45 protein-coding genes, 2 tRNA genes, 1 pseudogene and 1 riboswitch (1 of these 49 running past the window's edge) are annotated in these 57,671 nt (G+C 33.6%); of the genes and pseudogenes, 25 read left to right on the top strand and 23 right to left on the bottom strand.

The genetic code is table 11. The annotated features are described in order from the left end of the window. From IUY40_RS15480 to IUY40_RS15445, 8 genes are all read right to left on the bottom strand, one after another. Positions 1-225 carry the start of a hydroxymethylpyrimidine/phosphomethylpyrimidine kinase gene (locus tag IUY40_RS15480; RefSeq protein WP_195737764.1) on the bottom strand. It extends 528 nt beyond the left edge of the window, so only the first 225 of its 753 coding nucleotides appear in the window; it begins with the start codon at positions 223-225; the stop codon falls past the left edge of the window. Next, positions 192-806: a thiamine phosphate synthase gene (locus IUY40_RS15475; RefSeq protein WP_195737763.1), complete on the bottom strand. Its 615-nt coding sequence runs from the start codon at positions 804-806 to the stop codon at positions 192-194. The genes IUY40_RS15480 and IUY40_RS15475 overlap by 34 nt, the downstream gene beginning before the upstream one ends. Positions 807-856: 50 nt before the next feature. Beyond that, positions 857-2,680, bottom strand: a complete 1,824-nt coding sequence (thiC, locus tag IUY40_RS15470) for a phosphomethylpyrimidine synthase ThiC (RefSeq protein ID WP_195737762.1) — start codon at positions 2,678-2,680, stop codon at positions 857-859. A 116-nt stretch (positions 2,681-2,796) separates the two neighbouring features. Continuing rightward, entirely contained in the window at positions 2,797-3,003 is a 207-nt protein-coding gene (gene thiS / locus IUY40_RS15465) for a sulfur carrier protein ThiS (RefSeq protein ID WP_195737761.1), read from the bottom strand. Positions 3,004-3,068: 65 nt separating this feature from the next. After that, a riboswitch (TPP riboswitch) is annotated at positions 3,069-3,166 on the bottom strand. A gap of 43 nt (positions 3,167-3,209) precedes the next feature. Continuing rightward, entirely contained in the window at positions 3,210-3,803 is a 594-nt protein-coding gene (locus IUY40_RS15460) for a DNA-3-methyladenine glycosylase I (RefSeq protein WP_195737760.1), read from the bottom strand. 73 nt (positions 3,804-3,876) lie between these two features. Next, complete coding sequence (locus IUY40_RS15455) at positions 3,877-4,314, bottom strand: lipocalin family protein (RefSeq protein ID WP_195737759.1); 438 nt, start codon at positions 4,312-4,314, stop codon at positions 3,877-3,879. A gap of 131 nt (positions 4,315-4,445) precedes the next feature. After that, positions 4,446-5,090 carry a hypothetical protein gene (locus IUY40_RS15450; protein ID WP_195737758.1) on the bottom strand — a complete coding sequence of 215 codons (645 nt, stop codon included), beginning with the start codon at positions 5,088-5,090 and terminating at the stop codon, positions 4,446-4,448. A gap of 5 nt (positions 5,091-5,095) precedes the next feature. Then, positions 5,096-5,767 (bottom strand): queuosine precursor transporter, encoded by a 672-nt coding sequence (locus tag IUY40_RS15445; protein WP_195737757.1) that lies wholly within the window; start codon positions 5,765-5,767, stop codon positions 5,096-5,098. A gap of 164 nt (positions 5,768-5,931) precedes the next feature. Here IUY40_RS15445 and IUY40_RS15440 point away from each other — a divergent pair, with 164 nt between their 5' ends. After that, positions 5,932-8,052, top strand: coding sequence for a M3 family metallopeptidase (locus IUY40_RS15440; protein WP_195737756.1), 2,121 nt, complete (start codon positions 5,932-5,934; stop codon positions 8,050-8,052). 163 nt (positions 8,053-8,215) lie between these two features. Here the strand turns inward: IUY40_RS15440 and IUY40_RS15435 are convergent, their stop codons facing one another. The 6 genes from IUY40_RS15435 to IUY40_RS15410 form a co-directional block, all read right to left on the bottom strand. After that, positions 8,216-8,779, bottom strand: coding sequence for a hypothetical protein (locus IUY40_RS15435; RefSeq protein ID WP_229335581.1), 564 nt, complete (start codon positions 8,777-8,779; stop codon positions 8,216-8,218). A gap of 216 nt (positions 8,780-8,995) precedes the next feature. Beyond that, positions 8,996-9,820, bottom strand: a complete 825-nt coding sequence (gene tsf, locus IUY40_RS15430; protein ID WP_195737755.1) for a translation elongation factor Ts — start codon at positions 9,818-9,820, stop codon at positions 8,996-8,998. A gap of 138 nt (positions 9,821-9,958) precedes the next feature. Further along, complete coding sequence (gene rpsB, locus IUY40_RS15425) at positions 9,959-10,756, bottom strand: 30S ribosomal protein S2 (protein ID WP_195737754.1); 798 nt, start codon at positions 10,754-10,756, stop codon at positions 9,959-9,961. Positions 10,757-10,930: 174 nt separating this feature from the next. After that, positions 10,931-11,317 (bottom strand): 30S ribosomal protein S9, encoded by a 387-nt coding sequence (rpsI, locus tag IUY40_RS15420; RefSeq protein ID WP_007808909.1) that lies wholly within the window; start codon positions 11,315-11,317, stop codon positions 10,931-10,933. Further along, the gene (gene rplM, locus IUY40_RS15415) at positions 11,317-11,772 is read right to left on the bottom strand and encodes a 50S ribosomal protein L13 (RefSeq protein ID WP_195737753.1); all 456 of its coding nucleotides are present in this window, start codon (positions 11,770-11,772) and stop codon (positions 11,317-11,319) included. Before rplM ends, rpsI begins: the two co-directional genes overlap by 1 nt. Positions 11,773-12,061: 289 nt before the next feature. Further along, the gene (locus IUY40_RS15410) at positions 12,062-13,195 is read right to left on the bottom strand and encodes a hypothetical protein (protein ID WP_195737752.1); all 1,134 of its coding nucleotides are present in this window, start codon (positions 13,193-13,195) and stop codon (positions 12,062-12,064) included. Between the two features lie 397 nt (positions 13,196-13,592). Here IUY40_RS15410 and IUY40_RS15405 point away from each other — a divergent pair, with 397 nt between their 5' ends. Continuing rightward, positions 13,593-14,375, top strand: coding sequence for an IS30 family transposase (locus IUY40_RS15405; protein WP_195737751.1), 783 nt, complete (start codon positions 13,593-13,595; stop codon positions 14,373-14,375). Between the two features lie 710 nt (positions 14,376-15,085). Here IUY40_RS15405 and IUY40_RS15400 read toward each other — a convergent pair. Beyond that, positions 15,086-15,898 (bottom strand): ferritin-like domain-containing protein, encoded by an 813-nt coding sequence (locus IUY40_RS15400; RefSeq protein WP_195737750.1) that lies wholly within the window; start codon positions 15,896-15,898, stop codon positions 15,086-15,088. Positions 15,899-15,925: 27 nt separating this feature from the next. Beyond that, positions 15,926-16,675: a ferritin-like domain-containing protein gene (locus IUY40_RS15395; protein WP_195737749.1), complete on the bottom strand. Its 750-nt coding sequence runs from the start codon at positions 16,673-16,675 to the stop codon at positions 15,926-15,928. A gap of 231 nt (positions 16,676-16,906) precedes the next feature. Here IUY40_RS15395 and IUY40_RS15390 point away from each other — a divergent pair, with 231 nt between their 5' ends. Then, positions 16,907-17,935, top strand: coding sequence for a LacI family DNA-binding transcriptional regulator (locus IUY40_RS15390; protein ID WP_195737748.1), 1,029 nt, complete (start codon positions 16,907-16,909; stop codon positions 17,933-17,935). A gap of 103 nt (positions 17,936-18,038) precedes the next feature. Here the strand turns inward: IUY40_RS15390 and polA are convergent, their stop codons facing one another. Continuing rightward, on the bottom strand, positions 18,039-20,882 hold the full coding sequence (gene polA, locus IUY40_RS15385; RefSeq protein ID WP_195737747.1) for a DNA polymerase I: 2,844 nt from the start codon (positions 20,880-20,882) through the stop codon (positions 18,039-18,041). Positions 20,883-21,198: 316 nt separating this feature from the next. Here polA and IUY40_RS15380 point away from each other — a divergent pair, with 316 nt between their 5' ends. The 6 genes from IUY40_RS15380 (at position 21,199) to IUY40_RS15355 (ending at position 25,704) form a co-directional block, all read left to right on the top strand. Next, a complete protein-coding gene (locus tag IUY40_RS15380; RefSeq protein ID WP_195737746.1) occupies positions 21,199-21,393 on the top strand; it encodes a hypothetical protein in 195 nt (64 codons plus the stop codon). A 184-nt stretch (positions 21,394-21,577) separates the two neighbouring features. Next, a complete protein-coding gene (locus IUY40_RS15375) occupies positions 21,578-22,252 on the top strand; it encodes a response regulator transcription factor (RefSeq protein WP_195737745.1) in 675 nt (224 codons plus the stop codon). 10 nt (positions 22,253-22,262) lie between these two features. Further along, the gene (locus tag IUY40_RS15370; RefSeq protein ID WP_317190933.1) at positions 22,263-23,597 is read left to right on the top strand and encodes a HAMP domain-containing sensor histidine kinase; all 1,335 of its coding nucleotides are present in this window, start codon (positions 22,263-22,265) and stop codon (positions 23,595-23,597) included. A 106-nt stretch (positions 23,598-23,703) separates the two neighbouring features. Then, positions 23,704-23,898, top strand: a complete 195-nt coding sequence (locus IUY40_RS15365; protein ID WP_195737744.1) for a hypothetical protein — start codon at positions 23,704-23,706, stop codon at positions 23,896-23,898. 194 nt (positions 23,899-24,092) lie between these two features. After that, entirely contained in the window at positions 24,093-25,334 is a 1,242-nt protein-coding gene (locus tag IUY40_RS15360; RefSeq protein ID WP_195737743.1) for a metallophosphoesterase, read from the top strand. Positions 25,335-25,407: 73 nt separating this feature from the next. After that, positions 25,408-25,704, top strand: a complete 297-nt coding sequence (locus IUY40_RS15355; RefSeq protein ID WP_035623602.1) for a thioredoxin family protein — start codon at positions 25,408-25,410, stop codon at positions 25,702-25,704. Positions 25,705-25,760: 56 nt separating this feature from the next. On the opposite strand, the gene IUY40_RS15350 is transcribed toward IUY40_RS15355, so the two are convergent. Together IUY40_RS15350 and IUY40_RS15345 are read right to left on the bottom strand one after the other, a co-directional pair. Then, complete coding sequence (locus tag IUY40_RS15350; RefSeq protein WP_195737742.1) at positions 25,761-26,408, bottom strand: polysaccharide deacetylase family protein; 648 nt, start codon at positions 26,406-26,408, stop codon at positions 25,761-25,763. Between the two features lie 91 nt (positions 26,409-26,499). Then, on the bottom strand, positions 26,500-29,775 hold the full coding sequence (locus IUY40_RS15345) for a DUF2723 domain-containing protein (protein ID WP_195737741.1): 3,276 nt from the start codon (positions 29,773-29,775) through the stop codon (positions 26,500-26,502). Positions 29,776-30,020: 245 nt separating this feature from the next. On the opposite strand from IUY40_RS15345, the gene IUY40_RS15340 reads away from it, so the two are divergent. Beyond that, positions 30,021-30,091: transfer RNA gene (locus IUY40_RS15340), tRNA-Gln, on the top strand. Positions 30,092-30,200: 109 nt separating this feature from the next. After that, positions 30,201-30,271, top strand: a tRNA-Gln gene (locus IUY40_RS15335). A 105-nt stretch (positions 30,272-30,376) separates the two neighbouring features. Here the strand turns inward: IUY40_RS15335 and IUY40_RS15330 are convergent. Further along, positions 30,377-31,201: a universal stress protein gene (locus IUY40_RS15330; protein WP_195737740.1), complete on the bottom strand. Its 825-nt coding sequence runs from the start codon at positions 31,199-31,201 to the stop codon at positions 30,377-30,379. Between the two features lie 176 nt (positions 31,202-31,377). On the opposite strand from IUY40_RS15330, the gene rimP reads away from it, so the two are divergent. The 3 genes from rimP to infB are packed head-to-tail and all read left to right on the top strand — an operon-like array spanning position 31,378 to position 36,027. After that, positions 31,378-31,842, top strand: coding sequence for a ribosome assembly cofactor RimP (rimP, locus tag IUY40_RS15325; protein WP_195737739.1), 465 nt, complete (start codon positions 31,378-31,380; stop codon positions 31,840-31,842). 13 nt (positions 31,843-31,855) lie between these two features. After that, positions 31,856-33,103: a transcription termination factor NusA gene (gene nusA / locus IUY40_RS15320; RefSeq protein WP_129540812.1), complete on the top strand. Its 1,248-nt coding sequence runs from the start codon at positions 31,856-31,858 to the stop codon at positions 33,101-33,103. 47 nt (positions 33,104-33,150) lie between these two features. Then, complete coding sequence (gene infB, locus IUY40_RS15315) at positions 33,151-36,027, top strand: translation initiation factor IF-2 (protein WP_195737738.1); 2,877 nt, start codon at positions 33,151-33,153, stop codon at positions 36,025-36,027. Positions 36,028-37,844: 1,817 nt separating this feature from the next. Here infB and IUY40_RS15310 read toward each other — a convergent pair. Beyond that, complete coding sequence (locus tag IUY40_RS15310) at positions 37,845-38,234, bottom strand: SPOR domain-containing protein (RefSeq protein ID WP_195737737.1); 390 nt, start codon at positions 38,232-38,234, stop codon at positions 37,845-37,847. Between the two features lie 220 nt (positions 38,235-38,454). Here IUY40_RS15310 and IUY40_RS15305 point away from each other — a divergent pair, with 220 nt between their 5' ends. From IUY40_RS15305 to queG, 10 genes are all read left to right on the top strand, one after another. Further along, positions 38,455-39,780 carry a c-type cytochrome gene (locus tag IUY40_RS15305; protein WP_195737736.1) on the top strand — a complete coding sequence of 442 codons (1,326 nt, stop codon included), beginning with the start codon at positions 38,455-38,457 and terminating at the stop codon, positions 39,778-39,780. A gap of 32 nt (positions 39,781-39,812) precedes the next feature. Then, a complete protein-coding gene (locus IUY40_RS15300; RefSeq protein WP_195737735.1) occupies positions 39,813-42,869 on the top strand; it encodes a TAT-variant-translocated molybdopterin oxidoreductase in 3,057 nt (1,018 codons plus the stop codon). A gap of 38 nt (positions 42,870-42,907) precedes the next feature. Then, positions 42,908-44,308: an NrfD/PsrC family molybdoenzyme membrane anchor subunit gene (nrfD, locus tag IUY40_RS15295; RefSeq protein WP_195737734.1), complete on the top strand. Its 1,401-nt coding sequence runs from the start codon at positions 42,908-42,910 to the stop codon at positions 44,306-44,308. Further along, a complete protein-coding gene (locus tag IUY40_RS15290; protein ID WP_195737733.1) occupies positions 44,301-44,825 on the top strand; it encodes a DUF3341 domain-containing protein in 525 nt (174 codons plus the stop codon). Before nrfD ends, IUY40_RS15290 begins: the two co-directional genes overlap by 8 nt. 8 nt (positions 44,826-44,833) lie before the next feature. Then, positions 44,834-45,379 (top strand): cytochrome c, encoded by a 546-nt coding sequence (locus tag IUY40_RS15285; protein WP_195737732.1) that lies wholly within the window; start codon positions 44,834-44,836, stop codon positions 45,377-45,379. A 30-nt stretch (positions 45,380-45,409) separates the two neighbouring features. Then, the gene (locus IUY40_RS15280; RefSeq protein ID WP_195737731.1) at positions 45,410-46,804 is read left to right on the top strand and encodes a quinol:cytochrome C oxidoreductase; all 1,395 of its coding nucleotides are present in this window, start codon (positions 45,410-45,412) and stop codon (positions 46,802-46,804) included. 19 nt (positions 46,805-46,823) lie between these two features. After that, positions 46,824-47,987, top strand: a complete 1,164-nt coding sequence (locus IUY40_RS15275; RefSeq protein ID WP_195737730.1) for a cytochrome c oxidase subunit II — start codon at positions 46,824-46,826, stop codon at positions 47,985-47,987. Positions 47,988-48,017: 30 nt separating this feature from the next. Then, a complete protein-coding gene (locus IUY40_RS15270; RefSeq protein WP_195737729.1) occupies positions 48,018-49,814 on the top strand; it encodes a cbb3-type cytochrome c oxidase subunit I in 1,797 nt (598 codons plus the stop codon). Positions 49,815-49,886: 72 nt separating this feature from the next. Continuing rightward, positions 49,887-50,909, top strand: a complete 1,023-nt coding sequence (gene ruvB / locus IUY40_RS15265; RefSeq protein WP_195737728.1) for a Holliday junction branch migration DNA helicase RuvB — start codon at positions 49,887-49,889, stop codon at positions 50,907-50,909. A 140-nt stretch (positions 50,910-51,049) separates the two neighbouring features. Then, positions 51,050-51,973, top strand: coding sequence for a tRNA epoxyqueuosine(34) reductase QueG (gene queG, locus IUY40_RS15260; RefSeq protein ID WP_195737727.1), 924 nt, complete (start codon positions 51,050-51,052; stop codon positions 51,971-51,973). A 139-nt stretch (positions 51,974-52,112) separates the two neighbouring features. On the opposite strand, the gene IUY40_RS19525 is transcribed toward queG, so the two are convergent. Both IUY40_RS19525 and IUY40_RS19520 read right to left on the bottom strand, forming a co-directional pair. Next, positions 52,113-52,481 (bottom strand): integrase core domain-containing protein, encoded by a 369-nt coding sequence (locus IUY40_RS19525; protein ID WP_229335579.1) that lies wholly within the window; start codon positions 52,479-52,481, stop codon positions 52,113-52,115. Between the two features lies 1 nt (position 52,482). Beyond that, positions 52,483-52,863 (bottom strand): hypothetical protein, encoded by a 381-nt coding sequence (locus IUY40_RS19520; protein WP_229335577.1) that lies wholly within the window; start codon positions 52,861-52,863, stop codon positions 52,483-52,485. Between the two features lie 1,121 nt (positions 52,864-53,984). Here IUY40_RS19520 and IUY40_RS19670 point away from each other — a divergent pair. Next, positions 53,985-57,671, top strand: a pseudogene (locus IUY40_RS19670) (hypothetical protein); the annotation flags it as partial.

Here is a 57,671-nt window from a genome sequence, read left to right as displayed (position 1 = left end):
TATATCATAATTTTCAAATAGTGTTTTTATAGATCGTAATACAAAATCGAGTGCTGTCCATTCTATTTCAGAGAATTCTTTTTCTGTCTGAATGGTATTTCCTGTATTGATGGCAAGTCCATATACTTTGTGCTGTTCAAATGTTTTGCAATCTGCTAGAACTCCAGCACCACCAGATGGGTCAAAACCAGCTATTGTAAGTACGAAAGGGCGATTTTCTGACATGATTTAAAATTTTTAATTGGGTTTTTGGTATTCCAAATTGTTCCTAACAAAGCAATATTATCAAAACCATTTGCCAATGTATCTTCTATGTTTTTAGCATTAATTCCACCCAAAGCAATTAGTTTGGTAGCTGTATTAGTTCTGTTTTTTATGGCTTCTAATAAATCATTTTCAGGAAAATAGTTCCCTTTAGAAATACTTGGATAAACTGGACTTAAAAAAGCATATTCAAATTCGGGAGCTATTGCATTAAAATCAGCAATAGAATGTGTTGATGTCGATAAAACTAAATTTTTAGACCTACAAAGTTTTGTAAACCTTGCAGGAATATTAAGATTGTTTTTTCTTTTTTCTTCAGTAAAATGAATTCGGTTGATTTTGAAATTTTCTATCAATTCATGGTGACTGTGTAATACCAATTGTTGTCGGAATTCAGGATTTATCTGTGCTATAAACGAAATCATTTCATTTAGAGAATAATTGGGTTTTCGCACATGAAACAATTGTAATCCTTCCTCAAAAAGAGAATGGATTACATTGATTTCATTTGCTATTCCAGTTGGATTTGACAGCACTATCATAATCTTTTTTCTTTGCTCTATTTCTTGTCTCTAGCTTCTTTATTCTGAAATTAAATGTAAATCTCTTTCCCTTGCTCAATAAACTCTTCCGATTTCTCTTGCATTCCTTTTTCGGCTGCAGCAACATCACGTATTTCCTGTGATATTTTCATAGAGCAGAATTTTGGTCCACACATCGAACAGAAATGAGCAATTTTGGCACCTTCAGCAGGAAGTGTTTCATCATGGAATTCTCTTGCTGTATCTGGATCTAATGATAAATTAAATTGATCTTCCCATCGGAATTCAAAACGGGCTTTGCTCAATGCGTTGTCGCGATATTGTGCTCCCGGATGTCCTTTGGCTAAATCGGCAGCATGGGCTGAGATTTTATAAGTGATAACACCATCTTTTACATCTTTTTTATTTGGTAAGCCAAGATGTTCTTTTGGCGTAACATAACATAACATTGCGCAACCGTACCAACCAATCATTGCAGCTCCAATGGCCGAAGTGATGTGGTCATAACCTGGTGCAATATCTGTAGTTAATGGTCCAAGAGTATAAAAAGGAGCTTCGTTGCAATGTTCCAATTGTTTGTCCATGTTTTCTTTAATCATATGCATTGGCACGTGACCTGGACCTTCTATAAATACCTGAACATCGTGTTTCCAAGCAATTTTGGCTAATTCGCCAAGGGTTTCTAATTCTGCAAATTGTGCAGCATCATTGGCATCGGCAATAGAACCAGGACGTAAACCATCTCCTAGAGAAAATGCTACATCATACTGTTTCATGATTTCGCAAATTTCTTCGAAATGGGTATATAAGAAGTTTTCTTTATGATGAAACAAACACCATTTTGCCATTATAGATCCGCCTCGAGATACAATTCCTGTTACACGTTCGGCAGTAAGATGAATGTAGCGTAATAAAACACCTGCGTGAATAGTGAAGTAAGAAACTCCTTGTTCTGCTTGCTCGATAAGAGTATCACGGAAAACTTCCCAGGTTAAATCTTCGGCGATTCCTTTTACTTTTTCTAATGCCTGATAAATGGGAACTGTCCCGATTGGTACTGGCGAATTACGAATAATCCATTCTCTGGTTTCGTGAATATTTTTCCCCGTAGATAAATCCATTATGGTATCGGCTCCCCAGCGACAAGCCCAAACTGCTTTTTCAACTTCTTCTTCGATGGTCGATGTTACAACGCTATTACCAATATTAGCATTTATTTTTACCAAGAAATTACGCCCTACAATCATAGGTTCGCTTTCGGGATGGTTTATATTGTTTGGGATAATAGCACGACCAATTGCTACTTCGTTTCGTACAAACTCAGGAGTTATTTTGCTTTTTGGAGTATTGGCACCAAAACTATGTCCAGTGTGTTGGCATTGCATGGCTTTAGTTTGCTCATTTAATAATTCTATACGTTGGTTTTCGCGAATGGCAATATATTCCATTTCGGGAGTGATAATTCCTTGTTTAGCGTAATAAAGTTGCGTTACGTTTGCACCTTTTTTGGCACGTTTTGGTTGATGTAAATATTCGAAACGTAAGTGATTTAGATTTTCATCGTTTAATCGCATTCGTCCGTAATCAGAACTAATTTTGTCTAGGATTTCTACATCATTTCGACCTAAAATCCATTCTTCTCTTAGGCGAGGCAATCCTTTTCGGATGTCGATTTCGATATTTGGATCGGTGTAAGGACCCGATGTGTCATAAATTGTTAGAGAAGGATTTTTTTCGATTCGACCATTAGAAAGTTTTGTGTCGCTAAGTGTTACCTCGCGCATAGCAACTTTTATGGGATGTATTTCTCCGTTAACATATACTTTATTGGAGTTAGGAAAAGGAGTTCTGGATATTTTTTCTTCGTTAGTCATATTTTTTTATTGAAAGATTGAAATATTGAAGGATTTAAAAATTGAAAGCAAAACTTTGAAAAGAAGTTTGTAGCTACAATTTTTAAATCTTTAATTTTTTGAATAATTAAATTAATTTATCCTCCCTGCGTAGCAGAAATAATTAAGATTTCGTCGGTTTCGTTTAGGATATGAGTATTCCAGATGGGTTTTGGAATAACGGTATTGTTTATGGCAACGGCAATGCCATTTTGTTTGTTGGGAATTTCGAGGTCGAGCAATGCTTGAATGCTAAGAGATTCAGCATTGAATTGTTTAGTTTGTTGATTGATTTTTAGTTCCATTCCTTCAGAATTTAGTATATAGTTATACTTTAGGAATGGCTACTATTACGCATAAAAATGCGCGCAGAAGTCATCTTACTTTTCCCTACGCTAGTATGAACTAGATCAGGTTCAGAGGGTAAAATCTCAGCCTACTTTATTGTAGACACCCCTAAAGTGTGAAGCAAATGTAATAATTTTTTGTTTAAACGTTTAGAGTTTAACGTTTAAAGTTTTTGTATGTCCAACTTCCCCTTTGGGGATTGAGGGGATTTCCAGCAATCTTCGATATGATCATTGACCATTCCGGTGGCTTGCATTTGAGCGTAAATAACGGTTGAACCTACAAATTTAAATCCTCTTTTCTTTAAATCTTTACTAATCGCATCCGAAAGTGGAGTAGTGGCAGGAATGTCTTTCAGTGTTTTTGGATTATTATTAATAGGTTTTCCATCGGTGAATTTCCAAATATAATCGGAAAAACTTCCAAACTCTTCTTGTATTTTTATAAATGCCTGTGCGTTACTTACCGCTGAACGTATTTTTAGTTTGTTGCGAATTATTCCTGCGTCTTGTAGCAGTGATTCAATTTTATCTTCGGGATAATTGGCTATTTTTTTATAATCGAAATTGTCAAAAGCGGCTCTAAAATTCTCTCTTTTGTTTAATATCGTTATCCAGCTTAATCCAGCCTGAAAGGTTTCGAGAATTAAAAATTCAAATAATGACGCATCGTCGTAAACAGGAATGCCCCATTCTTCGTCATGGTATTTTTTATATAAATCACTTGCTGAGCACCAGCCACATCGTATAGGTTCCATTTTTTTTATTTCAAATGTATAAAAAAACCTCAAATCCATAAGATTTGAGGTTTTGTAAAATTCGGAAAACTAGTTATTTTCTTTTATATACTACAACATATATTTCAACAACTTTATCTTCATTAGTTTCAGTGTATTTAAGTTTAAGGGTGGAATCACTTAGTTCTAAAATCTCTCCAGAATCCCCTTCAGTTTCTCCTTCATATTTTATAGTTAGTGTATTGCCACTTTTTGACCAAACTCCTTTATCAGAAAAAGTTTGACATTTTGAGTTGTTATATTCTGAATAAGAACCTGAAAAAATTCCGCCCGCAGAAAAGGTAATTGTAGTTTTAGCACAATTTCCTTCATCACTTACTGGAGTTAAAATTTCTTTTCCATCTTTATCAATTTCTCCTTCATGTGTAATTTCCCATGTTGCCTCAATTGATGCCTCGTTGTCATTACTACATGACGAAATTGATAATCCTAGTGTTGCTACAAATAAGAATAGAATGCAATTTTTTTTCATTTTGTCTTTTTTTTATTGTTAAAATTAATTTGCAAAAGTAGTATTTAAATAGATAAGTTAAAATAAATAAACAGGTTTTTATGGGTTAATTTATTATGTAAAAGCTAGTTTATTGATTATGTGTGTATTGTTTATTTTCCAATTTTCCAATGATAGCCTTTTACTGATGGAATATAGGCCGAGGTTCCAATGATTATTAAGTTGTTATAGATTTTTTTGTTATGTTTTATTCCAATAGCTTTTCCAGAAGTAAGCATTTTATTTGCTTCAAATTTTATTTTTATTCGGGCATCCGCAAATTTAGCATCCGAAATTTTTTCGATAAACCAAGTAGAATTCCATTTGATATCGATTTCATCGTCGGCGGTTTTGGTAATGCTTTTAATTAGTCTGACACCGTCTTTTGGGATGTTATGATTCTCAATTAATTCTTTTTGTGTTAGAGTTTCTCCCGTTTTGCAAGTTGATAGTAATTTTTTGAAATAAGTAAAACCTTTAAGTTTTTCAGTTTCTAGATTTTCTATTTCTACACTGTCTTTTGATGAGATTGCTCCTTCTGTAATCGTTTTATTGTTTTTTATATTGCCTGACGCAATTATTGTTTTAGTAATTGAATCCTTGACTGGACTTATCGTTTCTATTGCACTGTTTGAGAGGTCTTTTATTTTTCCCGAAACATTTGTTGTTGACTTTAATAATTGATTTCTATCATTTTTATTGCAACTGATCAAGCAGGATAAAATAAGAATCAATAAAATGGTATTGTGATTTTTCATGCGATTTAATTGTCTTGTTTTTCTTTTGGGTGATCTTCTTCCAGGTATTTCTTAATTAAATGATGTCCAAGATAAATTAAAGGGGTTAATAAAATGGCAAGAGTAAGTTTAAATGTGTAACCGGTTAGTCCAGATGAAATAAAAGTATCAAAATCTATTTTTCCGGGTAACCAAAATGCAATTCCCAAAACAATAAAAGAATCGAATAATTGCGAAATTACGGTTGATCCAGTAGTTCTAAGCCAAATTTTCTTTTCACCTGTTCGTTTTTTGAAAAACCAAAACATCCAAACGTCTATTAGTTGTGATGCCATAAATGCAATAAGGCTACCGATGATAATCCACATGCTTTGCCCAAAAACGGCATGAAACTGTTCATCATTTACTGGACTTATTCCCTTTGCAGCAGGAATTACTATTGCCATGAATAATATGATGAAAGCATAAGCAATTAAACAAGCAGTTATTAGTGAGAGTTTTTTAACCCCTTTCTCTCCAAAATATTCATTGATTAAGTCGGTTGTTAAAAAAACTATTGGCCAAGGCAAAATTCCGATACTCATTACAAATGGGCCAATTTGAATTAGTTTTCCTCCAATTAATTCTGCCACAACGGCATTGGTAATAAAAATCCCTGCAAGGATAACAAAAACAATTTCTTTCTTGGTTTTAAACATAGATAATTTTTAATGGGTCAAATTTAAGATATTATTCGGAGTATTTATTTTATAAAGAATATAGTTGCTAAGTGTTTTGCTTGTATTTTTTTACTGTTTGTTAAAATCGATTAATAGTTGCATTTGATTGTTATATTTGCTTTTAATATTTTTAAATAATGCACATGAAAAAAATTGTTACAATTCTAATTATGGCTACTTCTTTAACTTCTGTTCAGTCACAAACAAATTCACAAAATCCATTAGTACAAAAATGGACTGGTCCGTATGGTGGTGTTCCTGCTTTTACAGAATATAAAATTGCCGATTTTAAGTCTGCTTTTGATGTTGCGATTAAGCAAAAAAAAGAGGAGATTGATGCTATTGCAAATAATCCAAAGCCTGCAACTTTTGATAATACAATTGCTCAATTGGAACGTTCAGGGAAAACGTTGTCAAGAGTCATGATGGTTTATGGAATTTATTCTTCTAATAGCAGTACTCCAGAATTTACATTGATTAAAAAGGATATTGAACCTTTATTAGCGGCACAATCTACTAGTTTTTATCAAAACAGAAAATTGTTTGGTAGAATTGAAAAGCTTTATAATTCTCCGGATAAAAAAAAATTAACTAGCGAGCAACAAAGACTTATTTGGGTTTATCATACAGAATTTAATAAGCAAGGAGCTAATTTAAGTGATGCTGATAAAGCTAAAGTTGGAGAAATCAATAAGCAATTATCAACGTTATTTTCTAAGTTTAGCCAAAATTTATTGGCTGAAGAAAATGATCAATATGTTGCATTGTCAAGTGAGGCTGATTTTGATGGTTTGCCTGAGGGAATAAAAAATGCCGCTATGGCTCAAGCCAAAGAAAGAAAGCTTTCGGCGATAGGTTGTATTGCAAATACACGTTCTTTTGTGGAGCCTTTTTTAACTTTTTCTACCAATAGACAATTGAGAGAGAAGGTTTGGAGAATGTTTATAAACAGAGGAGATAATGGAGATGAACACGATAATAAATCGACTTTGGTTGAAATATTACAGCTTCGTGCTGCAAAAGCAAAACTTTTAGGTTATCCTACTTTTGCGCATTGGAATTTAACTAATAGAATGGCTAAAACTCCAGAGAGAGCTATGGCTTTAATGGAGGCTGTTTGGGAGCCTGCAGTGACTCAGGTTCATAAAGATGTTGCAGATATGCAAAAGATTGTTGTAGCCGAAGGAGGTAAGTTTGAGATAGAACCATGGGATTATCGTTATTATGCTGAAAAGGTTAGAAAAGAAAAATATGATTTAGATCAAAATGTGGTTAAGGAATATCTTCAGCTTGAAAAATTACGTGAGGGAATGTTTTGGGTAGCAGGTGAATTATTTGATTTAAAATTTAAACAAATAACGGATGTTCCTGTTTATCATCCAGACGTAAGAGTTTGGGAGGTATCTAACGCAAAGTCAGGTAAAGTAGTAGGTTTGTGGTACTTTGATCCATATGCACGTAAAGGAAAGCGTTCTGGCGCTTGGATGAACGCATACAGACAACAGCAAAAAATGGATGGTGATGTTCTTACGATTGTTTCTAATAATAGTAATTTTATTAAAGGAAATGAGAATGAACCTGTCTTGATTTCATGGACTGATGCGACTACTTTGTTTCATGAATTTGGGCATGCTTTGCATGGTTTATGTTCGAATGTAACGTATCCAACTCTGTCAGGAACTGCTGTAGCAAGAGATTATGTTGAGTTTCCATCTCAAATCTTAGAGCGTTGGTTAGAAACTCCTGAGGTGTTGAATAAATTTGCTTTAAACTATAAAACGGGTAAGCCTATTCCTAAAGATTTGGTAGATCGTATTGCAAAAGCAGCAACATTTAATGAAGGGTTTTCTACTGTAGAAACTATTTCGAGTTCTCTTATAGATATGAAATTGCATTTAGCAGGAGATTCAGTTATAGATCCTGTTGTTTTTGAAAAGGAAACATTGGATAAGCTTAAAATGCCAAAAGAAATCGTAATGCGTCATCGTATTCCACAGTTTGGACATATTTTCTCTAGTGATGGTTATGCAAGTGGATATTATAGTTATTTATGGGCTGACGTTATTAGTGCCGATGCTTATGAGGCATTTACAGAAGCAAAAGGGCCATACGATAAAGAGGTCGCAAAAAGGCTGCATGATAAAATATTTAGTATTGGTAACACAACAGATCAAGAGGAAGCTTACAAATCTTTTAGAGGGCATAATCCTGAGATTAATGCTCTAATGAAAGCGAGAGGTTTTGAGGGCCCAGTTGTTAAATAAAAGAAATAGTTATCTAAAAAACAGTTATATAGTCGGAGGATTTTTCTTCTGACTATCTTATCTATTAAGCCGAGTTTTCTGGGTAATAGTTATTAGATATAAAATTAAAGCAGCTCTGTCATGGAGCTGCTTTTGTGTTTTCTAGATTAAGATCTTTATTTGTTTAGTGTCCCCAAGGTTTTTCAGGTACAGGAATTTCTTTGCTTAAATCAAAACTAACTTGAAAATGATTTGGAGAGTTAGCTTTTCTTAAATTATAGGTATATTCATTTCCGTCTATTGTTACCCACCAGACATTAGCTGATGCAGCTGGAATTAAATCTGTTGTTTGTTGATCGGCAGGAAAAAATTGAATTTGTGCTGCTCCTGTATTTGTTGTAGTTCCTCCGTATTGTGTGATTTTATCTTCTGATCCGTCTTTTAAGCGATGATCGTGTTTTAATTGAATCCCTGCTTTTGTTTTGGTAAATACCCAAGTTCGGGAATGGTCATCTCCTACATAAAAGGGAATCTTAATTTCAGAATCGGAACAACTCATTACATACATTGATAGTTTCTTATCAGCAAAATCTTTAGGAGCTGGTTCTGTGCTTAGTTTGCCTGAGTAGGCCTTGCCACAATGTGCTTGTAATTGCTTCCAAAATTCATCTTGAGCATTCTTGTTTTGTGCAAAAACGGAACCCATTGTAAAAAACAGAACGAGTAAAAAATAATTTAGTCTCATCATTTTATTTTATAAGTGTTATTTTCAAATATACCCTTTTTTATCTAATGAAATTTCTCGTTTGGGAGTGTTTTTTATAGAATTGTATTTGGTAATAAACAAAAAATGACGAAGTTTTAATACCCCATCATTTTAATTTATGCGGTATTATGATATCGTTTAAACTAAAAAAGGTTGGAATTTCTTCCAACCTTTTTTGTATGTAATTTAGAATATAGATTATCCTAAAGCAGCTCTTTTGAAACCTGTTACAGTTAAATTAGCATCAACAGATTTTACATAAGCGGCAACGCTTAATGAACCATCCTTAATGTAATCTTGGTTAACTAAAGTGTTGTCTTTGTAAAAACGTTGAATTTTTCCTTTAGAAATGTTTTCCAACATTGCTTCTGGTTTACCTTCAGCTCTTAATTGGTCTTTAGCGATTTCAATTTCTTTTTCAATGATTGCAGAATCAACACCAGCAGCATCTAAAGCGATTGGGTTCATTGCTGCAGCTTGCATTGCAACGTTTCTAGCAGCTTCTCCAGCACCAGGAACATTAGCAGAAAGAGCAACTATAGTAGCGATTTTGTTTCCAGAGTGAATGTATGATCCTACAAACGCACCTTCTAATTTCTCAAAAGTTCTAATTTCTAATTTTTCACCGATAACTCCTGTTTGCTCAATTAATTTATCAGCAACAGTAATTCCGTGGAAATCAGAAGCTAAAAATTCTTCTTTAGTGTTGTAGTTTAATGCTAAATTAGCCATTTCAGTAGCCATTTTCACAAAACTTTCGTTCATTCCAACAAAGTCAGTTTCACAGTTTAAAGTGATAACAACACCAGCAGTATTGTCAGCATTTACAACAGCGATTGCAGCACCTTCAGTAGATTCTCTGTCTGAACGATTAGCAGCCACTTTTTGACCTTTTTTACGTAAGTTTTCGATAGCTAAATCAAAATCTCCGTCTGCTTCAACCAAGGCTTTTTTGCAGTCCATCATTCCTGCACCAGTGATTGTTCTTAATTTATTTACGTCTGCAGCAGTAATTGTTGCCATATTGTATGTTTTTTTATGAGTTAAAAGTAAAAATTCCAATCTTTAAATCTCAAATTCCAATTTTATCAAATTATCAACATAATGTTTCTAACTTTTTTATGGGATTTGGAATTTAAAAATTGGAATTTAAATGTTTATTTATTCTTTTGTTTCAGCAGGAGCTTCAACAGCTTCAGTAGCAGGAGCCTCAACAGCAGGAGCTACTTCTTCTGTAGCAGGTAACAACGCTTCAGTCTCTTTATCAGAACCTCTGTCAGAAAGACCTTCAACGATTGCAGCTGTAACTAAAGATAAAATTTTATCAATTGATTTAGAAGCATCATCATTTGATGGGATAACATACTCTACTTCTCTAGGATCAGAGTTAGTATCAACCATTGCAAAAACTGGAATGTTTAATTTTTGTGCTTCTTTTATTGCGATATGTTCAGCTTTGATATCTACTACGAACAATGCTGCAGGTAGTCTAGACATGTCTGCAATTGAACCTAAGTTTTTCTCTAGTTTAGCACGAAGACGATCTACTTGTAAACGCTCTTTCTTAGAAAGTGTCATGAAAGTACCGTCTTTCTTCATTTTATCAATAGTAGCCATTTTTTTAACAGCTTTACGGATAGTTACGAAGTTAGTTAGCATTCCACCAGGCCATCTTTCAGTGATGTAAGGCATGTTTGCAGCTTTTGCTTTCTCAGCAACGATGTCTTTAGCTTGTTTTTTGGTAGCAACGAATAATATTTTTCTACCTGATGCAGCGATTTTTTTCAAAGCTTCATTAGCTTCTTCAATTTTTGCTGCAGTTTTATATAGATTGATAATGTGAATACCATTACGCTCCATATAAATGTAAGGAGCCATGTTTGGGTCCCATTTTCTAGTCATGTGTCCAAAGTGAACACCTGCTTCTAGTAATTCTTTTACGTCTATTTTGTTTGCCATTTTTGTACTAGTTTACGTTCTGTTGATTAGCAATGTATAAATGGCTGTTTTCCAGGCTTTATACATTTAGATGCTAAACTATTTCCTACCTCAATAGGAGAGCAACAACAACTGTTTTTTTTAAATTCAATAATAATTGATATGTCTTGTCCTAAATGAACAAGACAGGTAATATTAACGTTTAGAGAATTGGAATCTCTTACGAGCTTTCTTCTGACCGAATTTCTTACGTTCAACCATTCTTGGATCTCTTGTTAATAAACCTTCTGGTTTTAAGATAGCTCTGTTTTCAGCATTTACTTCACACATAACACGTGCTAATGCCATTCTTACAGCTTCTGCTTGACCAGTTGAACCACCTCCGTAAACATTTACTTTTACATCAAAGTTGTTTACATTTTCTGTCATAGACATTGGTTGTAAAACTTTGTATTGCAAAGTTGCAGTTGGGAAATAGGTTGCGAATTCTTTTTTGTTTACAGTGATTTTTCCTGTTCCTTCTGAAACATAAACACGTGCAACAGCGGTTTTTCTTCTACCGATTTTGTGAATAACTCCCATTACTTAAGATCGTTTAGGTTAACAGTTCTAGGTTTTTGAGCTCCTTGTTTGTGCTCAGATCCTACAACTACATTTAAATTTCTGAAAAGTTCAGCTCCTAATTTGTTCTTAGGTAACATTCCTTTTACTGCTTTTTCTACTAATAATGCAGGGTTTTTTGCTTGCAATACTTTAGCAGTTAAAGTTCTTTGTCCTCCTGGGTAACCTGTATGACGCATGTAAATTTTGTCATCCATTTTTGTACCTGTAAGGTTAATTTTTTCTGAGTTGATAACAATTACGTTATCTCCACAGTCAACGTGCGGTGTGTAACTAGGCTTGTACTTACCTCTTAAGATCATTGCAACCTTTGAAGCAAGACGTCCTAAGTTATGACCATCAGCGTCAACAACAATCCACTCTTTAGTTACAGTGGCTTTGCTAGTTGAAACTGTTTTGTAGCTTAATGCGTCCATAATATTATTTTAATTAAACATTCCATCCCCAATAAAGGGGTTGCAAAAGTACAATTAATTATTTTAAATACAAATACCTTAAAAGATTATTTTAACTGCTGAGAATCAGGAGGTATCTTTGTTATTTAAAAGCATAAAAAAACCAGCTTTACAAAAAGTATGCTGGTTCGGATATTTTGGGGTGAATTTTGTTAGACAATAAACAAATTTGTTATGTCTACAAGCCGTTACGTATTAGGTGATTTGTTATGAGTTTTTAGTTTGCTGTAGTCTTATAATATGATACGGGTTATAATTTCCAAAAAATCATTGAAGTTCTGTTTGCGAGGGTATTATAATTAATACTGTCACTTCCATTATTTAATCTCCAAGTTAATGGAAATCCTGAAGCTCCTGCCATCTTAAAATAAATGCGGTCACCTGCTTGTCCACCAGCAGTTAAATTTACAGAATAAGTGTAATTACCATAGCTATTAAGCTTTATAAGTGTTAATTCCGCAATATCTAATAAGATATCCGTTGGTCGATCTGATGGTGTGGGTCCCGTTTGTTTTAATGCGCTAATATAAAAGGGGGCTGCATCGGGGGAGTCCCCTTCAATTGGACCATATAAACGGAAAGAAAAAACATAAGCTCCTGTTTCAGGTAATGTTATACTTTGTATTCTTGTATTGTCATCTTTGCGCCACTCTAGCTTAGTTCCTCTATATCCATTATTAGTCCCGTTGCTTCCTCCTGTAGAACCTTGTGAAATTGAAACACTTGTATGTAAAGTATATTGAGCAATACTTGTAGTATTAGTACCTCCGATATCTATATAGCCTAAAATGTTATTCGAAAAATAGATTGGGACATTGGCTATTGAAGTAGGGCTACTTACTTTGGGTTTTCCTGTAACGACATAGGTGAGTTTGCCAGTGCTGATGGCCTGTCCTGGCTGTAATGAGAAATAAAGACCATTGTATTCATACGATTCTCCTTCAGAATAATACCCTTCATTGCCTCCATTATATCTAACTTCTAGAATACCATTATAATTTTCTCCTGCAGTATATGAATTTGGAGTAAGTACAGCACTTTGCTTAATTAGTCCGCCTTCTATTTTAGCTTTTATTGTAGTGGCGTCTGTAAGTAATCTCCATTTTGAGCCATTCCAGAACATAAAACCTTTAATAGGAAAATCTGGGTGTAATCCTGTGTTGTAAACCAAAAGCGATGTGGCTACTTTATTCCCTGCAATAGATGTTTGATCGGTTTCTCCTTTTAAAGTTACTTTAGGAAGTAGTATCCCTTTATTAGTTGAGACAACTTCTAATTGAGAAGAAGGATCTGGTTTAAGAGTGCCTATTGCAGTTTGAGCATTTGATATAAATCCGATAAGGATTAAAACAGTAGCTGTAATTTTTTTTGTTGTTGATATCATTTTACTTTTAAATGTTTTTGTGTGGATAATTTATTGATAGGCAGTAGGATTCTCATAGCTTATTATTGTATAAAAGTTTGTCTAATTCTTTTTCGAGTAGTATGTATTCTGATTTTATCTTGTCGGCAATAACAGGTATTCTGTCTCCAGTTATACATTGTTCGGTTTGTTCTTGTTTATGCAGCAAATATACTAAGATATTTCTTGTAAGTTCAATTAATAAGTGCAACAGATAAATTTAACACACTTGGAGTTATGCCCCAAGTGTGTTAAGGTCAAAAGCCTAAATTTATCTTGCATGAGAAAATATAAACAATTAACCCAAGAGCAAAGATTCCAAATAGAAGCTCTATTACAAGCTGGATTCAATCAAACAAAGGTAGCAGCTTAACTAGGTGTGAATCGCAGTACCATTTGTAGAGAATTAAAGAGATCAATACCTAAACGCGGTAGAGGTTCTAGTGAGTATAGTGCTTCAAATGCTCAGAAAAAGACTTGTGAACGACATAAGAAAAAGCATAAATTAGTTTTATTAACACCTGATTTAAAGCAAGCTATCTTCGATAAAATAACTTTGGACAAGTGGAGTCCTGAGTTACTTTCAGCACGTTGGAAGTTAGAAGGTAAAGTAAAAGTTAGTCATGAAACCATTTATAAATGGGTATGGGAAGCTAAGCATTCTAATAGGGTCGAGAATAGACCTTTTAAGATGATTTACCAAGAATTGAGACATGGTAAAAGAAGACAAAAAAGAGGAAATATAAAAGACACTCGAGGAGCAATTCTCAATCGTAAACATATAAGTGAGAGGCCAGCTGTTATTGAACAAAGAAAAAGAATCGGAGATTTAGAAGCTGACTTAATGATGGGAAAAAATCACAAATCAGCCTTATTAGTCCTTACAGATAGAACTACGTTGATTACAATGATAGATAAGTTACAGGGTAAAACAGCATTAGAAGTCACCCAGAAAATAATTGAAAGGCTTTCCAGATTCAACTCTAGCTACGTCAAAACAATCACTTTTGACAACGGAAAAGAGTTTGCTGGACATGATGAGATCGCAAAAAAAAATGAATCTAAAAACCTACTTTGCAATACCATATACCTCGCAAGAAAAAGGTACCGTAGAAATAGAATAGGAGTTATTAGACGCTTTTTCCAAAGAAAACCGATTTGAGAAATGTAACAAACCAAAGAATTAAACAAGTAGAATTATCAATAAATAACAGACCAATTAGAAAAGTCAATTACCGTAGTCCAATTGAAATTCTAAATAATAAGTTTGTTGCACTTATGAGTTGAAGACGCTCTTAATTAATTTGCCTAAAATAGAATATTTTCTAAATTACTTCATTTATGACAGAAAACACGATTAAGAGGATTAAAATGTATATTGATTTTAAAGAAATAAGAGTTAGTTCTTTATAAAGGGATACAGGGATGTCTAATGGTTCTTTTGCTAGTCAATTGAAGAATAAAAAAACGATTGGTGTAGATAAATTAGAAAATATCTTAAAAAAAATATTTAGACATTAATCCCGAATGGCTATTAACTGGTAGGGGGGAAATGTTAAGAGAAGTAGAAAAAGCCATGGTAATTATAAAGGAAGACGGAATAGTGCTAGAGAATCACTATAAAGAGTTAGCAGGAGCAAGACAGGAAATCATTATCATGCTCAAAGAAAAATAGAGTTTCTTCAAAAAGAAATCGATGAATTGAGAAGTAATGAAAGAAAATAAATTTATAATTTAATGACTAACGAATAGCTAAGTCAATAAACAAAAAATGGTATAGAAAGTTATATGCTGTCTTGCTTTATAAAACAAATAAAAAAAACCAGCTCAACAATTAAGTAAGCTGGTTCGGATATTTTAGAGTAAATTTTGTTACACAATAAATAAATTTGCTATGTCTACGACCTGTTGCGTTGTAAGCGGTTCATCATAAGCTTCTGAACCTGCAGCTGCTCCAAATAGCGTTGCTGTGTTATATCCAGCTTGTATCGTTAATTCTTCTCCGTTGTACACAGCTTGAGTTTCGGGGGGCATTCCTGCGCCTCGTTCATTGCCGCTTATCCATCCTTTAAGGCCGCGTATTCGTCGTACTTCTGATGCGTGACGAGCTTCTACGGAATGGATTTGTAGTGCAGCGGTTAATAAATCTGGTGTAGAAATTAAATTTCCTGCTTGACCTTTATAAGCTCTTACCCCTGTATCCTCAAAGGCTTGTGCTAAAGCTAAGAATGTTGGATAATCATTAAATGGGTCAAAAGCACCACCAACAGTAAAGTCAAAAGTTGGTTTAGGAACAAAGTTAGCACTTGCAGTTCCGCCTAATCCGGCAATCAGGAATTTAACATGACTCGATTCATGGGCGGCAATTTGTTGAAAAACTTTTAAATCGCGTCCTCCATTTTCAGATGCAGGAATAACTCCATGATCTAATGCCATAGCGTAAAATTCATCTTCAAGATATTCTAATGTTAATGCAAACTGTAATGCTCCAATTGGAGTTGCAGGAGTTGCTGTTATATCTTTCGCTAGAGCTTTATTAGCTAATGAAGATAATCCAAAAGGTATTGAGGCTATTGCCAAAGTCTTTCCGATGTTTCCAAATTGCATAAAGCTATCTCTTCTTGAACCCGTGCTTCTCATTGCACTTTCGTCAGCAAAAGTTTCTATAAATTTTAATATGTTCATAATTTCTAAATTTTAAGAGGGTTATAATTATGGTAAGTATTTTGCCGTGAATGGAGTTGTTATAAATCCTCCAGCAACTGCCAAAATTTTAGATGGGTCTTTTGCTACATCTAATCCAGTTGTAGCATTTACTACATCATCGCCCGCAAAATCTTTAGAATTTGGGTTAATCAAACTTCTAATAGCTGAAGCATGTCTTGCCTCTACAGAAACGATTTTTCCTGCTAATACTAAATAGTCTGCACTCTTAATTAATTTTCCTGCACCATTATATGCGGCTACTCCTGTGTCTTCAAGAGCTTTGGCAGTAGCAAGTACTTCAGTACGACTGTTAAAATTCATACTTCCGTAATTAAAGGCTAGGCTAGGAAGTAATTGGGTGCTTGGTTTAGGGAGTGCTCCGCTTAAAGCAGCTTTAAAAAAATCTCTGTGAATCACTTCGTGGTGATATAAGTCAGTAAGAACCTGACGTTCGATTTCGTTAAAGACTGAATTGAAGCTTGAAGCATTTACAACTTTAGTATAAAAATCGGCTTCTAATTGTTCTAAGGCATATGCATATGTTAATACACCAAAATCTCCAGAGCCTAGGTCGAAAACGCCATTTCTAATTCCAGGTAGTGAAGTGTCGTCTATGGGCATGTCTTCGTTGTCATCGTGACTGCATCCTGCCAAAAGTAAGCCAGTGCTAACAAGCGTTAGTCCACTGATCTTAAGAAAACTCCTTCTGTCGCTGAGTAAGGGGTTAACTTCGTGAATTTTAACTTCGTTTTTCATAATTCAATTTCTTTAAAGTGGTTGTTAATAGTAATTATAATCATGTGTAAATAGTTATAAACGAAATTTTCAGGAGGACGGTTTTAAAATCTCACCTTTTTTTATTTTTTATTTAAAATATTTTAGGGAAGTGTTGTAATTACTTGAAAGTTTAATGTAGGTTTTGTCTGTTTTTTGGTTTAATTTCCGTAATTCTACTATATTTGTATTAATTCAATAAAATTATCTTAAATGAAAGCTAAAGCAACTCTAAAACAAATCGCAAAAGAACTTAATGTTTCCGTGTCTACAGTTTCTAAGGCACTTAATGATAGTCCTGAAATTAGTGAGCAGACTAAAATTAAAATTAAAGAGTATGCCAAACTAAAAAATTACAAACCGAATGTTATTGGCTTGAATTTAAAAAACCGTAAAACAAAAACGATTGGAGTTATTATACCTAATATATTAAACTCATTTTTTGCTAAGGTTTTTAGTGGTATCGAAAAAGTAGCTGATAAAAAAGGATATAATGTGATTACCTGTATTTCGAACGAGTCATTGGAGAAAGAGATTCATACGCTTGAAATGTTGAGCAACGGAACGATTGATGGTTTTATATTATCGGTTTCTGAAGAGGCTCAGAAATTACAAGAATACAATCATTTTAAAGAAATTATAAACGACGGAACACCAATTGTAATGTTCGATAGGATTGCAGAAGGAGTAGAGTGTGATAAAGTGATAGTTGATGATTTTGATTCCGCTTTAAACTCAACACAACACTTAATTAATTTGGGATGTAAAAATATAGCCTTAATTTCTTCAGTAGATAACTTGAGTGTTGGGAAATTGAGAGCCGATGGATATCTAAAAGCTTTAGAGAATAATAATATTCCTGTAAATGAAAATATCATTCTTCGAACTGATTCAGAAGAAGATATGAAAAGTAAGATCGATGCTGTTTTTGACCATAAAATTGATGCTATTTTTGCTTTAGATGAAAATGATTCAGTTGCAGCTTTAAGGGTTAGTCTGAAAAAAGGATATAGAGTTCCAGAAGACATATCAATAATAGGTTTTGCCGACGGAATCTTAGCTTCGAGACGATTATCACCAAGTTTAACTACAATAAGCCAACACGGAATAGAAATTGGCGAAGTTGCTGCCAAACGATTAATCTCAAGATTAGAAGAAAAAGAAGGAGAGAGCAGCGATTACGAAACCATCGTAATTAAAACCAAATTGAAAGAAAGAGAATCAACAAGAAAATCTAAATAATAAAAAAATCCATTAGCGAAAGCTAGTGGATTTTTTTTATTAAGGTATAAGATTAATGAATTTTAGTATTTCAAGAAAATCTAAACTCAGCAATCTATAATTTTTAATGTGCCTCTAACCAATCTCTACCCATACCTAGTTCTACTTCTAATGGAACTGCCATTATAAATGCGTTTTCCATTTCATATTTAATCATGGGTTGTATTTTTTCAAGTTCGTCATTGTGTACATCAAACACAAGCTCATCATGTACTTGAAGCAACATTTTAGATTTCCAGTTTTCAGATGTTAGTTTCTTATGAATATTAATCATCGCAATTTTAATAACATCGGCAGCACTTCCTTGAATAGGTGCGTTTACAGCATTTCTTTCGGCTCCGCCACGTACAATTGCGTTTTGTGAATTAATATCTTTTAAATAACGACGACGGCCTAGAATAGTTTGTACATAACCATTCTCTCTTGCAAAATCTATTTGCTCCTGAATGTATGATTTTAATCTTGGATATGTTTTATAGTACGCTTCGATTAATGTTGCACTTTCGCTTCTAGATAGTGAAGTTTGGTTGCTTAATCCAAAAGCCGAAACACCATAGATAATACCAAAGTTTACTGTTTTGGCATGGCTACGTTGTTCACGAGTTACTTCTTCTAAGGCTACGTTAAAAACTTTAGAAGCGGTAGATTTATGAATATCTTCATGATTCTGGAATGCTTTTATCATATTCTCTTCTCCACTTAAAGCGGCGATGATTCGTAATTCTATTTGAGAATAATCGGCAGATATTAAGGTGTAATTTTCATCACGAGCAATAAAAGCTTTACGTATTTGTCTTCCTCTTTCGGTACGAATTGGAATGTTTTGTAAGTTAGGATTGTTAGAGCTCAAACGACCTGTTGCAGCTACAGTTTGCATATAATCGGTATGGACTCTTTTAGAAACTGGATCTACTTGCAATGGCAACGCTTCAACATAGGTGTTTTGCAATTTGACAAGCGAGCGCCAATCTAGGATTGCAGCAACAATCTCATTGTCTTTGGCTAAATAACTTAAGATTTCTTCACCAGTTGCGTATTGACCAGTTTTAGTTTTCTTTTGCTTAGCTCCACCAATTTTTAATTTATCAAATAAAATATCACCTAATTGTTTTGGCGAAGCAAGGTTGAATTGTTCTCCTGCTATTTCGTATATTTTGGTTTCTAATGTTTTAATATCATTGCCTAATTCTTCTGATAATGATTTTAAGAAATCTACATCAAGACGAATCCCCTCAGTTTCCATAGCAGCCAAAACACTAACCAACGGAATCTCGATTTCGTCGAATAATTTTTTAGTTTCGGTTTTATCTAATTCAGTTGTGAATATCTCTTTCAGTTGCAAAGTTACATCGGCATCTTCTACAGCATATTCTTTTATGTCTTCGAGAGTAACTTCGCGCATTGATTTTTGATTCTTTCCTTTTTTACCAATTAGATCTTCAATCGATTTTGGAGCATATTTTAAATAAGTTTCAGATAAAATATCCATATTATGGCGCATATCTGGATTGATCAGGTAATGAGCAATCATAGTATCGAATAATTTTCCTTTTACCAAAACACCATAATTCAATAATACTTTTAAATCGTATTTTAAATTTTGACCAATTTTTTCAATTGCTTCATTTTCAAAAAACGGAATAAACTTTTCGATTAATGCTTTTGCTTCCTCTTGATTTTCTGGAAACGGAACATAAAATCCTTTTCCTTTTTCGTAAGAAAATGAAATCCCAACTAATTCTGCATGTAGCTCATTTAATCCAGTAGTTTCGGTATCAAAACAAACAGACGTTTGTTTCTGTAAATTTTGCAAAAGCAATTTCAACCCTAAATCACCTTGTACGATTTGGTAAGAGTGAGGTGTATTTTCTAAATTGCTATAAAAAGAAGTTCTTTGGGTTTCTGGATTTTCTTCATCAGTAGTGGCACTTCCAAAAAGGTCAAATTGATTATCGTTTTTTGGGGCTGTTTTTTTGTATAATTTTGGATCAGGAGTTGCTACGGTAGCTAATCCGCTTCCATCTGTTTTAAAAAGATTGTCAAATTGCTCTGCCATTCTTCTAAATTCCAATTCTTGAAAGATAGCATCAGTTTTTTCAATATCAGGACGAGTTAATTCGTAATCTACTTCGTTAAAAGTTACTGGGCAATCTAATAAAATAGTTGCTAATGTTTTTGATAATAAACCTTTCTCAACATTAGCTTCGATGTTCTCTTTCATTTTCCCTTTTAGCTTGTCGGTATTTGCTAGAAGGTTTTCCATAGAGCCATATTCTTTCAATAGTTTTTTGGCAGTAACCTCTCCAACTCCTGGAAGCCCAGGAATATTATCGGCAGCATCACCCATCATTCCTAGAAAGTCAATTACTTGCTCAGGACGTTCGATTTCAAATTTTGCCAATACTTCAGGAACTCCCCATATCTCTATTCCGTTACCCATTCGGGCTGGTTTGTACATAAATATATTCTCAGAAACCAGTTGTGCAAAATCCTTATCTGGCGTTACCATAAATACTTTATAGTTTTCTTTTTCAGCTTGTTTTGCAATAGTTCCAATTAAATCATCGGCTTCATAGCCAGCAACTTCTATAATCGGGATATGCATTGCTTTTAATAATTCATGTATATAAGGAACAGCAATTTTTATAGCTTCCGGAGTTACATCGCGATTAGCCTTGTATTCAGGAAATATCTCGTTACGCAAGGCACTTCCTCCTTTATCAAATGCTACTGCCAAATGATCTGGTTTTTCTCTTTTTATAACATCCAAAAGAGAGTTCATGAATCCCATAATTGCAGAGGTATCCATTCCTTTGGAGTTAATTCGCGGGTTTTTTATAAAGGCATAATAACCACGAAATATTAAGGCGTAGGCATCAAGAAGAAAAAGACGTTTTTGAGTTGACATAAAAAAAATATTAGTCTGTAAAAATAAACAATTGGGTTTTAAAAACGATTCGGTTCTTGAAAATTTAATCAGGGGAAACTCAAATTAGAATTGAAATGTTTTATCAGAGATGTTTTTTTTGCCATCTGTAGAGATGCACCGCAGAGCATCTCTGATAATATATGTTATCTATATGTGTGTAAGTCAATGATAAATCCCAATAGTTAATGTCTAGTTAAATTTTTTATATCACTATTTTCTTCATTTTGTCTTCATATTACAGATGTAAATTTGGTGTATAAAATAAGAGATAATTAATTTTTAAATAGTAGAAATCATGAGAAATTTAGTAATGTTATTAGTAGCAGTTTTAGGAACAAGTGTAATGGTTAGTGCAGCTACAACTCCAGTTAAAACAACTCCTGCAAAAGAAGTTAAAGGGACCAAGCACCCAAAAGCAAAAACAGATAAAAAAGCAAAATCTGAAACAAAAGTTGCTCCTAAAGCAGAACCAATGAAAGCTAAAAAATAGATGTCGTTTTTGTTTTGCTTTAAATGAAGGTTGATAGCGATAGGCAAAACAAAAAGGATAATTATTGATTAAGGCTGATAAAGAAATTTATCAGCCTTTTTTGTTCAGACAGGCGTTAAATTTTTAATAATTAAAAAAATGCGTTTTCATTATTTGCTTACTTTTAATTTATAAAATACTATTTATGAATATTCTTATTGTCGAAGATAATAAAGAACTAGCTATCGAGGTTAAAGATTTTTTGAGTGATGGCGGTTATGTATGTAAAATTGCTAATACTTGTAATGAAGCGTTAGATGAAATTGGCGGAAATGATTATGATGCCATGCTGCTAGACTTAGGTTTGCCAGATGGAGATGGTTTTGATGTTTTAAAAGCAGTTCGTAAGACTAAATCCAAAATTGCAGTAATTGTTATTACCGCTCGTGGAGAATTAGATGACAGGATTGATGGATTGCATCTTGGTGCCGATGATTATCTTACTAAGCCATTTGCATTGACGGAATTAAGTGCACGCCTATTTGCTGTTATTCGTAGAATGCATGGTTATACTTTGAATGATTTGGTTGTACACGGATTTTCATTGCAATTACAAGATTACAAAGTAAGTTATGATGGAACGCCGATTAATTTGACCAAGAAAGAATTTGATATTTTTCAATATTTAGTATTGAATAAAAATCGTGTAATTACCAGATTACAATTAACAGAACATATTTGGGGAGATATTCTGGAGATAAATTCAGATTCGAATTTTATTGATGTTCATGTTCGAAATCTTCGAAAAAAACTAGACAAACACACCACTATAGATTGGTTTGAAACCGTGAGAAATGTAGGATATCGTATTAATTCCTAAATAAATTAACGTGAAAATAAAACATCAATTAGCCATTTTTAATGCACTAACACGGTTGTTGGTGATTTTAGTTTTATGGTTAATGCTGCCTATTTTGGTTGAAAATGTAGTTTACAGGCATATTAATAATGGACTTGTAGAGAAGAAAAAGAAGTTTATAGAGCATTTAAATCAAAATGAGATTGATGATTTTATCGAAAAAGCGGATGATTCAACCGAAACATATTCACAGTTTTCGAGTTTGCATAGTGAGTTTTTGGTGCTTTCAAGATTGCCAAAACTGCCAAACCAAGAAAAGACCACCTTTGTTAATGAAAATAGAATTATAGAAGGTGAAGAAAATGAATATAGGATATTACAATATCATTTTACCTACGAAAAGATAGGGTATCAGTTAGAAATAGGAAGCAGTTTGGCAGAAATAAAAGATCTTACTTTTATTATTAAGCTCTTTATTATTATTGTCTTAGTTGTAATTGTTTTGATAACATTCTTGGCAGATACTTTTTATATAGAGTATTTACTCAAGCCTTTTTATAAAATAATTGATACTAAAATACGTAGAGTAAATGAGCCCGAAGCTTTTGATCATACTCCAATTAAAGCGCATTCGGCAGATTTTAGAGAATTAGATTCGGTTTTAAACCAAATGATGGATAGGATAGGAGAGCTTTTTAAAAAAGAAAAACAGTTTATATCCAATGTTTCCCATGAATTATTAACTCCGATTGCATTATTGAAAAATAAATTCGAAAACTTGTTGCAAAATGAATCTCTGAATGATAATGCAGTAGATAAAATCGCTGGCTCACTCAGAACTTTGGATATGTTAAAGAAAATAATCAATAATTTATTGCTGATTTCCAGAATCGAAAATAATCAATATACTGCCAATGAGGTTATTAATTTTTATGAAATCGTAAGCGGATTGTATGAAGATTTACAAGATAGAATTGATGATAAAGGATTGCAGTTCTCTAATAAAATGCAGCATGATTTTGATTTTATGGGTAATAATACACTAATGCATATTTTATTGTATAATCTGGTTACCAATGCAATAAAATATAATAAAGAGAACGGAAGTATTACTATTAGCGATGGGTTTTTAAATCAACATTACTATTTGTCTATTTCTGATTCGGGAATAGGAATGAATGAAACCCAAGTCGAAAAGATATTTAATCGATTTACCCGAATTAGTTCTGATCAGGATGGTCAGGGTTTAGGCTTGGCTATAGCCGATAGTATTGCATCTTTTCATCATATAGAAATAAAGGTAACTTCGAGTCCTAATGAAGGTACTACGTTTATATTATTGTTCTCAAATAGCATTAAAGCTTAATTAAAAGTTAAAATTTCTAGGCAAGGAAAATCTTCATTTAATCTTCATTTAGTGAATATATCTTTGACCTATAATTAATGAAATAATAATCATAAAACTAACAATCATGAAAAAAGTATTAATGCTAGCTATAGCAGTTTTAGGAACAACAGCAATGGTAAATGCTCAAACAACTCCAGCACAAACTACTCCAGCAAAAGAAGTAAAAGCGACTAAACATGCTAAAAAGAAAGCAGATAAAAAAGCAGAAGCTGTAAAAACAGAAATGGCTAAGCCAGAAGTAGCAAAAGCTAAAAAATAAGGGTTTGATAAGTATTTTACTTACTGTAAATAAGGGATAATAATTTACATAGGGGGTAAGTAGAATAATAGTTTTAGTAGGTAAAAGGCTGGTGGATTTATTCATCAGCTTTTTTGTTATTGTTTGCGTTAAATTTTTGATAATTAAAAGTTGTTGCATTTTCATTCTTTGTTACTTTGCCTAAAAAAACACCAATGACCATTCGTTTTATAATTATTTGCGCTCTTTTTTTATTTATTGAGTTGTATTCTTTTCAGGCTATCCGAACTTTAATTAAATTAAGATGGCTCTTGATAAGTTACCAAATAATAAGTTTATTACTTTTTGTATTTATAATATATTCCTTTACGCAATTTGATCGTTCAGTTGGACAAACTAAGCAAACTATGTTTACTATGGGATTAATGCTATTGGTTTATGTGCCAAAAATTGTAATTACATTAGTACTTTTAGGTGAAGATCTTTTTCGTGTAGGAGTTGGGTTGGTTAATTATTTTATTGAAAATCCAAACCCAGTAAAAAATAGCGTAATTCCGAGCCGAAGAAAATTTGTAAGCCAATTGGCAGTAGGTTTGGCAGCAGTTCCCTTTCTGTCTTTGATCTATGGAATTTTTGAAGGAAAATATAATTTTAAAGTAATCAAACAAACGGTGTTTTTTCCAGATTTGCCAGATGCTTTTGATGGATTTACAATTACACAAATTTCTGATGTGCATTCTGGAAGTTTCGATAATCCAGAGAAAATAAGTTATGCTATTGATTTAGTAAACGAACAAAACTCGGATATGATTTTGTTTACAGGAGATATTGTTAACACGCATGCTACCGAAATGCATCCTTGGCTAGAGACTTTTAATAAAATAAAAGACCCTAAATTTGGTAAATATGCAGTTTTAGGGAATCATGATTATGGCGAATATGTTGCTTGGCCATCAGAACAAAAGAAAGAAGAAAACTTTGAAGCGATAAAAAGCTTATATGAACAAATTGGTTTTCAATTGTTATTAAATGAGCATACATATATTCAAAAAGGAGAAGATAAAATTGCTTTGGTAGGTGTTGAAAATTGGGGACATAATTTTAAGCAGGCAGGTGATTTAAATAAAGCTTCGCAAGGTGTTCAACAAGATGATTTCAAGGTGTTAATGAGTCATGATCCAAGTCATTGGGAGTATGAAATAAAAAAACATCCTAAGAATTTTCACCTCACTTTGTCAGGGCATACGCATGGGATGCAATTTGGAATTGAAATTCCAGGTTATTTTAAATGGAGTTTGGCACAATATGTGTACAAACAATGGGCTGGTTTGTATGAAAATGCGGGCCGCTATATATATGTAAATCGTGGTTTTGGTTTTCATGCTTATCCAGGACGTGTAGGGATAATGCCCGAAATAACCGTGATTGAACTAAAAAAAGGGAAGAATGTGGCATAATTCGTTAAAAATGCTACATTTGTATATAATAAATTCTTTTTAGTAGATTTAAAAAGATTAAATTTTTGGTTTTATGTCAAAATTCGGAGAACTTATAAATGCTCAAGTTCCAGTGTTAATAGATTTTTACACCGATTGGAACGAATCATCAGTGTCAATGCATCCTGTAATTAAGGATGTTGCAGCTGCGCTAGGCGATAAAGCTAAGGTGATAAAAATAGATGTGGATAAAAATCAGGAATTAGCAGATGCTCTTAGAATAAAAGGGCTGCCTACTTTAATGATATATAAAGAAGGTCAGATGATTTGGAGGCAATCTGGTGAATTAGATGCAAATACTATTATTGGAATTGTGCAAGAGCAATTCTAATTTCTTCTATATACTACAAACTTGTGGTATTTTATACTTTATTGGATGTTCTACGTTTAATAAATAACATCAAATATAAAATTGTTTTCTTTTAAATAATCTAATGTTTTTGGTAATGCAAATTTAAGGTTTTGCGATGCTTTTACGCTATCGTGAAAGACGATAATACTTCCTGATTTTACATTTTTTATAACATTCTGCAAGCATTTTTCAGGAGATATACTTTGATCAAAATCTGCGCTTAAAACATCCCACATTATTATTTTATACCCTAATTGGCGTAATTGTACCGACTGTGATTTTGTTATTTTTCCGTAAGGAGGGCGAAAAATACTTGACTGAATATTGTTTTTAGTAGAGGATTGTTGAATTTGTTTAGCACATAAAAGACTATTGTTTAAATAAGTTGCTGTAGCAGTTTTCCATCCATTTAAATGATCGTAAGTGTGGTTTCCTATGTTATGTCCCTCATCGATTATTTTTTTAAAAATCTCAGGATGTTTTTCGATGTTGTTCCCAATGCAGAAGAAAGAAGCTTTCGCATTTCGTTTTTTGAGTTCAGATAAAACCCATTCAGTGATTTCGGGAGTAGGGCCATCATCAAAAGTCAAATAAATTTTATTCTCTTTATTAGGGATATCCCAATAATAGTTAGAAAAAAGATGTTTGATTAGCTGGTTTGTCTTAATCCAATAAAAACTCATTTTCAGAAATTTTAGATTATGTAAAAATAAAAAATGTAGCGGTATTTTTCAATAGCGCTACATTTTTTAATTATTATATTTTGAATATTATTTATTCCTTTTCACGACCAAATCGCTCAAAAACATTTACATAAGTGTTAAAGATAGCTTTTTGTTTGTTGTAAAACGGTAGGTCTTTGCTGTCTTTCATTACTTGTAATAAGCTTCTGTATCTTTCGATATCAGTAATAATATCGATAGCAAGACTTGATTGCTCAGAAGGAGTTAGATGACTATAGTAGTCAAGGTTCTCTTTGTATTTGTTTATTAGTTTTTCAAGTAAATCATGCGCTTTGACTTTTTCGCCAACATCATAATATCCTTTTGCAAAAGGTTCAACTAATGAGTAATAACCAAATTTATCCAATGGCATTTTGGTCATTGCTAAATTGATGATGTTTTTGGCTTTGTCAATTTTACCTTCAGAAATTAATTGTTTCATTAATCTAGAAAGGTTCGTGCGGTACGTGATGCTGTTTCGTCTGGTTTCAGGATCATGATAAATTTTATCACTATCGCTGTTACCCCAGTCCCATTTCATTACAATATTGTACATTTTTTCAGAGTCAATTTGTCCCATATCCATAGGTCCTCCTTCTTTAGAAGGAACGTTTTTGATAGGTACAAGTTTATATGTCATACCATCAAGTTGAAGGTAGTTTTTTAGCCATAGATAATCTTCATCATCAAAAGCACCTCCGCTAAAATAAATTGGTCTTTTCCAGTCGTTGTTTGCTAATATATCAAGCATCATCAGACGATTTTTGTATATGGCACTTCCTTTAATATCAATGTCGATATAAGGAACTATAGAGTCATAATACTTTGGTGCGACTACTTTATTCTTAATAATATTGTCTTTGTTTATAGTAAGACGAATTTTATTAGTTGGGTAAAAATGAATTGTCTGTCCGTTTTGCATTTCAACAGTTGACTTAGGATTTTTTATGAAATTTATAAAATCTTTAATATCCCATCGGCTGTCTATTTTTGGAATGTGAGCTACATAATCTCGTTTATCTCCCACATATTGATCATGAGTGAAAGAAATTGGCAACGGATCTGATTCGTAAGCTTTCATTTTCATCTGATCAATATACCAATCAGTCATGAATAAACTTGTATTTACTATTTTCACATCAGTTCTGATGTGTTCAATCTCTTGAGCATACCATAATGGGAAAGTATCATTATCGCCAATAGTATATAAAATAGCATTTGGATCGCATGAATTTAAATACGCCTTGGCCATCGATAAAGCAGTGTATTTGTTTGATCTGTCGTGGTCGTCCCAGTTTTGAGAAGCCATAAGTACAGGTGCGGCAAGTAAGCTACCAGCAATAACTATTGGTCCGGCAATTTTTGGAGCGATATATTTCTGTAAACTTTCATAGAGGGCATATACTCCAAATCCAATCCAAATGGCAAATACATAAAAGGAACCTACTAGTGCATAATCTCTTTCACGAGGTTCAAAAGGCCTTTCGTTTAGATATATTTTTAGTGCAAAGCCAGTAAATAAGAATAAAGCGAGTAGGACATAAAAGCTTTTTAAATCTTTATTAGCATGGTACATTAATCCAACTAAGCCGAGGATGAATGGCAAGAAGAAATAAACATTTCTTCCTTTGTTGTTTAATACATCTGAAGGTAAGTTGTCTTGAGAACCTAAACGGATTGAATCTAATAATTTGATTCCGCTAATCCAATTTCCGTCTAAGTTGTCGTATTTTCCTTGAACATCACTTTGACGGCCAACAAAATTCCACATTAAATACCTCCAATACATATATCCAAATTGATATTCTAGCATGAATCCCAAGTTGTCTGCCATTGCTGGTTTTTCGACAATTAAGTAATCCCCGTAGCTTTTTAAGAATTTAATATAACCATTGTTGTCAATTTGTTTTTGAGCATAAGCTTTTTTGAATTCCATGATTGTTTTTTCAACCTCATGTCTCAGTTGAGCAGTTGCTTTATTGTATTCCTCTTCAGATAATTGACTTGGATCAATGCCGTATTTTTGTAAATCATCCTCGTAAGGATAGTTTGGATTTATCTTAAATGCAGGAGGATTGGTGAAGTTTATGTAGTTCTCTGCATGATCAGTGCTCCACATTCTAGGTAAAAATGTTTTTTGAGCATCATCAGAATTTTGTGCAGCATTTTTATAATTGTTGGTAATTATATATTTACCAGTTTTGTAATCTCTTTCGTAATTTGGTTTCTTGTCAAGATAAGGAGTGTTTTTGTCTAATCCTGCAAACATTTCTGTGTATTGAGGTCCGTAAAACAATGGGTTGTCGCCATATTGCTCACGATTATAATAAGCAAGTACCTCGGTTGCATCCGAAGGTTTATTTTCGTTAATTACAGTATTAGCATTGGCTCTAATAGGTAGCATCAACCAAGTTGAGAATCCAATTAAAATGAATAAGATACAAAGTATTATTGTATTGTAAAAAACAAGGCCTTTTTGTTTGGTATAACGTAATCCGAAATAAAAGAAGGCGATAAAAACTAAGGCTACAAAAATAGTTCCTGAGTTAAAAGGCATTCCCATTTCATTAACCATAAAAATCTCGGTTTTACCAAAGAAAGCCATTGTTAATGGAAGTAATAATATAAAAATGAACAGTAAGACTGCTACTACCACGAGATTAGCGATAATGAAGTTCTTGATGGTAACTTTTTCGTAGTTTTTGAAGAAGTAAAGGAATCCAATTGCAGGAATTGTAAGTAATGCCATGAAATGTACACCAAATGAAAGACCAACTACTAATGATATAATTAGTAACCATTTATTGCCTCTTGGAGTATGCATGTCTTGTTCCCAACGTAATCCCAACCAAAAAAGTAAAGCAATTAATAAGGATGCCATAGCATAAACTTCTGCTTCAACAGCATTAAACCAGAAACTATCAGAGAATGTATAAGCTAATGCTCCAACAAAAGAGCTTCCTAGAATTACAATTGCATTGTTCTTGTTGATTTCAGAAAAACGTGCTATCATCTTTTTAAGAATAATAGAAGAAGACCAGAACATGAATAGTATTGTAAATGCACTAGAGAATACAGACATCATATTTACCATTAAAGCAATATGTTGATTATCTATTGCAAACATTGCAAAGAAAGCACCCATCATTTGGTATAAAGGTGCTCCGGGTGGGTGACCTACTTCAAGCTTTGCAGCTGTAGCGATGTATTCACCACAATCCCAAAAACTCATTGTAGGTTCAACAGTAAGTGTGTAGGTTATTAAAGCGATTGTAAAAGTTAACCAACCAATAATTGTATTCCATTTATTAAAGTTGAATTGTGCCATATTTAGGTGTTAAAAATTTGTCCTTATTTAATCTTACAAAGAAAATGTTTTTTTGTGTAATCAAACCAGCATTAACAAATTTTTCTATAAAAGTAATTGGTTAGGGTAATTTGTTGTGTATGAATTGGTTTCGTATTGTCGTTGAGTTTGTTTGGAGAAAAAAGCATTTTTTTTTAAAATTTTTACTCAAAATGCTTGTACAAACTAAAAAAAGCTTTAAATTTGCACTCGCTTAACGGCACTGCTGGTCTATGGTGTAATGGTAACACAACTGTTTTTGGTGCAGTCTTTCAAGGTTCGAGTCCTTGTAGACCAACATAAAAGCCTCTCAATTTGAGAGGCTTTTTTTATGCAATAAAGTTATGCTTAAAAAATTTGTTTAAATCAAATAAAGTTATAAATTTGCACTCGCTTAACAGCACTGCTGGTCTATGGTGTAATGGTAACACAACTGTTTTTGGTGCAGTCTTTCAAGGTTCGAGTCCTTGTAGACCAACATAAAAGCCTCTCAAATGAGAGGCTTTTTTTATGCAATAAATTTAGAGTTTTTTATCGCTTTTTTTGTGAATCATTTTTTAGTATAATCGTTATTATCATGTGCTTATATTTTAAAAGTTATTATTGGTTTTACAGCGTGATTTACTATGTCTTCGCTAATGCTTCCGTTAAAAAAGTGAGAAAATCCAGTTCTTCCATGTGTACACATACCTATTAAATCTGCATTAATACTATTAGAAAAATTAATAATTCCATTTTCAATATTGGTATCGTTGTAAATATGAGTTGAATAATTATTGAGATTAAAAGGAGCGATGAAATCAGTCATTATTTTTTTGGCGACATGAGTCGGTTTAAAACTATTTGGAGTGCAAATCATGACTAAATGCAATTTAGAATCAAACATTTTTGCAAATTCTATCAGTTTTTTAAAAGGTTTTTCGATTTCTTTTGAAAAATCTGAAGCGAAAACAAAATTTGTAGTTTTAAATCCATTCATAGGTTTTTTTATTACTAAAACAGGAATTTCAGAATGGCGAACTACTTTTTCTGTGTTCGATCCTATGATTAATTCTTCAAGTCCAGAAGTGCCATGTGACCCCATTATAATTAGATCAATTTCATGCTCATTACTTACTTTTGCAATTCCTTCTGCCGGTTTGTCGAGTTTTGTCATCTCGATTATTGTAAGTCCATCTAGATAGGCTCTCTCGGTGATTTTAGTAAGCATTTCGTTTGCTTTTTTTATAAAAAGCATGGTCTCTGGGATGCTAATTCCGCCAGTAATGGCATCGCTCATTTGGCTAGGTAATTCTAATATGTGTAGTATGATTATTTCAGCGTTATTCTTTTTTGCGATTTGGGCTGCGACTTTTAATGCGTCTTCTGCATGTTCGGAAAAATCGGTGGGAACTAATATACGTTTCATAATTTTTAGGTGTTAAATTACATGAAAAATCGGTTATTTTGGTGCTTATATAAAGATAAGAAATATTTTTAGAGCAATCAATTTATTTTGATTTGTAAAAAAACACTATATTTGCACCGTTATTTATTAAAACCTAAATAATGAGGGGACTAAATGTCCCCTCTTTTTATAAAAGTATGACATTTAAAGAAAAAGTAAACGTATTAATAGCTGAGGGTCTCGTAGAAAAACCATCAATTTTTTTAATAGACTTAACCATTACTGATGCTTTCAAGATAATTGTATCTTTGGATGGAGATAATGGTGTGCTCTTGCAAGACTGTATTGATGTTAGTCGCGCTATCGAGAATAATTTGGACAGAGAAGAACAAGATTTTTCTTTGGAAGTTGCTTCGGTAGGAGTTGGATCTCCATTAAAAATGGTTAGACAATACAAGAAAAACATTGGTAGAACATTGATAGTAAGTACTAATGGAGAAAAAATTGAGGCTGAATTGGTTGATGCTAATGAAGATTTCATAATTTTGTCTTGGGAAGCAAGGGAACCTAAGAAATTAGGAAAAGGAAAAGAAACAGTTCAAAAAGAGCAGCAAATACCTTATACAGAAATTAAAGAGGCAATTGTTACAGTAACATTTTAATTAAAGAATTCGCATGGAAAATTTAGCATTAATCGATTCATTCTCAGAGTTTAAAGATGATAAACTTATTGATCGTGTAACGCTTATGGCAATCTTAGAAGATGTATTTAGAAATGCATTGAAGAAAAAATACGGTTCAGATGATAATTTTGACATCATCATAAATCCTGATAAGGGAGATATGGAGATTTGGAGAAGGAGAGTAATCGTTGCTGACGAAGATCTTGATTTTGAAAATGAGGAGATTACTTTGACAGAAGCAAGAAGAATTGAAGCGGATTTTGAAATTGGAGAAGAAGTTTCTGAAGAAGTAAAATTAATCGATTTAGGTAGAAGAGCTATTTTAGCTTTACGCCAAAATTTGATTTCTAAAATACATGAACACGATAATACAAATCTTTATAAGCAATTTAAAGATATTATTGGGGATATTTATACAGCCGAAGTGCACCATGTTCGTCCAAGAGTTGTAATTTTGGTGGATGATGAAGGAAATGAAATTGTATTGCCAAAAGAAAAACAAATTCCATCAGACTTTTTCCGTAAAGGAGATAACGTTCGAGGAATTATTGAAAGCGTTGAATTAAAAGGGAATAAACCACAAATTATTATGTCTAGAACTTCAGAGAAGTTTTTAGAGAAATTATTTGAACAAGAAATTCCAGAAGTATTCGACGGATTAATTACAGTTAAAAATGTAGTTAGAATACCAGGAGAGAAAGCAAAAGTAGCGGTAGATTCTTATGATGATAGAATTGATCCTGTTGGAGCTTGTGTTGGTATGAAAGGTTCTCGTATTCATGGAATTGTACGTGAGTTAGGAAATGAAAATATAGATGTTATTAATTACACGAGTAACATTCAATTATATATTACAAGGGCTTTAAGTCCTGCAAAAGTTTCTTCAATTAAAATTAATGAAGAAACTAAAAGAGCCGAAGTTTTCTTGAAATTAGAGGAAGTTTCTAAAGCTATCGGTAGAGGTGGTCATAACATTAAACTAGCAGGCCAATTAACAGGCTATGAGCTTGATGTTATTAGAGAAGGAGATGTAGCAAGCGGTGAAGACGATGATGTCGAATTAACAGAGTTCTCTGATGAAATCGAAGGATGGGTTATCGAAGAGTTTGCTAAAATAGGATTGGATACTGCAAAGAGTATTTTAAAACAAGAAGTAGAAGATTTAGTAAGACGTACAGATTTAGAAGAGGAAACAATTCTAGATGTAATCCGTATACTAAAAGAAGAGTTTGATAGTTAAGCTATCTTTCTCGCAACACAACGAATAGGTAATAATAAAAAGGTTTTATGTCTGAAGAGAGAGTAATAAGAATAAACAAGGTTTTAAGGGAATTAAATATTTCATTAGAAAGAGCTGTGGATTATCTAAAAGATAAGGGAATTGCTATTGACGCAAATCCAAACGCAAAAATTTCTAATCACGAATTTAATATCCTACAAAGCCAATTTGCGGGCGATAAGGGAAATAAGGAGGCTTCTAAAGAAGTTGGTGAGGAAAAAAGAAAAGAGAAAGAAGCATTGCGTGTAGAACGCGAAAAAGAAATCGAAGACAAACGCAAACAAGACGAAGAGCGCCAAAAACAACAAGAGGTTATAAAAGCGAGAGCTGTTGTAACAGCTCCTGTTCAAGTAGGTAAAATAAATCTAAATCCAAAAAAACCTGCAATTATTCGAAACACTCCTTCAGTAGCAGAGCCAGAAAAAGTTGAAACACCTAAGGAAGTTGTAAAAGAAGAAAAACCTGCTCAAAAAGAGGTAGTTCAATCTGTACAACCACCAGTTGCTGTTACTGATAAAAAAGAAGAGAAACTTGTTGTAGAGAAAAAAGAAGTTAAGCCAGTAGTAGAGGTTTCTGCAGAAAAAGTGCCTGTTGTAAAAACAGAACCTGCAGTAGTAACGCCTCCTGTTGAAGAATCTATAACGACACAATATCAAAAATTATCTGGAACTACACTTACAGGTCAAACAATTGATTTATCTCAATTTAATAAACCTAAAAAGAAAAAAGAAGATCCAAAGATAACTCCTAATAAACCAGGAGCTCCAGGAGCAGCTGCAAATAACGCTAACAAAAATAAGCGTAAAAGAATTGCTCCTAAACCAGGTGCGCCTAGACCGGCTGTGCCACCAGGAACCCCAAATCCTAATAAAATTACTCCTAATACAGGAGGAGCTGGAGGAGGATTTAACGCTAACAGAAGTTCAAGACCTGGTTTTGTAAAAGGAAATCGTCCTGCAATTGTAGCTAAGGTTGAGCCTACTGAAGAGGAAGTGAAAAACCAAATTAGAGAGACGCTTGAAAAACTACAAGGTAAAGGTGGTAAATCAAAAGCTGCCAAATACCGTAGAGATAAAAGAGATACGCACCGTCAGAAATCTGATGAAGAACAAAGAGCTCTAGACGAAGGAAGTAAAACTATTAAGGTTACTGAGTTTGTTACTGTGGGTGAAATTGCTATCATGATGGATGTGCCAATTACTAAAGTTATCGGTACTTGTATGTCACTTGGAATCATGGTTACCATGAACCAGCGTCTTGATGCAGAAACATTAACTATTGTAGCCGATGAGTTTGGTTATGAAGTTGAGTTTATTACTGTAGATATCGAAGAGGCTATTGAAGTAGTTGAAGATAGAGAAGAAGACTTAGTAGTTAGAGCGCCAATTGTAACGGTAATGGGTCACGTCGATCATGGTAAAACATCTTTACTGGATTATATCCGTAAAGAGAATGTTATTGCTGGAGAGTCTGGAGGTATTACACAGCACATTGGAGCATACGGAGTAACATTAGATAATGGTCAAAAAATTGCATTTTTAGATACACCAGGTCACGAGGCGTTTACAGCGATGCGTGCACGTGGAGCTCAAGTTACGGATGTTGCTATTATTGTAATTGCATCGGATGATGATATCATGCCACAAACAAAAGAGGCAATTAGCCATGCGCAAGCAGCTGGAGTGCCAATTATATTTGCAATCAATAAGGTTGATAAGCCAAATGCTAACCCTGAGAAAATAAAAGAAAAATTAGCAAGTATGAATTTACTTGTTGAGGATTGGGGAGGAAAAATTCAATCACATGATATTTCTGCAAAAACGGGATTAGGAGTTAAAGAGTTGTTGGAAAAAGTATTGTTAGAGGCTGAGATTTTAGATTTAAAATCAAACCCAAATAAGCAAGCGCAAGGAACTGTCGTTGAAGCTTTCTTAGATAAAGGAAAAGGATATGTTTCGACTATCTTAGTTCAACACGGAACACTTAAAATTGGAGATTATATGTTGGCTGGAAAACATCATGGTAAAATTAAAGCCATGCATGATGAAAGGGGACATACTATTCTAGAAGCAGGTCCGTCAACTCCAGTGTCTGTTTTAGGTTTGGATGGTGCAGCAACTGCAGGAGATAAGTTTAATGTATTCGCAGATGAAAAAGAAGCGAAACAAATTGCTTCAAAACGTTCTCAATTAATGCGTGAACAATCAGTACGTACACAAAGACATATTACGTTAGATGAAATTGGACGTCGTATTGCTCTTGGTCAATTTAAAGAATTGAACGTGATTCTTAAAGGAGATGTGGATGGTTCTGTAGAAGCATTATCTGATTCGTTCTCTAAATTGTCTACTGAAGAAATTCAAATTAATATTATCCATAAAGGGGTTGGAGCGATTACAGAAACAGACGTTATGTTAGCTTCTGCATCAGATGCGATTATTATCGGATTTAATGTTCGTCCAGCAGGTAATGCAAGACAGTTAGCAGATAAAGAAGAAATTGATATCCGTTACTATTCTATTATTTATGCAGCTATCGATGATTTGAAAGATGCAATGGAAGGAATGTTAGCTCCAGAGATGAAAGAAGAAATTCTTGGTACTGCAGAAATTAGAGAGATATTCAAAATTTCTAAAGTTGGATCTATTGCAGGATGTATGGTAATGGATGGTAAAATAGCAAGAAACGCTAAAATTAGAGTTATCAGAGATGGTGTTGTTGTGTTTGCTGGAGAGTTATTAGCATTAAAACGTTTCAAAGACGATGTTAAAGAGGTTAGTAAAGGATACGATTGTGGTATTCAAATTAAAAACTTTAATGATATCGAAGAGCGTGATGTAATAGAAGCTTACCACGAAGTAGCAATCAAAAAGAAATTGAAATAAGAATTTATAGAATTCAAATTAAAAATCCCGACTTGTCGGGATTTTTTTTGTTTGCTACTGAAATTTTTTTTAGAATAAAGAGGTGGTGGATAGAGATGTTTTTTTTAAATAACTCTTATAACGCATGGTCAATTTAGAGGTCTTTTTTTGCTGTATTACTGCGTGAGGTAATTAACTGAGTAATGATTTGTTAATGTTGTTTGTTTTAATTTATCAGTACTGATTTTGCTATTAAGGGGGGGCATATAAGTATTTAGTGTGATTCTTTTGTTTTATGTTGAAAGTGATATTGTTGGAATTATGGTTGCAGTCAATTCTGTATATGTTTTTTTAAGTTAATTCTTTGTGCTGTGTTGAATATGTGTTTTAATTTTGTTTGGTATGTGATGAGTAATTGTGTAAAATGAGCTTGTATTCTTGTAGAATAAGGAGTTGATTTCTCAATTGAAGTGGTGTATGTGATTTTTAAATTTGATGTCTTTTTATGATGTGTTAATTAATATAGGTTAAAATTTATATTGTAAGCCTAAGACTAATTCCAGTGCTATTTATTATCGTTGAACATATTCAAAAAACGTTGCAGTATCTCAATTTTATTTTGGCCTCTTGATTCTGTTTGGGTTTTGTTTCTAAGTTAGAATTGTTCTTTAGTAATTGTTGGGTGTTTTTCTGGAAGCTTTGAGAGCATTCATTTTTCTTTATAAAAAGATGTAATCGCCTATTGTATTTTGTATAATTAATTCTTTGTAGGTCTTATTTGTAAAGCTGATCTAGTGAATTGGCTTAATTTTAGTTTGTATTTTTGAGAATATTATGGGCTATAGAATGGATAGATTGATGTATAAATTTGTTTTGTATGGGAGTTTTTCGATACTCTCTTTTGTATTTCTGACGTTTTGTTTCACTAGGGATAATTTAAATGATAAGTTTCTGTTTCGGTTAGCAATCTGTTCTCCGTTTTAAGGTTATTATGATTGTTTTTGAGTCGTATTAATATTGATGAGTAAAAAGGGGATATTTTTTCGATTAATTAATATACTATTATTACCTTTTTTAGAAAGTTTTTGGTTTTTGTATTGGTTGTGAAATATGTAAAAAGAAGTGGAATTGTATTTGTTTTGTTTGATGTTATGAGTTGTATATAGCTTCATTTTTTGTGAGCCACGAGGTTTTTCGGTATTTAAATTAACAAGCAATGCTTGCTTAAATGCAGTAATTTTTTTTTTTTTGTTGTACTTTTTTTGATTGTATTCTCGTTACTTTTTTAAAATTTTGAGCATTAGGAAATGTTTATTCTCTTAACTATTTTGATTTTGTCAAAGATAAAATGATGCTTTATTCAGGATTTAAGATGTATAATATGCAGTTTTGATGTAGAACTTAATTTTTTTATGACTTTTCAGATTATTATATGTCTAGGGTTTGGAGTCAATAATGTGTTGTTTTCAATAAATGTATAAAGAAAGCGTGGGGACTTTTTTTATGGACATAATCGTTATCAGATTAAAAATAATTAATGCGAAATTAGGTTCTGTTATGTGTTTTTTTGGTTTGTTAATTGGCTATTTTGTTTTTGTAATAAATTATTAAAACTAACTGTTTATTTTTCTATAGTTTGATGCTGGGATGAGTTCTGTTTTTTTTTAAAACGTCTATGTTTTGTGATAATGTTCTATAAAGCATCCAGATTTAAATTTTTAATTCGGAAATAAAACTGCGTGAATATATTTTTTTAAGAGTTTTTTATAAATGAAAAAGCCATCCGATATGTCAGATGGCTTTTGTTTATAATTGTATATTTTTTTTAAAATATATTTTTATTTACTTGGTTTGATGAGGAATACATTTTTGTATCTCCTTTTTATTTCTACTAAGTTTTTCTCGGCTTCAATTCTACTTTTGAAATTACCAACCATAACTTTGTAATTTGGAGTGTTAAAAATTATGGTGGCATCTATGTCTTTGAACTCTTGCTTAAAGTCAATCAGAGTTTTTTTAGCTTCGTCACTCTTACCACTAAAAATCTGGATTTTGTAACTGTCATTAACGCTAATTGACGCGTTAATTTTCCGTTTTTCGTTTAATAGTTGTTCGAATTTCGGGTCTTGATTTACTGTAATGTTTTGATCTTGCGCATTAATGTTACATACTGAAATTAGTAGTAATAATGTGTAAAGTGCTTTTTTTCTAGGAGTTAAAATTCTCATAATGTGATGGTTTTTGTGCAAAAATAGTATTTAATATATAAACGGATATTAGAAAAGTTATTTAGAATTGGTATAAATTGGTATCGAAGGCTGTTTTAAGGTTTTGAGAATAGTTCTTAAATTGTATTTTTGTGCAAGTTTTAAAAGAAGGTATTATATTTTGTGTAATTTTTATACAGAAAAAACCGTACCAAATTTTAGTAGATAATCATTATATAATATGGAAAAGGTGGGTAACCATAATTCGATCTCAAGGAAATTATTTTTAAGCTTAGGGCTAACGTTAATTTTCTCGCTAAGTTCATTTGCACAAGATGCTGCTGCTCCAGCAGCGCCTGAAGCTGCTCCAGTAGCAACTCAGGGAGGTGATCCGGTAAAGGGTAAAGAACTTTTTAATGCAAATTGTGCTGCATGTCATAAATTAGATGGGAAATCGACAGGTCCTGAATTAAGAGGCGTGTCGGGAAAACATGATAAAGCTTGGCTTTACAAGTGGATTCATAATAGTTCTGACCTAATCAAGTCAGGTGATGCTGTAGCTGTAAAGCTTTTTGCAGATCACAACAAGGCGGTCATGACTTCATTTCCTCAATTATCAACGGGAGATATAGATGATATTATCGCATATACTTCTGAGCCTAAAGCTGTGGCTCCAGCTCCAACAGGTAATGCTGCTGTGCCAGGAACAGGAGGAGAAAGTGGTGCTATCTCTAATAATATTATCCTAGGAGCGCTTGCTCTTGTGATGGGTATGTTAGTAGTGATGCTTTACTTGGTGAATAACGTATTGAGAAAAGTTGCTAAAGCAAATGGAATCGACGTTACTCCAAAAGAACCTAGAGTTTCTTTATGGAAAGCATTCGCTAGAAATCAATTTTTGGTTTTGGTAGCCTCAATATTCTTATTATTAGCAAGTGGGTATTTTGTTTATGCTTATTTAATGCAAATAGGTGTGGATCAAAATTATGAGCCAATTCAGCCGATACATTATTCTCACAAAATTCACGCAGGAGACAATGAAATCAATTGTAAATATTGTCACTCAGCTTCTCGTGTAAGTAAAACTGCAGGTATTCCATCTTTAAATGTTTGTATGAACTGTCATAAAAACATTTCAGAGGTTGCTGAAACTACTGCTACTCCAGAGTACAGTAAAGCTTTCTATGATGAGCAAATACAAAAATTATACAATGCTGTCGGTTGGGATAAAACAACTCAAACGTATACAGGGAAAACGCAACCAGTAAAATGGGTACGTATTCATAACTTACCTGATTTTGTGTATTTTAATCACTCGCAACACGTTACTGTTGCTGGTATCGAATGTCAAACTTGTCACGGTCCAGTAGAAGAGTATGAAATCATGAAACAATATTCTAAATTAACAATGGGATGGTGTATTGATTGCCATAGAAAAACTAATGTTAAGATGGAAGGAAATGAGTATTATACTAAAATACATGAAGAACTTTCTAAGAAATATGGTGTAGAGAAATTAACTGCAGCGCAAATGGGAGGTTTAGAATGTGGTAAGTGCCACTATTAATCAAATTATTAAGATTTTAATATTTATATACAATGTCATCAAACAAAAAATACTGGAAAAGTGTTGAAGAGCTAGACGAAAATAGTTCTATTGTTGAGGCGCTTAGAAATAACGAATTTGTTGAAGAAATTCCTACTGATGAATTTTTAGGAAATGCAGGAGCATTAGCTTCGTCTTCAACATCACGTCGTGACTTTTTAAAGTACGTTGGGTTTAGTACTGCGGCAGTTACGCTTGCAGCTTGCGAAGGCCCTGTTCACAAATCGATACCTTATGTACTGCAACCAGAACAAATCATACCAGGAGTAGCAGATTATTATGCGACTACTGTTTTTGATGGTTTCGATTTTGCTAATCTTTTAGTAAAAACACGTGAAGGGCGTCCTATTAAAATTGACAATAACACAATTTCAGGAGCGAAATTTTCAGCCAATGCTAGAATTCATGCGTCTATATTGTCATTATATGATAGTATGCGTTTGAAAGAACCTAAGTTGGAAGGAAAAAATGCAACTTGGTCTGCTGTTGATTTGAAAATTAAATCAAGTATTGCCGAGGCAAATACTAAAGGTGGTCAAATCGTTTTATTAACAAATACTTTAGCAAGTCCATCGACTGAAAAATTAATAGCTGAGTTTATAGCTAAAACCCCTAATGCGAAACATGTTGTTTATGATGCGATATCGTCATCATCTGCTTTGGATGCATTTGAAACGGTTTATGGTGAAAGAGCTTTAGTTAATTACGATTTCTCAAAAGCATCGCTTATCGTTTCGGTAGGAGCTGACTTTCTAGGAGATTGGCAAGGAGGAGGGTATGACTCTGGTTATGCACAAGGACGTATTCCTAGAAATGGAAAAATGTCTCGTCACTTTCAATTAGAAGCAAACATGACTTTGTCTGGTGCTGCTGCTGATAAGCGTTTGCCTATGTCAACTGCAAATCAAAAACAAGCATTAGTACATATATATAATATTGTAACTGGTTCTTCTGTAACTGTTAATTTAGACAGCCAGTTTAAGGCAGAAGTTACTAAAGCGGCTCAACAATTAAAAGCTGCTGGTTCAAAAGGGGTATTGGTATCTGGAATTCAAGATAAAAATGCTCAGTTATTAGTTTTGGCTATCAACCAAGTGTTGGCAAGTGAAGCTTTTACTACTTCAGAAACGAGACAAATAAGAAAAGGATCTGACACTAAAGTAGCTCAATTAATTAATGATATGAAAGCAGGAAGCGTTCATACTTTACTTATGAGTGGTGTTAATCCAGTTTATACATTGGCAGATAGCGAATCTTTCGTTGCTGGATTGAAAAAAGTTAATACTTCAGTTGCTTTTTCTCTAAAAGAAGATGAAACTGCTTTGCTTTCTACAATTGCTGCTCCAGTTCCTCATTACTTAGAGGCTTGGAATGATGTATCTATTACAAAAGGAACTTATGGTCTTACTCAGCCAACTATTCGCCCTATATTTGACACAAAACAATTTCAAGATGTTTTATTGTCTCTAACGGGAGATTCTGGAACTTTTTATGATTATATCAAAGCAAACGCTTCTGGGATAATTGCTGGTTCTAGTTGGAATAAAGTATTACATGATGGTATTTATGTAGGAAGTTCTACGGCGCTTTCTGCAGGTTCTGTTGATTATAGTGTAGCTGCAAATGCAGTGTCACAATCAAAAGCTTTAGGTGATTTCGAATTAGTATTGTATACTAAGACAGGAATGGGAGATGGGCAGCAAGCAAATAATCCTTGGTTACAAGAGTTTCCAGATCCAATCACAAGAGTTTCTTGGGATAATTATGTAACTGTTTCTAACGCTGATGCGAAGAAATTGAAAATGTCTAATGAAATTGTGGCTAATGGTGGTTTAAACGGAAGTTATGCTACTATTACAACAGCTGATGGAATCAAACTTGAAAATGTGCCTGTAATTGTGCAGCCTGGACAAGCAGTGGGAACTATTGGTTTAGCCTTAGGTTACGGACGTAAAGCAGCTCTAAAAGAAGAAATGATTGTAGGTTTAAATGCTTACTCTTTATATAAAGGTTTTAATGACATTCAATCTGTTAAGCTTGAAAAAGCAAAAGGAGAACATGAATTTGCTTGCGTGCAAGGTCAGAAAACTTTAATGGGAAGAGGAGATATTATTAAAGAAACCTCTCTTGAAATATTTAATACTAAAGATGCTGAATTTTGGAATCAACAACCAATGGTTTCTTTAGATCACAACGAAGTTGCAGCTACGTCTGTCGATTTGTGGGATTCATTTGATCGTTCAACAGGACATCACTTTAATCTTTCAATTGATTTAAATGCTTGTACAGGATGTGGGGCTTGTGTTATAGCTTGTCACGCTGAAAACAATGTACCAGTAGTAGGTAAGGACGAAGTAAGAAGAAGTCGTGATATGCATTGGTTGCGTATCGATAGATATTATTCTTCTGAAAGTACTTTTGCTGGAGATAACGAAAGAAAAGAAAATATAGCAGGATTGTCGAGTTCATTGTCTACATTTAACGAAATGGAAAAAGCAGGAGATAATCCACAAGTTTCTTTCCAACCAGTAATGTGTCAGCACTGTAATCATGCACCTTGTGAAACTGTTTGTCCAGTTGCGGCAACTTCACATGGACGTCAAGGACAAAACCAAATGGCTTATAACAGATGTGTTGGTACTCGTTACTGTGCTAATAACTGTCCGTATAAAGTACGTCGTTTTAACTGGTTCTTGTACAACAAAAACAGTGAATTTGATTATCACATGAATGATGATTTAGGACGTATGGTTTTAAACCCAGACGTTAACGTTCGTTCTCGTGGAGTTATGGAGAAATGTTCTATGTGTATTCAAATGACACAAGCTACAATATTAAAAGCTAAGAATGAAGGTAGATCAGTAGTTGATGGAGAATTCCAAACAGCTTGTTCTAACGCTTGTTCTTCTGGCGCAATGGTATTTGGTGATGTAAATGATAAAGAAAGTCAAGTGACTAAATTAGCCGCTGACGATAGAATGTATCATTTATTGGAGCATGTTGGAACAAAACCTAATGTGATTTATCACGTTAAAGTTAGAAATACTTAGTACAAAAAATTATTAATTAAGAAACAATATAAAGGATTATGTCGTCTCACTACGAAGCACCCATTAGAAAACCTTTAGTTATAGGTGATAAATCTTATCACGATGTAACTGTAGATGTAGCTGCACCTGTTGAAGGTAAAGCAAATAAACATTGGTGGATTGTATTTTCAATCGCATTAACAGCTTTCCTTTGGGGATTAGGCTGTATAATTTACACCGTATCTACAGGTATCGGAACATGGGGATTAAATAAAACAGTTGGTTGGGCTTGGGATATCACAAACTTTGTTTGGTGGGTAGGTATTGGTCACGCCGGAACTTTAATTTCAGCAGTATTATTACTTTTCCGTCAACGTTGGAGAATGGCGATTAACCGTTCTGCAGAAGCAATGACAATTTTCTCAGTTGTCCAAGCAGGTTTATTTCCAATTATTCACATGGGACGTCCATGGTTAGCATACTGGGTATTACCTATACCAAACCAATTTGGTTCATTATGGGTAAACTTTAACTCCCCATTACTTTGGGATGTTTTTGCAATCTCAACGTATCTTTCAGTATCATTAGTTTTCTGGTGGACTGGTTTATTACCTGATTTTGCTATGCTACGTGATAGAGCAATAACACCTTTTAATAAAAGAGTTTATTCTATCTTGAGTTTTGGATGGAGCGGTAGAGCAAAAGACTGGCAACGTTTTGAAGAAGTATCTTTAGTACTTGCAGGTTTAGCTACTCCACTTGTACTATCTGTACATACAATTGTATCTATGGACTTTGCAACATCTGTAATTCCAGGATGGCATACAACAATTTTCCCTCCTTATTTCGTTGCAGGAGCGGTTTTCTCAGGATTTGCAATGGTAAATACATTGTTGATCATTATGAGAAAAGTTTCTAATCTTGAAGCTTATATTACAATCCAACATATCGAATTAATGAATATCGTAATTATGATTACGGGATCTATCGTAGGGGTTGCTTATATAACTGAGTTATTCGTAGCTTGGTATTCAGGAGTAGAATACGAGCAATATGCATTCTTGAATAGAGCTACTGGACCTTACTGGTGGGCATATTGGTCAATGATGACTTGTAATGTTTTCTCTCCACAATTCATGTGGTTCAAAAAACTAAGAACAAGTATCATGTTCTCATTTATAATTTCGATTGTTGTAAACATCGGAATGTGGTTTGAAAGATTCGTAATTATTGTTACTTCTTTACATAGAGATTATCTTCCATCTTCTTGGACAATGTTTTCACCAACATTTGTTGATATTGGAATTTTCATCGGAACAATTGGTTTCTTCTTCGTATTGTTTTTACTTTACTCTAGAACATTCCCAGTTATTGCTCAGGCAGAGGTGAAAACTATTTTGAAAGGAACAGGAGATAATTACATAAGAGAAAGAGCAAATAAAGATTCACATCATGAGTAATAAAGTAATATACGCCATTTATAATGACGATGATATTTTGATGGATGCTGTAAAGAAAACTAGAGCTGCACATCATCATATTGAAGAAGTATTTACTCCATTTCCGGTACACGGATTGGATAAAGCAATGGGCTTAGCGCCAACAAGATTAGCAATATGTTCTTTTTTATATGGATGTGTTGGTATAACTGTAGCGACTACGATGATGAGTTATATTATGATTCATGATTGGCCTCAAGATATTGGTGGAAAACCAAGTTTCAGTTTCATTCAGAATATGCCAGCATTCGTGCCAATTATGTTTGAAATGACAGTGTTTTTCGCAGCTCACTTAATGGTAATCACTTTTTATATGAGAAGTAGATTATGGCCATTTAAAGAAGCAGAAAACCCGGATGTAAGAACAACAGATGACCATTTTTTAATGGAAGTTGCTGTTAACAATAATGAAGAAGAATTAGTTTCTTTTTTCCAAAACACGGGAGCTGTAGAAGTTAAAGTAATAGAAAAGAATTAATTGTAGCTATGAAAGGTATATATAAAATAACACTTTTAGTTGGTATAACTATTTTAGTTTCATCATGCCACAATATTTCGGCACCAAACTATCAGTACTTCCCTAATATGTATGAGTCTTTAGCATATGAACCATATGCAGAAGCTAGTGTATTTAAAGGAGGAAAGGAAGCTCAACTTCCTGCCAACGGAACTATAAATAGAGGTTTTGAACCTTATGAATATGAGAATTCTACCGCAGGTTATGAATTGGCAAAAGCTAATTTAAAATCGCCTTTAGATTCTTTAGATAGAAAATCTGAAAAAGGAAAAGAACTTTATGAGATCTATTGTATGAGTTGTCATGGTGCAACTGGAAATGGAAAAGGTAAATTGGTAGAAAGAGAAAAATTTCTTGGAGTTCCTAGTTATAAGGATAGAGAAATCACTGAGGGAAGTATTTTTCATGTTGAGACTTATGGGTTAAATGCAATGGGTTCTCATGCAAATCAATTAAATACTCACGAACGTTGGTTAGTTGCTGACTATGTTCTAAAACTAAAAAGCCAATTATAATAATTGTTGAACAAACTGATCGTATTAGATATGTATACATTTTCAAGTAAATTAAAAACTTTTTCTATCATCTTAATGGCTTTAGGTCTTTTGGGTATTGGGTATGGTTTTTTAAATGCACCTAAAGATATTCAAGAAGTTGAAAAAATACTAGCTGCTGAGTCACATGGAGGTCACGGTGAGGCTACTGCTGAGTCTGCTCATGGTGTACAAGCTGAAGCTACTCATGATACTGCCACAGCTCATGATGCACATGCTGAAGGAAAAAAAGAACACGCTCAAGTTGGTGCTGCAGATGAGCATACAAAACATTTAAATCATGTTTTACACCAATTGCAAAATAAACCATGGTCAGCATTATATGTTGCTTGTATTTTCTTTTTGCTACTTTCTATGGGAGTCCTTGCGTTTTACGCTATTCAACAAGTTGCACAAGCAGGATGGTCTCCTGTATTATTTAGAGTTATGCAGGGTATAACTGCTTACTTACCTGTTGGTTCTATAATATTTTTTATTATTCTAGTGCTCTGCGGATTACACTTTAACCATGTGTTTGTTTGGTTAGGAGATGGTGTAACGGATCCTAACAGTCCTAATTATGATGCAATAATAGCTAATAAAGCAGGATATTTAAATTTTCCTTTTTGGATTATTAGAGCTGCTATATTTTTGATTGGATGGAATTTATATAACTACTATACAAGACAAAGATGTTTAGCTCAAGATGAAGCTCAAGATGATTTGAATTACAAAAAGAATTTCAAAATGACTGCTGGATTCCTAGTATTCTTTATAGTTTCTGAATCTATTATGTCTTGGGATTGGATTATGTCTATTGACCCACACTGGTATAGTACATTGTTTGGATGGTATGTGTTTGCTAGTTTCTTTGTAAGTGGTATCACTACAATAGCATTAGTAACAGTATACTTGAAATCTAAAGGGTATTTAGAGCATGTAAATACAAGCCATATTCATGATCTTGCTAAATTTATGTTTGGTATTAGTGTTTTTTGGACTTATTTATGGTTCTCACAATTCATGTTAATTTGGTATGCTAATATACCAGAGGAGGTTACTTATTTTGTAACTAGAATACAACTTTATAATCTTCCTTTCTTTGGAGCGGTTGTTATGAATTTCCTTTTCCCGCTATTGATTTTAATCAATACAGATTTCAAGAGAATCAGTTGGGTTATAGTTATGGCTGGAATTGTAATTTTATTAGGACATTATCTTGATTTCTTTAATATGATTATGCCTGGTACAGTAGGTGATAGATGGTTTATTGGTGTTTCAGAAATTGCATCAGTACTTTTCTTCTTAGGATTATTTATTTTTATAGTTTTTACTGCATTGACTAAAGCTCCTTTGTTACCAAAAAGAAATCCATTTATAGAAGAAAGTAAACATTTTCATTATTAATATTTAAAGAAATAAACAGATGATAAGTTTGTTGGTAATTTTAGTTTTAGTTTTATTAGCTGTAGCATTATGGCAATTGACCAAGATATTTGATCTTACTCAGGTAGGAGTAAATTCGGACGATTCTCAGGTTGCATCTGATAACGATAATAATATTCAAGGATATTTAATGTTTGGGTTTTTAGCATTCATATATGTATTTACTATATATGGATTGATAAAATGGGGTCCATTAGTATTACATACACCAGCTTCTGAGCATGGTAGTTTGGTTGATAGTCTTATGAATATTAGTTGGGTTTTAATTTTCATAGTTCAATTTATTACTCAAGGTTTACTTCATTATTTTTCTTTTAAATATAAAGGAGATAAAGATAAAAAAGCATTGTATTTTGCAGATAATAATAGATTAGAGGCACTTTGGAGTGTTATTCCAGCGGTAGTTTTAGCGGGATTAATTCTTTACGGATTATATGCTTGGAATAATATTATGTTTGTTGATGAAGATGAAGATACTATAGTTGTCGAATTATACGCTCAACAGTTTAAATGGACAGCAAGATATGCTGGTCCAGATAATGTTTTAGGAAAAGCTAACGTAAGATTAATTGAAGGTATAAACACTTTAGGAGTTGATATGTCTGATCCATATTCACAAGATGATATTGTGGTTTCAGAATTACATATTCCAAAAGGAAAGAAAGTTCATTTTAAAATGCGTTCTCAAGATGTTTTACACTCAGCATATATGCCTCACTTTAGAGCGCAAATGAATTGTGTTCCTGGAATGGTTACTGAATTTGCTTTTACGCCAGTTTATACTACTGCAGAATACAGAGAATTGCCTTATATGGTAGAGAAAGTTTCTCATATTAATTCAATTCGTTCTAAGAAAAGTGTTGAATTAGTTGCAAAAGGTGAAACAGCTTTAGATCCTTATACTTTTGATTATTTGTTACTTTGTAATAAAATTTGTGGTACATCACACTACAACATGCAAATGAAAATTGTAGTTGATACTCCAGAAGATTATAAAAAATGGTTAAGCGAAAAAACAACATTAGCTCAGGATATTAAGGCAGCAGTAGCTCCAGCTCCAGCAGAAGGTGCGGCAGGAAGTTCTGATACTACTAAAGTAGATACTACTGCTAAAGTAGAAGCTCCTAAAGTAGCTATGAAATAATATTTATTAAGAAATTTAAAGTATACATATATGTCAGCAGAAGGTCACGATCACGGACAAGATCACGAACATGAACACCACCATAAAGACACATTCATTACTAAATATATCTTTAGTATTGATCACAAAATGATTGCCAAACAATACCTTCTTACAGGTATTATTATGGGGGTAATAGGTATTGCAATGTCCTTGCTTTTTAGAATGCAATTAGCATGGCCTGAAGAGTCTTTTAAAATTTTTAATGTTTTATTAGGAGATAAATTTGCACCAGATGGTGTTATGACTAATGATGTTTATCTTGCGTTGGTTACCATTCATGGTACAATCATGGTATTCTTTGTTTTAACAGCTGGTTTAAGTGGTACGTTTAGTAACTTATTGATTCCTCTTCAAATTGGAGCTAGAGATATGGCTTCAGGATTTTTGAATATGGTATCTTATTGGTTGTTTTTCTTATCAGCAGTTATAATGTTATGTTCTCTTTTCGTTGAAGCTGGACCTGCTTCATCAGGATGGACAATATATCCACCATTAAGTGCTTTACCGCAAGCGATTCCTGGTTCAGGGACAGGTATGACATTATGGTTGATTTCTATGGCAATTTTTATTGCATCATCATTAATGGGATCATTAAATTATATCGTTACTGTTATTAATTTAAGAACAAAAGGGATGTCTATGACTAGATTACCTTTAACTATATGGACATTCTTCGTGACAGCAGTTATTGGAGTTATTTCATTCCCGGTTTTATTATCAGCAGCATTATTGTTGATTTTTGACAGAAGTTTTGGTACTTCATTTTTCTTGTCCGATATTTATATTGCTGGAGAAGTTTTACATTATCAAGGTGGTTCGCCAGTTTTATTCGAACACTTGTTTTGGTTCCTTGGTCACCCTGAGGTATATATTGTAATCTTACCTGCTATGGGATTGGTTTCTGAAATTATGGCTACTAATTCACGTAAACCAATTTTTGGTTATAGAGCGATGATTATGTCAGTTTTGGCAATTGCTTTCCTTTCAACAATCGTTTGGGGTCACCATATGTTTGTTTCAGGAATGAACCCATTTTTAGGATCTGTATTTACATTTACAACATTATTGATTGCAATTCCTTCTGCTGTAAAAGCATTTAACTGGATTACAACTTTATGGAAAGGTAATCTACAATTTAATCCTGCAATGTTATTTTCTATAGGTATGGTTTCTACTTTCATTACAGGAGGTTTAACAGGAATCATATTAGGGGATAGTACTTTAGATATTAATGTTCACGATACATATTTTGTAATTGCTCACTTTCACTTAGTAATGGGTATCTCTGCACTTTACGGAATGTTTGCTGGTATTTACCACTGGTTCCCAAAAATGTATGGTAGAATGTTAAATAAGAATTTAGGATATATTCACTTTTGGGTAACAGCAGTTTGTGCTTACGGAGTGTTTTTTCCAATGCACTTTATTGGATTAGCTGGTTTACCAAGACGTTACTATACTAATACAAGTTTCCCTTTATTTGATGATTTACAAAATGTAAACATTTTAATAACAGTATTTGCTTTAGTTGGTGGAGTTTTCCAATTAGTTTTCTTGTATAATTTCTTTAGTAGCATTTTCTATGGTAAGAAAGCAGTACAAAATCCATGGAGATCAACAACTTTAGAGTGGACTACACCAGTTGAGCATATTCACGGTAACTGGCCAGGAGAAATCCCTCATGTTTACCGTTGGCCATATGACTATAGTAATCCAAACTATGACGTTGATTTTGTTCCTCAAAACGTACCAATGAAAGAAGGAGAAGAAGTTCTTCATCATTAAAAAATATTTTAAACCTCTACTCTTAGTAGAGGTTTTTTTTTGTCTTCCTTTTTCTTTATCTATCTTTGCTCTATGAATGAAAATTTAGATCCAACTACGAACAGCTATAATCCAGAAGAAATTGATCTTGAAAAAAGATTAAGACCACTTTCATTTGATGATTTTGCAGGACAGGACCAGGTTTTAGAAAACCTGAAAGTCTTTGTAGCTGCAGCCAACCAACGTAATGAAGCATTAGATCATACGCTTTTTCATGGGCCTCCTGGGTTAGGAAAAACAACTTTGGCTAATATTCTTGCGAATGAGTTAGAAGTTGGAATTAAGATTACTTCGGGGCCAGTTTTAGACAAACCAGGAGATTTGGCAGGATTATTGACTAATCTTGATGAGAGGGATGTTTTATTCATAGATGAAATTCACCGGTTAAGCCCAATTGTTGAAGAGTATTTATATTCAGCAATGGAAGATTTTAAGATTGATATCATGATTGAATCTGGGCCAAATGCGCGAACTGTACAAATTAACTTAAATCCATTTACTTTAATTGGAGCAACTACACGCTCGGGTTTGCTTACGGCTCCAATGCGAGCTCGTTTTGGTATTTCGTCACGATTACAATATTATACTACGGAACTCTTAACTACAATTGTAGAAAGAAGTGCCTCTATATTAAAAATGCCGATTTCGTTAGACGCTGCAATTGAGATTGCAGGACGTAGTCGAGGAACCCCTCGTATTGCAAATGCATTATTGCGACGTGTTCGTGATTTTGCTCAAATTAAGGGAAACGGAACTATCGATTTGGCTATTGCGCAATATGCATTAAAAGCTTTAAACGTTGATGCACATGGTTTGGACGAAATGGATAATAAAATCCTTCTTACCATTATCAGTAAGTTTAAAGGAGGGCCAGTTGGTTTATCCACACTTGCAACGGCTGTTTCTGAAAGTAGCGAAACTATTGAAGAAGTATATGAACCATTCTTGATTCAGGAGGGATTTATTATGAGAACTCCGCGTGGGCGTGAAGTTACAGATAAGGCCTATAAGCATTTGGGTAAAATAAATACTAATATTCAAGGTGGGCTATTTTAATCTTTGAATAATTTTCAAAGAGTTTCAGAAGTAATCTACTGCTGTCAGCTATATTTTCTGGTTAAACAAATTTTAAAAAGACGTGATTATTCCAGAGGGTTTTCAGGACTGGATTAAAACACTTTTATATTAATTACACGTTGATAAATTCTAAAAATTTATATTCACAATTTATTAAATCTGAAGCCAAAAGGCTTGGGTTTTTATCTTGTGGTATTTCCAAAGCTGGATTTTTAGAGCAAGAAGCTCCAAGATTAGAAGATTGGCTCAATAAAAATCATAATGGGCAAATGGCTTATATGGAGAACCATTTCGACAAACGCTTAGATCCTACTTTATTGGTAGACGATGCTAAGAGTGTAGTTTCGCTTTTGCTTAACTATTATCCTTCAGAAACTCAAAAGAAAGATAGTTTTAAAATATCTAAATACGCATATGGACAAGATTATCATTTTGTTATTAAAGATAAACTCAAAGAATTACTTTTTTCTATTCAAGAGCATATAGGCGACGTTTCTGGACGAGTATTTGTAGATTCAGCACCAGTTTTGGATAAAGCTTGGGCAGCTAAAAGTGGTTTGGGTTGGATAGGTAAAAACAGTAATTTAATAACTCAAAAAGTAGGCTCTTTTTACTTTATAGCCGAACTTATTTTAGACTTAGATTTAGAATACGATTATGCAACCACAGATCATTGTGGTTCGTGTACTGCATGTATTGATGCATGTCCAACAGAGGCAATTATTGCTCCGTATATTGTTGATGGAAGCAAATGTATTTCTTATTTTACAATAGAACTTAAAGAGAATATTCCGCAAGAAATGAAAGGGAAGTTTGATGATTGGGCATTTGGTTGCGATACTTGCCAAGATGTTTGTCCTTGGAACCGATTCTCTAAAGCACATTCTGAGCCACTATTTAACCCTAATCTAGATGTAATGGCTATGTCTAAAAAAGAATGGTTAGAAATTACAGAGGAAACTTTTCGTGTAGTGTTTAAAAATTCACCTATAAAAAGAACAAAATTTGATGGGCTTAAGAGGAATATTGATTTCTTGAAATAGCTTTTGTCTTCTTTTTTTGTTAATAAAATTTGGTTTTAAGAAAAAGAATTACATCACAAGAGTGATTTATGTCAAGTCCTAAATAACCGATACAGATTATTAAAGGATTAAATTTATGAATTAAAGTTGAACAATGATTTCATTGTTCAACTTTTTTTGATTTGTATTGTTTTCTTTTGAGTTTATTTTGTGAGTGCATTTGTATAGGTGTAAGCATTTGGTTTGAGAGGTGTGGTCTTTTATGATTGTAAATTTCTATTGCATTTTTGATAAGTTGCTTTTTTACTTTAAAATCTTTAATCTTCTTTGCTATACCAAATTCTTGTTTTAATATTCCATTGACTCTTTCTGCTATTGCATTTTCATAAGGATCATATTTTTCAGTCATACTTGATCTTATCTTATTTTTGCTTAATAATCTTTGATAATCATTTGAGCAATATTGTAACCCTCTATCCGAGTGATGTATCAAGGATTCAGTACTATCATTTCGATTGTATAATGCCATTTCAAGTGCTTTGATAGACCCTGCTACACTCAAAGACTTTTGACACATCAAAGCCTATAATATTTTTTGAATAAGCATCGGTTATCAATGCTAAATAAGATGGATTATTTCTAGTTCCAACGAATGTTATATCGCTTACCCAAACAGACTTAGGTCTCTCTATTTCTATTGTGCTTATTAAATTTTTGTGCTTCCTAAATCGATGGTATGAATCAGTTGTTAGATGGCACTTCTTTTTGAACGGTATCAACATATGCTTGGCTCTCAATATCCTAAACAACTTATCTCTTCGGACTTTTAAGAGCAATAATTGTTCTTTGAGTAAAAAATATAGTTTTTCACCTCCTAATCTAGGCATGACCATACGAATCTTTCGATCCATAACTATAACTTTTGAGCTATGGATTGTTTCAGTTTTTTAGATTTTATTGATTGATAATATACCTGTCTATTTACCCCGAGCAAATCACAGGTAGAAACTAATGTTTCTTTGTGTTCTTCTTTGAAGAAGTCGATAAGTCGGGTGTACAATTTTTTCTTATTTGAATATCATATTCTGCCATACCTACTAGCATATCGAAAATAATAACTTTCTTGTCGGCACGCTGAGCAAGATATTCAGCTCTGGCCTTCTATTTTTCTAATAATATAACTTGAGCTTCAAGTTTAAGTATTCTTTGTTCTGGAGTTTTTGACATAATTGTAAGTAATTGGTTTTCCCAATCAAAGTTGCCATATTTTCGTAGCTATTTTGTTACGGTGGAATCTCCTTGGATACCATATTTAAGCTTTGCTTGAGCTTTTGTTATGAATCCCTGTTCTATCTCTTCAACTAATTGCAACTTAAATGAGGGCGAGTAATCTTTTTTGGTACGTTTTAGAATCCCAAGGTTGTCTGATGTTTTTATTACACTTGTGTTTTAGTGTATCGCTATTTCAGGACGGGACATATTATTTTGAAATTTAATTAGTTATGATTTTTATTACCAGAATTAATTCTGTAAAAAAAGCTTATTCTGTTATAATAAAAACTTATTGTTACTAAAAAGTTATTTTTTTTTAGCTATTAAACATGATTTTGTTCGATAAAAAGAGTATTTCAACGACAAAACAGGTAGTTTAACGAATAATGTAGTTATTATTTTACTGTTTATATACTTTCGCCCCACCAAACTACCTATTCCTATAAACATTAAGACTAATTTGAGTCGAACCGAATCTACATTATGGCGTTTTTTATATTTTACTTTTATAAAATTTCAGAAAATCGTATCCTAAGATTTTCGATTCAACTACCTCTTTTATTTAATTTAAATTTTTCGAATTCCTTCGATAGGTTTTCGAATTTCTATAGTATTACCCCAAATAGAACTATCTATGTTTAATTCTACTCTTAAAATGCTTGATTTTTTTAAGCGCTCATTTTTTATTATATTTTTTTTATTTTCAACTAGCTTATTTTCACAAATTTGTGGAACGCCTGGGGGAGATGGACCTATTACAGTGTCAAGCTCAGTAAATACATATTATCCTGTTGACGGAAATATTACGCTGAACAGAGGAGGACAATCTATAAAGCTGGCAGGAGTACCAAAAATGGATACTCATAAAAATAATTTTGGTACAATTCCAATTTCTGTTGGGGACTTAATCTTGATTATCCAAATGCAAGATGCTACAATAGATTATAGAAATAATAATAATTATGGTTCAGGAACTTCAAATAGTGGTCTCGATCTTTTAGGAGGTACTGGATTTACAGATATTGGAAACACAGGTGTTTTTGAATATGTTATAGCAACAAATAACGTCCCTCTAACAGGTGGGAATTTAACATTTAAAGGTACAGGTATTAGTGGTGGAGCTTTTAATAGTTTCTACAATGCTGCGGCAGATGGATCAAGAGGCAAGAAAACATTTCAAATTGTTAGAGTGCCACAATATTCTAATTTAACCTTAACTTCTAAAATAACTACACCACCATTTAATGGTATTGCAGGTGGAGTTATTGCTTTTAATGTTTCTGGAACTTTCAATTTTGGTGGATATTCAATTGATGGAACTGCAAGGGGGTTTAGAGGCGGATATAGCCCTAAAGCTGACTCAGATATAAATAATTCAACTACTTATGTGGGTAATGCAGCAAATACAGCTATTTCTGGAAAAGGTGAAGGTATAGCGGGAACCCCTAAATATTTATGGGATGGTTTTAATCAAGTTGATAATGTACTTGAAGGCATGCCAGGTGGATCTTCTGGTAAGGGAGCTCCTGCCAATGCTGGTGGAGGTGGTAATGATCATAACACTGGTGGAGGTGGAGGTGGAAATGGCGGTTTTGGTGGTTTAGGTGGTTATGGTTGGCAGGGTGCCACAGGTGCTCTTTATCCAGCTACAGGAGGAGGAAGACCAGGTTTTAAATCGTATCGTACAGACACTCCAGAGCTAACAAGACTTATCATGGGAGGTGGTGGAGGTGCTGGTGATGCTAACAATGCTATCGATGGAGTGAAAGGAGGTGTTGGAGGTGCTATTATACTTATTAATGCTGGTACTGTTCAAGGCGTTGGTTTAATTGAAGCCAATGGTGGAGACGGAGCTCCAGGAGTGTATTCAAGTTCTTCAGATGGTGCCGGTGGAGCTGGAGCTGGAGGAACTGTACTATTAAATATTTCTAATAGCAGTGTAGGTGCTATTACAATTAATGCAAAAGGAGGTAACGGAGGAAATACAGAAAAAGATGTTAATAACGAACACGGACCAGGTGGTGGTGGTGGTGGTGGTGTCATCAGACATAATCTTGTGGGAGCAGTGACAATTACTACAAATGTAAATAAAGGTATTGCTGGTATGACTAAAGGAGGAACTTCTGGTTTTAGTACTCAACATGGAGCTATGGATGGAACAGATGGATATGTGGCAAAATTTACGACTACAGATTTACCACCAAATTTACAAGTTAATTCAAGTTGTTTTCCGATTCTTGATACCAAAGTAAAAGCTTTACCTACTGCATCAGCTTGTAATTCGATTGATCAAAAGGTTTCTTATGAAATTCAAATAAAAAATACTGGTATTGGAAATGCAGCTGGGGTGGTTTTAGACTTCCGTTTTCCAGAAAATATTACATTTGATTCTGCAACAGCGACATATTCGATTGATGCGTCAGGGCCTTCTGGATCTTTAGCTAATACAGTTACGGCAAATGCACCATTATTTGGAGGGTTTAATATCGCTCAAAATGGAGTGGTTACAATAACCTTAATTGGGAAAGTAACAACATCTATTGCGGCAGGGACATATAGTTCTAATGCACAAGCTTTGTATCTTGATCCAACGCGTGCAACAGGTAATGATACTAGAAAAATAACAGCGGCTATAGATAACTCTGGTGGAGCAAATACAACGTACCAAGGGGTTAATCAAGTAAGTGTTCCAGGATCAAATTTTAATGGGGTTAATACAACTGTTGATGATATAAAAATATTAGCATTACCAACAATGCCAACAACTTTGGTTACGCCAGCTACTTGTGAGACACCAACAGGAACGATAACGGTTACTAGTCTTGCTAATGGTTCAGGCATAAGTTATACATTAAGAGGAACGAATCCTGTAACGGCACCCAAAAGTAATGAAACAGGAATATTCTCAGAATTGGTGCCAAATGCTTATGTAGTTACTGCAACAAATAATGAAGGATGTACTTCACCTCCTACAGCTAATATAGTTATAAATGCAGTTACTGGAGCGCCAGCGACTAAAGGAGCTTCTGTTTGTCAGGGAGACGCAGCAGGTGCTTCATTAGGGGTTACTTCTTCTACATGTTCAAGTGATGATATACAATGGTATCTTGATGCTACTGGAGGGACAGCAATATTTACAGGTGCTTCATTTAATCCGTTTAAGACTATTGGTTCAGGTTTAACGGTAGCTAGTGCTGCACAGACTAAAACGTATTTTGCTGCTTGTCCCGGTACTTCAAGTTGTCGAACTGCTACTAATTTTGTTATTAATGCAAAACCAAATATCATTAAAACAACACCAGCATCAAGATGTGATATAGGAACAGTAACTTTGGAGGCTACTGCATCAGCAGGAACAATTAACTGGTATACTGCTGCATCAGGTGGATTATCATTGGGTACAGGAACAAGTTTCACTACACCAAGTCTATCAGCAACAACTACTTATTATGTTAGCGTAACTGATAATGGGTGTACTTCAGCTAGAACTGCAGTTGTAGCAACAGTAAATACTTCTCCAACAATTATTTCTACTATACAGGGTTCTAGATGTGGTGCGGGAGAGTTAATATTAAAGGCTACTGCATCAGCAGGAGCAACTATTAATTGGTATGCAAGTCCAATAAGTGAATCAGTATTAGGAATTGGAACAGAATTTAAAATACCAAATTTATCAACAACAACAACTTATTATGTAGGCGCTACTACGGCTGAAGGCTGTACTACGACATCAAGAATTGCAGTTGCAGCAGTTATAAATACGGCTTCTTCAATTGTATTGACCAGTGGTACACAAAACCCTATAGTTTGTACAGCAACAGCAATTCCAACGACTGTTTATACTTTTGGTGGTAGTGCTACGAATGCTACAGTGACGGATTTACCAACAGGATTAAAATGGGATGTAGATCCAACGGCAAAAACAGTAACTATTTCAGGAACTCCAACAACAAGCGGTACCTATACAATAGCTACTATTGGACATACAGCACCTTGTGTAGAAGCCATCATAAGTGGAACAGTTACGATAAATAAATCGATTCTATTACCAACAGTAAGTGTAGTAACACAGCCAACTTGTGCTGTAGCTACAGGAAGTTTTACAATTGATAATTATAATTCATCATATACGTATACAATATCTCCAACAGCAGGAGTTGTTCAAATTGGTAATACGATAACAGCATCAGTAGGGAGCTATAAAGTAACTGCTAAATCTGGGACTTGTACTTCAGGAGAATCAGCTACTGCAGTAATCAACGCACAACCGGCAACACCAGGAAAGCCAACAGCTAATGTGCCTACACAGCCAACATGCGCAGAGGCAACAGGAAGTGTTACTTTGAGTGGATTGCCATCAGGTACTTGGACAATCAATCCAGGGAACATAACAGGAAACACAGCAACCAAAGTTATAACAGGATTAACAGTAGGAACATATAATTTC

Origin of the sequence: Flavobacterium sp. ALJ2 (assembly GCF_015594725.1) — a bacterium.
In the GTDB taxonomy this organism is placed as follows: Bacteria; Bacteroidota; Bacteroidia; order Flavobacteriales; family Flavobacteriaceae; genus Flavobacterium.
This window is presented reverse-complemented; position numbering and strand designations above follow the sequence as displayed.

Bases quoted from the DNA above. Each gene is read 5' to 3' on its own strand.
- IUY40_RS15455 (WP_195737759.1), bottom strand. From the start codon at position 4,314: ATGAAAAAAAATTGCATTCTATTCTTATTTGTAGCAACACTAGGATTA.
- IUY40_RS15410 (WP_195737752.1), bottom strand. From the start codon at position 13,195: ATGATATCAACAACAAAAAAAATTACAGCTACTGTTTTAATCCTTATC.
- IUY40_RS15375 (WP_195737745.1), top strand. From the start codon at position 21,578: ATGAATATTCTTATTGTCGAAGATAATAAAGAACTAGCTATCGAGGTT.
- IUY40_RS15380 (WP_195737746.1), top strand. From the start codon at position 21,199: ATGAGAAATTTAGTAATGTTATTAGTAGCAGTTTTAGGAACAAGTGTA.
- rpsI (WP_007808909.1), bottom strand. From the start codon at position 11,317: ATGGGAGTTATTCACAAAATCGGTAGAAGAAAAACCGCTGTTGCACGT.
- IUY40_RS15365 (WP_195737744.1), top strand. From the start codon at position 23,704: ATGAAAAAAGTATTAATGCTAGCTATAGCAGTTTTAGGAACAACAGCA.
- IUY40_RS15330 (WP_195737740.1), bottom strand. From the start codon at position 31,201: ATGAAACGTATATTAGTTCCCACCGATTTTTCCGAACATGCAGAAGAC.
- infB (WP_195737738.1), top strand. From the start codon at position 33,151: ATGTCTGAAGAGAGAGTAATAAGAATAAACAAGGTTTTAAGGGAATTA.
- tsf (WP_195737755.1), bottom strand. From the start codon at position 9,820: ATGGCAACAATTACTGCTGCAGACGTAAATAAATTAAGAACAATCACT.
- IUY40_RS15445 (WP_195737757.1), bottom strand. From the start codon at position 5,767: ATGTTTAAAACCAAGAAAGAAATTGTTTTTGTTATCCTTGCAGGGATT.
- IUY40_RS15345 (WP_195737741.1), bottom strand. From the start codon at position 29,775: ATGGCACAATTCAACTTTAATAAATGGAATACAATTATTGGTTGGTTA.
- IUY40_RS15395 (WP_195737749.1), bottom strand. From the start codon at position 16,675: ATGAAAAACGAAGTTAAAATTCACGAAGTTAACCCCTTACTCAGCGAC.
- IUY40_RS15290 (WP_195737733.1), top strand. From the start codon at position 44,301: ATGAGTAATAAAGTAATATACGCCATTTATAATGACGATGATATTTTG.
- rplM (WP_195737753.1), bottom strand. From the start codon at position 11,772: ATGGACGCATTAAGCTACAAAACAGTTTCAACTAGCAAAGCCACTGTA.
- IUY40_RS15460 (WP_195737760.1), bottom strand. From the start codon at position 3,803: ATGGAACCTATACGATGTGGCTGGTGCTCAGCAAGTGATTTATATAAA.
- IUY40_RS15305 (WP_195737736.1), top strand. From the start codon at position 38,455: ATGGAAAAGGTGGGTAACCATAATTCGATCTCAAGGAAATTATTTTTA.
- IUY40_RS15440 (WP_195737756.1), top strand. From the start codon at position 5,932: ATGAAAAAAATTGTTACAATTCTAATTATGGCTACTTCTTTAACTTCT.
- IUY40_RS19520 (WP_229335577.1), bottom strand. From the start codon at position 52,863: ATGGATCGAAAGATTCGTATGGTCATGCCTAGATTAGGAGGTGAAAAA.
- IUY40_RS15450 (WP_195737758.1), bottom strand. From the start codon at position 5,090: ATGAAAAATCACAATACCATTTTATTGATTCTTATTTTATCCTGCTTG.
- IUY40_RS15390 (WP_195737748.1), top strand. From the start codon at position 16,907: ATGAAAGCTAAAGCAACTCTAAAACAAATCGCAAAAGAACTTAATGTT.
- rpsB (WP_195737754.1), bottom strand. From the start codon at position 10,756: ATGGCAAACAAAATAGACGTAAAAGAATTACTAGAAGCAGGTGTTCAC.
- IUY40_RS15285 (WP_195737732.1), top strand. From the start codon at position 44,834: ATGAAAGGTATATATAAAATAACACTTTTAGTTGGTATAACTATTTTA.
- IUY40_RS15400 (WP_195737750.1), bottom strand. From the start codon at position 15,898: ATGAACATATTAAAATTTATAGAAACTTTTGCTGACGAAAGTGCAATG.
- IUY40_RS15310 (WP_195737737.1), bottom strand. From the start codon at position 38,234: ATGAGAATTTTAACTCCTAGAAAAAAAGCACTTTACACATTATTACTA.
- IUY40_RS15355 (WP_035623602.1), top strand. From the start codon at position 25,408: ATGTCAAAATTCGGAGAACTTATAAATGCTCAAGTTCCAGTGTTAATA.
- thiS (WP_195737761.1), bottom strand. From the start codon at position 3,003: ATGGAACTAAAAATCAATCAACAAACTAAACAATTCAATGCTGAATCT.
- IUY40_RS15300 (WP_195737735.1), top strand. From the start codon at position 39,813: ATGTCATCAAACAAAAAATACTGGAAAAGTGTTGAAGAGCTAGACGAA.
- IUY40_RS15280 (WP_195737731.1), top strand. From the start codon at position 45,410: ATGTATACATTTTCAAGTAAATTAAAAACTTTTTCTATCATCTTAATG.
- IUY40_RS15270 (WP_195737729.1), top strand. From the start codon at position 48,018: ATGTCAGCAGAAGGTCACGATCACGGACAAGATCACGAACATGAACAC.
- IUY40_RS15435 (WP_229335581.1), bottom strand. From the start codon at position 8,779: ATGATGAGACTAAATTATTTTTTACTCGTTCTGTTTTTTACAATGGGT.
- IUY40_RS15275 (WP_195737730.1), top strand. From the start codon at position 46,824: ATGATAAGTTTGTTGGTAATTTTAGTTTTAGTTTTATTAGCTGTAGCA.
- IUY40_RS15475 (WP_195737763.1), bottom strand. From the start codon at position 806: ATGATAGTGCTGTCAAATCCAACTGGAATAGCAAATGAAATCAATGTA.
- IUY40_RS19525 (WP_229335579.1), bottom strand. From the start codon at position 52,481: ATGGCATTATACAATCGAAATGATAGTACTGAATCCTTGATACATCAC.
- nrfD (WP_195737734.1), top strand. From the start codon at position 42,908: ATGTCGTCTCACTACGAAGCACCCATTAGAAAACCTTTAGTTATAGGT.
- nusA (WP_129540812.1), top strand. From the start codon at position 31,856: ATGGAAAATTTAGCATTAATCGATTCATTCTCAGAGTTTAAAGATGAT.
- ruvB (WP_195737728.1), top strand. From the start codon at position 49,887: ATGAATGAAAATTTAGATCCAACTACGAACAGCTATAATCCAGAAGAA.
- rimP (WP_195737739.1), top strand. From the start codon at position 31,378: ATGACATTTAAAGAAAAAGTAAACGTATTAATAGCTGAGGGTCTCGTA.
- thiC (WP_195737762.1), bottom strand. From the start codon at position 2,680: ATGACTAACGAAGAAAAAATATCCAGAACTCCTTTTCCTAACTCCAAT.
- IUY40_RS15360 (WP_195737743.1), top strand. From the start codon at position 24,093: ATGACCATTCGTTTTATAATTATTTGCGCTCTTTTTTTATTTATTGAG.
- polA (WP_195737747.1), bottom strand. From the start codon at position 20,882: ATGTCAACTCAAAAACGTCTTTTTCTTCTTGATGCCTACGCCTTAATA.
- IUY40_RS15350 (WP_195737742.1), bottom strand. From the start codon at position 26,408: ATGAGTTTTTATTGGATTAAGACAAACCAGCTAATCAAACATCTTTTT.